The sequence below is a fragment of the Piscinibacter defluvii genome (assembly GCF_004011805.1).
In the GTDB taxonomy this organism is placed as follows: domain Bacteria; phylum Pseudomonadota; class Gammaproteobacteria; order Burkholderiales; family Burkholderiaceae_C; genus Piscinibacter; species Piscinibacter defluvii.
Window position 1 is genome coordinate 1 of sequence record NZ_RCHJ01000026.1, and the last position, 56,748, is coordinate 56,748.

The following is a 56,748-nucleotide window of genomic DNA, read 5'->3' on the forward strand; positions in this document are numbered from 1 at the left end:
TGCGCCGCGGCCTGATCAAACGTGCGCTTGGGCCGCGCACCGTGAAGCGTCACGGTGCGAAGCTCTTCGAGCTGCTTGATCAGCCAGGCCTGCGCTTCGCCAGCACTTGTGAAACCGCGCTGGCGAAATCGAGTGCCGCGCCAGATCTTGTCGACCTGCCAGGTACCGCCTTCGTCGGGGTGGATCCCCCGTGTTGATCGGCCCATGGTTCAACTCCTTTCTGTGGAATGGGCCGTCCGTTCCTGCGCGCATTCTGCGCCGGCTCGGAGGCGCTGGCAGAGGTGTCCGGCGCCTGCGAGGCCGCCTTCAACTCGTCGAAGGCGCGATCGAGGTCGTACACGTCGAAGATCAGGCTGGTGCCCACGCGGATCGGCGTGACACGCGGGCGGATCAGGCTGTCGAAGGTCCGGCGTTTCAGACCGACATGCGCCATGGCTTCGGAAAGGGGCAGGCCGCGGCTCATGACGACTGCTCCACAGGGGCGCCCTCGGGCGCGCACGCGGGCGCATCGGCCTGGCCCGCCTTGCCCATCGTGCCTACATAGAACGTGCTGGATCGCAGACGCGAGTGACCCAGGCGAATGGCCGTCCGGTAGCGCGCATCGGCATCGTTCTCCGGGCGCTCATGCTGGCCGCGCACCGGGGAGGGTGCACCGGTGTCAGCCTCGTAGCCATCGTTCGCCGACTGGTGCCGCAGACCGTGTGCCGTAACGCCCAGCGCGTTGCGAGTGATGCCGAACCGCCGAAGCACGTTATAGAAGCGGTCCTGGTTCTGTGCTGCCGTGCGACCCGGCTCACCCACGTACCAGCCCTTGGCGACGACGGACTGCAGCCGCGTGAGCAACTCGCGCTGCTCTTCGGTTTGCAGCGGCTCGTCGCGCGGGCGCCCACCCTTCGTGCCTTGTGCGAAGCGCACGAACTCCTCGCACTCCGGGTAGGCCGCGGCGTCGCGCTCGAAGGCCAGCTCCCGAGGGATCAGCGCGCCGTGTGGCCGGAAGTGCCGTGCCTCCTTGGGCCGGGCACCGAACCGGTAGCAGATCTCCAACTGCAGGCCGACCCACGGGTCGAAGGCGGCCACCTCGGCGATCTTGGCTTCGATGTCGACACCATGGGCCGTCCAGCTGCGGTCTTCCACCGCCACCTGTTTGCGGTGCACGTGCGGCGAATCGGCGCCGACGTAGAAGGCCACCTCGCGCACCAGGCCGGGCCGCCCGATCCAGCCCGCGAAGGTGCGCAGGAAGGACAGGTAGTTGTGGATGCTGGCGGTGGCCATGTCGCGCTGCAGCCAGCGCGCTACCACCGCCTGCACATGGCGCTGCTTGAGGACGCGCGGGTCGGCCTCCCGGAACGTCGTGTGAGTGCGCAGTTCGTTGAAGAAGCTGAAGTAGAAGTACTCGCGGTCCCTCATGGTCTTGAAGGACACCACCTTGTACAGCTTGGCGTGCTGGCTGTTGTGCTGCTTGACGATGGCGTCCAGCACACGCTTCCAGTCGCTCGTGCCGATCGGCAGCGACGCCAGCACCGCAGCGGGGTCGCGTCCTTCACCTGCTTGCTTGCGGAGTTCGTGCCTGCCGCGTTGTCTTGTCTTCGAACCCATATCGATCTCCAAGTGGTTGACCCAGGGAGCCAGCCGGGGTCGATGGCCTACCTGGAACACGGCGTTGGGGCGCGCCACGTCAAGGTGTTCCGTCTCGAAGCGGCGCGGAGGCGAAGAGCGGTGTCCACATCCAGCGGGCCTCGATGCTGGAAGGGTTCGTCCAAAAGTGCGGCCGAGCCGGCCGCTGGAGGTCTTAAAAAATCGGAAGCTGCCCGGACGACACGCGCGCGTTTCCGCACGAGGTCATCGATGCGCTCATGGCGCAGACCGCGCAGCCGCCTGACTTCGAAGTCGGGGCTGCGGTGGCGACCAGGTTCAACTGGTCATGCAGTGGGCAAGCAGAGTTGATCCCTCGGCTCCTGCTGGACGCGCCCCCTTCCACCGAGGGCGTGCAGGGTCATGGTGGTCTTCGGCCGGCATGCTGCGCAATTGCAGCGCGTGCCGGCCGAACGCCCGCAAGGGCAGTGGCCGTGACGAGGGAATTCAGGGATCGCAACGCGAACGCATTGCGGGGTGTGGCTGCAGGTGCTCGCGGGCGAGCCTGGCAGCGCATCGCATCTCGGGGATGCGGATCAATCAGAGGGATGGGGGCCGCGTCTTGCACGGCCGCGTAACTCGTCTAAGCAGGCTACGCGATGGAAGTGCGGGTCACGACCGCTAACGGCTGCTTCAGCGGCTGAGCGCTCGGTGGCAGCGTCCGGCCTGCTGTTGACTTGACGTCCTGCTGCAGGCACCGCAGGGCTGATTGAGAGTTGAACGCAAGCGGGTGTGTGATGTCAACAGCGCCGGGAACGCGGCGCATGTTCATCGGGCAGGAACCGACCACTTGATCCGGGCAGAGATGCAATTAGGTGCGACAAGACGCCGTGCAGCACTGACGATGCCGTCTTCCCCTCGGGCTTGACCTTCTTCTGCCATGCCTCTAGTTGGGCGCGGACGAGGCCGACAAATCAGGCGGACAAAGTGGTCCTACCTCGGCGGCAGCTGGGCTGGCTGAAGGGGTCCATCGACCGAGAGCCTTTGCCACATGGGTCGGACATTGGAGGCGTGCCGCCCCCTCTCGGAGGCTGCCAGAAGGCCAAATTCAGGGCTTTACCGCCAACTCATCGGCCACGGCCTGGAAGGCCTCCAGCGCCGCCTGCAGGTTCTCGACGATCTCGGCTGCGATGACATCGGGTGTCGGCAGGCTGTCCACGTCGTCGAGGCTCTCGTCCTTCAGCCAGAAGATGTCCAGGTTCAGCTTGTCGCGCTTCAGCAGTTCATCGACCTCGAACTTCTTGAAGCGCTCGGTCTCGCGCCGCTGGCCTAACTGGCCGACCTGATAGCGGGCCACAAAGTCCTGCAGGTCCTTGGTGTCCAGCGGGTTCTTCTTCAGCGTGAAGTGCAGGTTGGTGCGGAAGTCGTAGATCCACAGCGCCTTCGTGTTCGGCTTGCCGTCGGCACGCGGGGGTCGCTTGTCGAAGAACAGCACATTGGCCTTCACGCCCGGCTTGTAGAAGATGCCGGTGGGCAAGCGCAGCAGGGTGTGGAAGTCGAACTGCTCCAGCAAGCGCCGCCGGATGCCTTCGCCCGCGCTGCCAGCTTCGAACAGCACGTTGTCGGGGAGCACCACGCCGGCCCGCCCGTCGCTGCTCATCACCGTCATGATGTGCTGCATGAAGTTGAGCTGCTTGTTGCCGGTGGTGAACTTGAAGTCCTCGCGCTCGTAGTCTTCGCGCTCGGTGTCGACCTCGCCGTCTTCGCCGATCACCTTGTAACTGCTCTTCTTGCCGAAGGGCGGGTTGGTCAGGATCACGTCATAGCGCTCGCCGGGGTCGGCGGCCAGCGCGTCGGTGCTTCGGATCGGGCTTTCGCCGTTGCCGATGCCATGCAGGTAGAGGTTCATCGCGCAAAGGCGCACCACCTCGTCGACGATGTCGTTGCCGCTGAAGGTCTGCTCGCGCAGCCGCCGCTGCGCCGTGCGGTCACGCGCCTGTGCGCCGCCGTGCTCCTTCATGTACTCGTAGGCCGACAGCAGAAAGCCGCCGGTGCCGCAGGCCGGGTCGTGCACGGTTTCGCCGATGCGCGGTGCCAGCACATGCACCATGGCCTGGATCAGCGGGCGCGGCGTGAAGTACTGGCCCGCGCCGCTCTTCACTTCGGCGGCGTTGCGCTCCAGCAGGCCTTCGTAGATGGCGCCCTTCACGTCCACGCCGATGCCGATCCAGGTTTCGGCGTCGATCAGCGACACCACGCGCTTCAACTTGGCCGGGTCGGTCAGCTTGTTCTGCGCGCCGCGGAAGATCGTTCCGATCAGGCCCTTCTCGCGGGCCAGCGCTTCCAACGCATGGCGGTACTGGATCTCCAGTTCGTCGCCAGCCAGCGGCGCCAGCTTGTCCCAGCGCCACGCGGCCGGGATGGTGCTGGGCTCGCCCAGCAGTTCGGCACGCTCCTGGTCCATCTTCAGAAACAGCAAGTAGGTGATCTGTTCGACGTAGGCGCCGTAGTGGATCCCATGTCCGCGCAGGACGTGGGCGTAGTTCCAGACCTTGCCCACTAGGGCGGTGTAGTCGTTGCTCATCGAGTCGAATTGAAAGGCAGGGGGCCGCCGGGAAAAGAACCATCGGCGCAAGTCGTTGATTTACAAGCGTTTATGATCTCGCGCAGCGTTGTTTTCTTCGGCGACGGATAACAAGCCCGCGCCGGCGAGAACCGAGGCCGGATCATGGCATTCCTTCGTGGCGCCCCCAGCCGATTGGGCAGAGAATGATGGTTCCTCCTTGCTCCATGGCCACCTTCGACAAGACCGACATCCGCCACCAGGGTGCCTATACCCTGGCCGAGGCTGCACGCTATCTCAAGCTGCCGCAGGCCACGCTGCGCGCGTGGGCCGTGGGTCGCGACTACCCCGTGGCTGAAGGGCAGAACCGCTTCAAGGCGCTGATCAAGCCCGCCCGGGGCAAGCCGCCGCTGCTGTCGTTCTTCAACCTGATCGAGGCCCATGTGCTGCGCGCACTGCGCACCGAGCATGGTGTGTCGATCAAGGCGCTTCGCAACTCCATCGCCTACGCCGAGCGCACGCTGAAGATTGACCGGCTCTTGTTGCGCGAGGACCTGCGCACGCATGGTGGCAAAGTGCTGTTGGATCACTACGGCCAACTGATCGACCTCTCGGCCTCGGGCCAGATCGCCATACGCAAGGCGCTGGAGGATCATCTGGCCCGCGTCGAGTGGGACGAGTGGAAGTTCCCCGTGCGCCTGTACCCCTACCCGACTGCGACACTCGACGGGCGGCGGCCAATCGCGATCGACGCCCACATCGCCTTCGGCCGCCCGGTGCTGGTGGCGCAGGGCGTGTCCACCCACACCATCGCCGAACGGCTGGACGCCGGCGAGTCGGTCGATGACCTGGCCGCCGACTACGACGTGACGCAGGCGGACATCGAGCAAGCGGCGTTGTACGAACGCGCGGCCTGACGAGGCCGCGATTCATAGGCCTTGAGCCGCGTCTTCTTCACCGACCGCGACCTGGGCAAGCAGTTCCCGGCCCGCCTGCGTGAAGCCGGGCTCACTGTGGAACGGCACGCGGACCATTTCGCGCCCGATGCACCGGACGAGGTCTGGCTGCCCGAGGTGGGCCGCCGTGGCTGGATCGTGCTGACGCACGACGAGCGCATCCGCTACAAGCCCAACGAACTGGCCGCCGTGATGCGCCACCGCGTGCCGCTGCTGGTGGTGCAGGGCCAGGCGCCGTTCCCGCAATTGGCAGAGTGGTTCGTACAGACCCTGCCGCGCATCGCGGCGTTCTTGGACGCGCACGAGCCACCCTACATCGCCAAGGTCCAGCGGCCCACACCCAAGGAACTGGCGCTGCGGGCGGATGCTCCGGGCCGCGTGGTCTTGTGGGTGCCGGCGCGAACCTGAGCCAGCTTCAAATCGGATCTCGTGCCGGTGCCTGCGAGCCTATCCAGCCGACTCAATTCTCCGATTCGATGCGGCGCGCTCGAAGGGGCGTCCACGGCGGCGAGGTGCGGCGGAGGTGCCGCCTCGTCCAACTGCGGCAAGGCGGGCGAGCAGAGCGGACGCAGGTTCGTCCGTCGGATCTTGCGGGACGAGTTGACCGGAGAACGCAGCTTGCAACACAGATTGGCGCAATGACTTCCCACGGCCCGTCTCGACGACGAGCGAACTCGCGAGGTTGTCCAAGCGCGCAAGCTCCGTCGCAGCCAACTGGACTATCTCGTGCTGCTCTGCCGGCGGAGGTATCGGCACTGGAAGATCGCGACAGATTTCGAGCGTCAGGTTGACCTGGCCGACGGTTGCCTTCGACTTGGACGCGAGCCAGTCCTGGGCGACCCGGCTGAGCAGGTAGTACGCGAGGAAGTGCCTATCCAACCCGTCCAGCGGACGGAACACGGCGACGGCCTGATTCATGTTCCATTCCCGATGTGTGTCGGGAACGATGGAAACCTTTCCAAGCGGCGGCCCGACGATATTCATCACCACGTCGCCCGGGAGGAGTTTTGAGCGCGAGAGCGCATTTGAGTGGGTGGCTGCGTCGACAAAGGTCGGATCAATCGTGAAGTCGAGCGAACCGTCGAAGGTCAGGTTGTAGACCTTGATGAACGGGACGCCCACAGGCTCGCTGTGCATGGCGCTCGCCAGTGGCGTCGTGCCCTTGGTGATGAAGTCACAAACTGCCTCAGCACGAGCCCAGATCCATCCATCTGGAAGGATGGGGAGGCTTGTCAGGTCGTCGGGCCGAGCCTGAACGTCACCCTTCACTCGTCGATGCCTCGTTGAGCCAGACATTCGTTCGAGCAATGCCTCGCCAGGCTCATCGGAACTGGACCGCGCATGCCGCCACGCTGCGGTCAGTGCGCCCGTGATAGCGGCCTTCAGGACAGACTGCCGATAGCGCTTCAGCAATTCTTGAGTGCGCTCCAGCGCGCGCTCGCCTTCGTCGATCTCGCTGAAGAGTTCTTCGATGCGGGAGACGATGCGTTTTTGTTCCGCCAGTGGTGCAACCGGCACCGCCACCTCGCGCAGGTAGTCTGTGGGCACGCGCTGCTGACCGACGGCGCCTTGCATGTTGCGTTGAGCATCGCGGCGAAAGGACGACTGCACCAAGTAGTAGCGAAGGTACCCGGGCAACGCGGCGCCGTTCGGTCGAAGCACATGGAACTCTGTCGAACCACAACCAACGCCTTCGTGCAGGCCTCGAGCGACGGCAATCTTCCCGTTCTCCATGCAAGGCGTGATCTTGGCGAACAGCACATCACCGTTACGAAAGCGTGTGAAGCCCTTTTTCACTTCGCCAAAGGTTCGGGTGCCTGAAACATCAATGTGGCCGGTGAGTGGTTCAACAGCGGCCATCGGAACGAAAGTCACCTCTTGACTGTCGGGAACGGTGGTTGATGCACCGGGCGGGTTGATCAGTGTGATCTCGTCAAGCTTCGCCTGGGCCCAGCCCGGCGGCAATTCGGCCGTCATGCCACCAACACCTCGCTCAGCTCATCCAACATGCCGTTCAGCTCCGTTCCAAACAATCGCCGCGCCGCCACCACGCCACCCCAGTCGCTGAACGGCTGGTCGCGCATCAGGTCGGTCGGTGCAATTTCCACGTTCGCGGCCAGGTAGTCCTTGATTGCCTTCAGCCACGCCAGCTGCTCGTCGCTGAAGGCCTTGCCCGCCTTGATCTGCCGCCCGATCCACAGGTTGAAGCGCTGCTCCACGCGCGCCGCGTGCGGCTCCAGTACCTCGGACTGTCCCGTGGCGAAGCGCACCAGGCTGATCAGGTCGGTCAGCACCTTGTCGCTGGGCGCGCCGCGCACCAGCGCCGCGTTCAGCCGCTTGTAGGCCTGCCACACATCGGCCGTGGTCAGGTGGTGCGGGGGATCCGCCAGCTTGGCCGCCAGTTCGCGGATGCAGGCGTAGGTGAGGCGGCGCTTCGGGTAGGGTTGGCTGTAGAGGATCTGCAGCGCCAGCAGTTCGTTCTTGTGCGTCTCGATAAAGGTCTTGAAAGACGTGGTGCGCTTCTCGGCCTGGCCCTTGTCGTACTCGGCCGCCTGCAGCACGTCGAGTGTGCCCTCGTCGATGACGATGTCGGTCTTCTTCTTGATGGCCTTGATCAGGTTCCGCAGATCGGGGTCGTCCAGAGGCGCGCAGGCCTTGTCGCGCAGGTCGGCCTCGACGGTCTTCACCTGCGCGGCGGTGGCCGTCTCCACGCTGCCGTGACGCTGGATGACCGCCGCGTCGATGACCTCGGGTGTGATCGCGTCCAACAGGACACGGGCCAACGCCTTCAGGCTCTGGCCCTTGGCCGCCTGTTGGATGCGCTGGCGGTCTTCGGTGTCGATCTGCCGGTCCAGCGCCGCAAGGCGCGCGGCCAATGACGACAGCGCGTTCTCGTCACGCCGGCCCTGCGCGATCTGGTCGATCAGCTTGTCGAAGGGCACGGTGCGCTTGCGCTCCATGGGCTGCGACAAGGTCTTCTTGCCCTCCGTGACGCCCACGGCGTCGATCAGCACGAAGCGGGTTTTGGTCTGCGCGTCCGGCGTCACCTGCTGCAGGCTGGCATCGTGGATGGTGCGCACGCCGCGGCCCTTCATCTGCTCGAAGTAGCTTTCGCTCTTCACGTCGCGCATGAAGATCAGGCACTCCACGGGCTTGATGTCGGTGCCGGTGGCGATCATGTCCACCGTGACGGCGATGCGCGGGAACGGGTCGACGCGAAAGGCCTTGATCAGTTCCTTGGGCTTCTCGCTGGTCTGGTAGGTGATCTTCTTGGCGAAGTCGTTGCCCTGGCCGAAGACTTCCCAGCAGGCTTTGACAATCTCTTCGGCGTGGTTGTCGTCCTTCGCGAAGATCAGCGTCTTGGGCACCCACTGGCCGCTGCGGCCGGGGAACAGTTCCGTGAAGAGCTTCTCGCGGTACGTCTGCAGCACCAGGCGGATCTGGTCCGGCACGGTCACCGAGGCATCGAGGTCCTGCCGCACGTAGGGCAAGTCGGCATCGAGCTGCTTGTAGCGCAGCGCCCGCGTGCGGCGGTCGCGCACTGGCACGTGATAGCTGGCATCCACCGTGCCGCCTTGTTCCGTCACCTGCGTGCGGATGCGGTAGACCTCGAAGCCGACGTTCACGCCATCGACCACCGATTGCTCGTACGGATACTCGGCCACCAAGTTGCGCTTAAAGAAGCCCAACGTATGCGCAGACGGCGTGGCGGTCAGACCGATGAGGTGGGCGTCGAAGTACTCCAGCACCTGACGCCACAGGCCGTAGATGGAGCGGTGGCATTCGTCGGTGACGATGACATCGAAGTGCTCGATCGGGATGGCCGGGTTGTAGACCACGGGGCGCAAGTCGCCCTCATCGTCCGAGGCGGCATCGCTCCAGGTCTCGAACGCCGAACCTTCCTCGTCGGCCTCGTCCAGTTCCTCGCCGCGCAGCATGGCGTACAGCCGCTGGATGGTGGTGATCACCACCTTGGCGTCCGGATCGATGCGATTGCCGTGCAAGTGCTGGACGATGTAAGTCTTGTCGAACTTGTGCGCGGCGCCGGGCGGGTCGAAGTTCTGGTACTCCCTCAACGTCTGGTCGCCCAGGTTGTTGCGGTCCACCAGGAACAGGATGCGCTTCGCCTTGGCATGCTTGAGCAGGCGCCAGCTGAAGTTGCAGGCGGTGAAGGTCTTGCCGGCTCCCGTGGCCATCTGGATCAGCGAGCGCGGGCGGTCGTCGGCCAGAGAGGTTTCCAGGCCGGTGATGGCATCGATCTGGCAGTCACGCAGGCTGGCCGTCTCCAGCGGCGGCATCTGGCGCAGGCGAGCGCGCAGCGTGTCGGCCTCCTTCAGCCAGGCATGCAGCGTGGACGGCTGATGGAAGGCGAAGACGCGCCGCGAGCGAGGCTTGGGATCGCGGGTGTCGCGGAAGTAGGTTTCGTCGCCGGTGGATTCGTAGTCGAACACCAGGCGATCGGCCCATCGAGCCAGGTGATCCGGCAGATCCTGCATGTAGCGCGCGGCCTGCTCGGCCACGCCGCTGAGCGTGACGCCTGCTTTCTTCGCTTCGATCACGCCGCAGGCCTTGCCGCCGACGAACAACAGGTAGTCGCACGGGCCGCTCGGCAGGGGGAACTCGCGCACTGCGACGCCTTCGGAGGCATGGCGGTTGAAGCCCGCCATGTCCTGGACGGCCCACCCCGCGGCCACCAACAGCGAATCGATCGCGGCTCGAGCTTGGGCTTCGGGTGTGACTGCCATGGCGAGCGAACTCAGCGTGCCTTGCGCTTGGTAGGTCCGGTCGTCGATCGGCGGTCGACTTCGGTGTCATCGAGCGACATGCCGAGGTACGCCGCCAAGGCAAGTCGAAGCACCTCGGAACGCGAAGGGATCGACCCCAGCGACGCGCGAAGCTCGATGCGCTTCTCGTCGATGGCGCGTTCGAGTTGCTCGCTGACTCGGAGGTTGAGTTGGGCGCGGGTCATTGGCGGGTCGCCGGAGTGTAGCCTGCGAGAAATGCGTATTGGTAGACGCGGAGACGCTGTGTGGCAATGAACACTTCGAATCACCTGATTCGCAATTGCCACCCGAGCGGAACGGGAGACTGATTCCATCGGGCGTACTGGGCCAATACGCATCGAATGAGTCGAACTCGATCTGCCAGTTCGACGAAGAACGAACTTCGGTCCACCGAACTAGTCATCTCGCCCGTTGTCTGCTCGCCGCCAAGCTTCAAGGAACTCGGTGACCTCGGGGTAGGTGTTGCTCGCGGCGACTGCCTCGACTCGTGGGCGGAACAGATCCAAATCGATCAAGCGGCTCATGCCTTTCGTGCTGACTCTGGTGATGCGCTTCGCGACGACATCGCCCATGCCCGCGAAGCCCATCCCTTGTGTCCAGCCATAGGAAGTGAAGGCCTTAGAAAGCAGCCGGACTCCGTCATCGGTGGAGAACGCCGCCGTGGTCCACGCTCGAACCAAAGCACCTTCGTCGTTTTCCAGTTCCATCCACCAGTGCAAGAGAAATGGCAAATCGCGGTGGGCAAGCAGAGTCAGATCGCCTGCGGCTTCCTTGATTCGGGAGTGGAGCAGAGTACGCAGTTGCCCTGCGTCTTCCTCCGTGGTTAGGCAATTCTCAGGAGGCTCTCGCTCTTTGCCATCTCGTGGGTGATAGTCGTTCCAAGCTGAGCGCGTGAAGTCGGCAAGCCACCCAAGGGATGCCGTGGCGCAAGCCTCTCTGAAGATCTTCGATCGCTCATCGAGCGGCACTCGTTCCCTCGTCAGGGCACGCAGTAACCAATGAAGACGGAGTTCGTTGCTACCCATGCTGAAAGCCTTCGCGGCGTCAGCTTCAACGTTGATCTCATCTGCAATCTGGAATAGCGCCGTCAGCAACGGCTGGACCTTGCCTCGTTCCACTCGCGCCGCATGAGTAGTCAACTCGCTAAGCCACACAGCGGCCTTGGTACCACCAGATCGGCGAATCGTCGCCACGGCTTGGCGAAAGGTGTCCTTGACATACTCGATCTCGTGCGCCTGGGCCAGGAACGCATTCAATTCAGTGTTTGGAATGACCTCGTCTCCGATCGAAAATCGGAAGTAGGAGTCGAAGTGGTCAGGTGAGCAGACTCGGCGCTCCATAGCCCATTGCCGCGCAAACCCGTCGCCATAGTTCATGTTTGCCCAGGCGGACTCCAGTGCGGGGAAGAGTCGCATCAGCAGCCGTCGGATCTTCTCGTGGTCAGGTGCGGGTGTGGTGCCGAAGAAGGTCTCATTGAAGCGTTGAGCCGGTGCCGCGCGATCCCGACCTTCCCCTCGGCCTACATTGCTTAGCTGCTCCTTGTTTTGGCGGATCGCACGATAGACGGTCGGATGAAGGAGCCGAAGCATCTCGAGTGCCAGAAAATCGGCTCGGTCTACTTCGCCTGCCACGGCGGGCCAAGATACGCTCAGAGAATTCGTGAAGCGAGTGACATCGCGAGGCGTTCGCATCGCCGGCGAGATTGCCTCATAGAAGATGTTCATGAAGCGGACCATGTCTGGCTCGGCCGGAGCGCCGCAAATCGACTCAATGAGCGATAGCAGGTGCTGCTGGACGTCGAGTGCCGATGGATCCGGCAACTCAAACGAGGCCTGCACGATCTTCTCCAAGTAGTGCGGACCTTCCGACGGGTAACGCTCACTGACGATCCTCTCTGCCAGGAGGCGGTCATAGACGAGCAAGTACATGACGTTCGGCAGACGACCCACAGATTTGACCAGCCGGAAGATCAGCAGGGCCTCGTCCGGAGAAAGGCGATCGATGTCGTCGATGACGATGAGGAAGCGCTTTTTCTGTTCGGCCAGGGCCTTTGACAGCTCCGCGTGAAGCGTCTCGACGCTTTCATCCTGTTCTATAAGGCCTGCCAGCCACTCCATGCCCTTCTCGGCGATACTTCCGGCAATGACCGCTCCTGCGGCCTCTGCGACTTTGCCGACGAGCGCGCCGGCACGAAGCAGGCGAGCGCCAAGTTTTGGCAGCTTCTTCTTAACCTTCTCACCGAGACTCGGGCCAAGGCCTGCATACAACTCTCGGAAGAACGCGAGTGCCAATGCGTCCTCGCCTCTGAACCACCAGCAAGCAAAGTCGATGACGACAAGCTCGTTCGTCTTGACCGCTTCGCGCAGATGATGCTTGCACAGATTGACTGCACTGCTCTTTCCCGACCCCCAAGGGCCATTTAGTCCGATCACAGCGCCCTGCGGTGACTTCATCTTTAGAACGCTGGCGGCGAGAGCGCGAGCGAACGGATCAACCCCGAAGCGGTCTTCGTCTGGAGCTTCGATTGGCTGATCGTTGTAGGGTAGGTGCTCGGTCATGGCTTCGTGCAACACGGAGGACGAGTGACTATGCCACCGGCAGGCTCCAGCCCTTGCCCGGCATCGGGAGGCTTGACCTGGAAAACGGTTCGGCCCTGAGATTGCAGCCTTGAGACCGCATAGCTATGACTGATAAAGGACGTTATCAATCACAGCCCTTTCGACTGCCATGTTCGCCCCGTCCCAGCTCGAACTCCTGCCCGCCGCGCCCGTGCCGGCGCTCCTCGCGCCTGACGCCCGCGCCAAGGCCCGCACGCTGGAGTTCTTCACCGCGCACATCCGCAACCCGAACACGCGCAAAGCCTACGCGCGGGCCGGGCAGCACTTCGCCGACTGGTGCGCGCGTTTCGGCATCGACGACATCCGCCAGGTGCAGCCGGTTCACGTCGCGCTGTACGTCGAGCAGCTCGACCTGGCCGCGCCGTCGGTGAAGCAGCGCCTGGCGGCGCTGCGCTCGCTGTTCGACTGGCTGGTGGTGGGGCAGGTGATGCCGATCAATCCGGCGGCGGCGGTCCGCGGGCCGCGCTACTCGGTGAAGACCGGCAAGACGCCTGTGCTGTCGGCGAGCGAGGTGCGCGACCTAGTCGAGTCCATCGACGCCGACTCCCTGGTGGGCATGCGCGATCGGGCCTTGATCGGAACCATGGTCTACACCTTCGCGCGCGTCGGCGCGGTCACGCGGCTGCGCGTCGAGGATGTCTACACCCAGCGGCGGCGCCTGTGGGTGCGGCTGGATGAGAAGGGCGGCAAGCGCCACGAGATGCCGTGCCACCACCGGCTGGAGGAGTGGCTGTTCGACTACCTGGAGGCCGCCGGCATCGCCGACGATCCACGCGGTCCGCTCTTCAGGTCGGCACGGGCCGCCACCGACACGCTGACCTCGCGGCCGATGTCCCAGGCCGACGTGTACCGGATGATCCGGCGGCGCACTGAGGCTGCTGGCATCGCCACGGCCATCGGGTGTCACTCGTTTCGCGCGACCGGCATCACTGAGTACCTCTTGAACGGCGGCAAGCTGGAGATCGCGCAGCAGATGGCCAACCACGAGTCATCGCGCACGACGGGCCTGTACGACCGGCGCGGCGACCAGATCAAGCTCGACGAGGTGGAGCGGATCGGCATCTGAGGTGCGGCGGAGGCGGTCCCCGCCCGCGCACCGCCCCTTGAAGCCTTGAGATCCAGGGCAAGCATCCCGGCAGGTTCACTTGCTGGAGCGACGCCCTTGACTGACTTTCCATCTGACGACGACAGGTTCGAGGACTTTCGGCTGCCTGGCGTGCCCGAGCTGCGGCCCGCCGATCCCAGTTGGGAGCGTCGCCTGGAAGACTGGCACGAGATGATGCGTGTTCGCATTCACGCCGAGTTGCCGGAGGTCCTGGCCGGCGCGCGGGGCGAGTTGTCGCTGCGGCGTGTCATGGGGCGACACCAGTCGTCGCGCTTCGGGCACATCTTCGGTGGCAAGCGCGTGCCGCGAGATCCCGCCAACCCAGCGGCAGGGCGCTACGAGATCGACCTGATCGTGGTGACGCCGAGGCGCATCGCGATTGTCGAGGTCAAGCACTGGAGCGGCACCCTGCGACTGGACGGAGACCAGTGGGTCTACCAGCGGCGCTCGGGCGAATTGCAGGTGTTCGACAGTCTGGTCGCGCACAACGACAGCAAGGCGCGGGCGCTGCGCCAGCATCTGCAGGCCGCCGGTCTGGATGTGCCGCGCGAGCGGTTCAGCCAGTTCGTTGTCTTCACCCACCCGAGGCTCGACCTCGACGAGCGTTTGGCGGCGCATCCGAATGTGGTGACGCTCTACGATTTGCAAGTTGCGGGTTCGCGGTTCGGCCGCGGCGTGTCCGGATCGGAGCTGTTGCTGGCCAAGTTGATCGAGCGATGCGCCAAGCCTGCCACCGCCTCCAAGCTGACCGAGGGTCTCCTGGAGATGATGACGCCTGCCACGACGACCAGGATCGCGGAGGTCGTCGGCCAGCTCCGCACGTGGGATGTCGTCCGGCTGCACGGCGGGCGCGAACTCATCGGGGACCTGATTTGGGTTCGGGTCGACGGGCGGCGCATCGGCGCGCTCCCGGCCTGCCGCAAGGCCTCGCTGCACTGGTGGCGTGGCAAGCTGTGGGGCCTGGTGCCACTCGTGGGTCTGGCACCGTTCGGACGTATGCGAGGCGATCTCTTGCCCACCACGTCGGTCGGCATGGACGATTGCGTGTACTTTCACGAGGCGGGGCAGATCCGACCGTCGGTCATCGCGCTGCCGCATGTGGATGAACTGCGAACCGGGTAATGAGGGTCTGGCCATGATTCGATACGGCAACCGGCTGACGCTCAGCGAAGTCGACATCCGGCGGTGGACCCGGATCACGGGCTTCGAGCCGACGGCCATCGCAACCGTGGCCGATCTGGAGGACTACGTGCGAGAGTGCAAGCGCTACTACGCCGAGCCCTCGGACGACTCTGCGTTCCTCAACTGGCTGATGGACGTGGAACTGGAGCGGTACGGCGGCCGACCAGCAGGGAACCGGCCAGTGCAGTTGGCAGCTGTGAGCCCGGACCACGCTCGGACTGACACTGAGCGAGAACTGCTGTGGAACATCGCGCTCGATGGCGACCCGGTGAGAAGGGTCGAGTTGGCTCGCCAGTTGGAAGATCGCAAGGGATCGGATGCGTAGCGCGCACGGGCTGACTGCCCGACGCTCAGTCCAATGAAACGGCCGCGGCAATCAACACAAACTGCTCGTGCATGTCGGGGTGTTTGGCCTTGAGGAACTTCGCGACCAGCGCGTTCTCCATCAGCTTGATCAGGTATCCCTTGGCGAGCACCAAGTTGAGCACGTCTTGCCCATAGGACTGCTCGACCAACCGGTACTGCCCCTGAAGGTTCGCCATCTCGCGCTCCATCCGCGCCATCTGGTCCGGCGTCACGCCAGTAATCTTTCGGGCACGCTTGTCGGACACCAGTGCGTGTGCCGGCGTCGCGACCAGAAGTGCCTCGGCGTAGGCGACAGTCAAATTGTTTGCCGACAGCATCAGCTCGGCGCACTCGACCTGTCGGGTCGGCTTCATCTTGCGCAGCACTCGCCCCAGCTCCACGGAAAACTGACGGTCCTTGAAGAGTTCGACCGCCTCGGGGCAGATGCCTTCCAGCAGATTGACCTTCTTCGCGATTTGGGACACGTCCACGCCGAGCGCCTTGGCTAACCGCTCCTGCGAGACGCCGCGCTCGATCGCGCGCCGGATCATGAAGTGCTCCTGCACCGTCGAGAGCCGATTGATCCGGTTGTTGTAGGTGTAGGCCTCATCGTCCTTCGCCACGAGGCAGGACGCACTCGCGTGGCCGAGAGCCTGCAATGCGACCAGCCGCACGTGGCCGTCCAGTAGCAGGTGATGGCCGCTAGCGGCGTCCAGCGCGGCCACCGACAACGGCTCAATCAGCCCGACTTCCTCGATGGACGACTTGACCTGCCGGAACTTCCTCGACGTTGCGAGGCCTGCAGGCACCTTCCTCGACGGCAGTATCCGGTCGAGGCTCACCGTGATCGGCTCCGGCACGAAGCCGAGGGCAATGGCGGTCATGTTCGCCGACCGTCCGTCCAGACCCGCTCGGCGAGGTACCTGGGCAGTGTGTCCAGCCCCTCGGCGCGGAGTAAGTTGACGAAGTTGTCGTCCTTGAACAACTCCTGCAGGGCACTGACGGTGAACAGTAGTCGCTGCTGCGCGATGGTGGCCTTCCGAACCATCGCCTTCTGCCGCTCCACCTCCTTCTGGTAGGTGCGTACCAGGCTCGACGTCGTCACGTCGCTCGTCCCTCGGGGCATTCGTCGAGCGATGGATCGGCCCAGCTTGGATCGCCGCTCAAGCACGCGCCGTGTATCGATCAGCTTCCGTCCGCGGAGCGTGCCCGCCTCGTAGGCTTCCTGCAGCGCAGCCTGAACAGCCTTGTCGTCATCACCGGCGCCGACGATCGCCAGGGCCGCGTTGAGCGGCACGTCGCCCTTCTCGACTGCGACGAGCAGGCGTTGTTCACCACCCTTGATCAGACTGACGATTCCCTGCACATAGCTGAAGGTCAGGCCCGTCTTGACGCTGATCTGTCGGGGGTTGTAGCCGCGCGCCAGCAACTGCTCGATACCTGCAAGGAGTTCCAACGGCCTCCATTGCCGCCGAGCAACGTTCTCGGTCAGACTCATGATGAAGGCATCCTCATCATCAACCTCGACCACAAGGGCGGGAATCGTGGCCTGGCCGAGCGCCTTGAACGCCTTCATGCGGCCTTCGCCGCAGACCAGAAGATACCGATCGGAACCATCGTCAGACGGTCGCGGTGTCACCACGATCGGCTTCTTCAAGCCGATCGCCTTGATGTTGGCGACGATGTCGGAAAACGCCTTTGCGTTGCGCTCGCGGGGGTTCAAGACGTCGATGCGCTCCAGCGGAATCTGGCGAATCTCTCGTGGCAGCGAATCTCTCACGCTGCCAACCTCACGCGGGACCGGGCCGCCATGCCGTACAGGTAGTCCAGCGTCTCGAAGCGGTAGCTCTCGAACTCGGCCGCATTCCTCTCGGCCAGACTGATGTTCGAGCTGCCGATGTCCACCTTCGGCAAGAGGTAGTAGTCGCGCACCGCCTGGTTGCCGCTCTCCAGCCGGGCCGCGACTGAGATGTCTGGCGCCAGGCTGGAGTCGAGTCGGATCTTCCAGCGGTTTGGCATTCCGGCGGCCTCATGGCAACGCGCCAGCACGATCGAGACCGTGAACTCGCCGTTGACGATGAGAACGTCCGTGGCGGCATCGCGCTGAACGATGCCGCCAAGGCCTGCGATCTGCACCTCGATCTGCCGCAACACGTCGGGGTGCATGCGGCGCAGGGCGCGATTGATCTCGACGTAGCGGTAGTCCCGGTCCGGCGTAAACCCGACGAGCTGATACGCCCGCACCAGGCTTCCGAACCGGTGGGCATAGACGGCAGCGCACGGCATGTCCTCCGTCTCGTTGATCACGACACCGGAGAGGAAGCCGCGGTTGCGATACAGCCCACGGAGTCGTTCGATGAGTTCCTCGTTGGTGTAGCGGTGCGCTCGCGCTCGGATGATCCCTTGGGCGGTATAGAACACGTCCGGCGGAACCACCCCCGGGAAGGCGGCATCCCTTCGAATCCACATCTCCGGCGGGTTCGCCACTCTCAGCTTCTTCAGCTTGAAGGAGACCCGGTTGTAGACGTTGTGCCCAACGTACTTCTCATTGGTGAGCACTTCGCGAACGGTTGCGCGCGTCCACTCGCGGTCCAGGTCGGTGCGGACGCGCATGCCGTTCAGGCGCCCGGCAATCTCCGATTCGTACAGGCCATCGTCGATGAACCACCGATAGATCTGGTTGACGATGGTGACCTCGTCGTCGGGACCGGGTCGCAGGATGACTCGGTCGGTCTGCAGACTCTTGTGCTCGCCGCGCGAAAGCTCCGCCTTGACTTCGCCTTTGACGTCGACGAGCGTTCGACGCAGACCGTACCCTGCTGGACCTCCCTGCCGATAGCCCAGCTCGATCAGCCGACACTGGCCGGCGAAGACCTTTGCCGAAAGCTCCCGGCTGTACTCGCCGGCCATTGCGCGCTTGACGCCCTTGACGATGGTCGAGACGGGCGAGCCGTCGTTCTCGAACTGCTCTGCGCAATAGGCCACCTGAATGCCCGCCCGGCGGCAGATGTATTCGTAGTAAGCGCTCTCGTCGGCATCCTGGAAGCGACCCCAGCGGCTCACGTCGTACACCAAGATGATGTCGAAGTCGGCGGTGCCAGCCTCGACGTCTCGGATCAAGCGTTGCAGTGCCTGGCGACCATCGATACGCAGCCCGCTCTTTCCTTCGTCGGCGTAGGTCTTGATGATGTCGATGCCGCGGCGAACAGCGTACTCGCGGATCTTGTCCGCCTGGTTCTCGGTCGAGTACTGCTGATGCTCGGTCGACATGCGGACGTACTCTGCCGCTCGCATGCGCGGAGCCTCCTGTGCCTGACCCTCATTGATCGCATCCGACGGCATGCCGAACCTCCGGGAAACCAGCATCCGGCTCGGGCGCCGCATGGTCGCGGGACGAGCCGGGGGACAAGCCCTTTCACGCAGGCAATCTGGTGTGCACGGTGGTGGGGCGAAGCGGCAACTTATCAGGCTTGTCCGTCGGAGTCGATCGAGTAGGCTGTTTGCAATGTCGCGTTCACAAGCTAAGCCCTTGTCAGCACGACGATCTGCACGATCCACTCGTCCATCTTTGCAGCGCCGTTGGGGCCACATGCCCGCAGGCGGTACCTGCCCGAGCGCAGTGAACCGACAGGTGCAATCGCGTCCATCTTTGCAACCGGAGCAGCCTTGATTGCCTCATTGCGCTCGCGTTGCTGTTCACGGTTTCGCTGCTCGTAGTCGGGGTGTTGTTCCCGGTACCGTTTCCAGTAGTCCCCATGTGCCTCCCGCCATCGGCGCTGGCACGCGAGCTGGTTCGCTCGATAGTCGGGATCGTTCGCCCGCTTGTCCGTCTGCCAGAGGCGACGGCGTTCACGCTGGCATTCGGATCGGCTGCAGTAGTTCTGTGCAGCGACGCGAGGGCAGGGTTCGAAGTCATCGGCGCAGGCCAGGCATCGTTTGAAGCCCATGGGAGCCTCCGTTGGTCACGGTTGCCTCCCTGGAGAAACCCAGTCGTGACTCGCGGCGGATAAGCTCGCGCTATGGATGCCACCCGCCAGCCATCAATGCGAAAGGCCGCGCTAGATCACATACGCCGGCTCCAGTCAGTCCACGACCAGCTCACCGCGGCCGATCTGGCCAAGGGCTTCGTTTTCGATGATCAACGCTTCCCCCTGGTGAACCCGCAACGGGGGATCTTCAAGCCCAAGGAGATGGAGCACCTGCTCTCAATCCGAACTGTCTTTCCGAAGCCCGGTGCGCGTGTTTGGTACGACGACCAGCGTGAGGTCCACGGCCAAATCTATTCGGGTCAAGAGACCATCGACTACGCGTTCATGGGCACGAACGCCGATGTGGCCGAGAACCGATGGCTTCGCGAGGCCATGGAACAGAAGACGCCGATCATCTACTTCCTCGGAGTCTCCCCCGGACGCTATGAAGCTGTCATGCCGGCCTTCATCGTTCAATGGGACGCAGTCGCGTGCAGGGCGGGAGTCGCGTTTGCTGCAGATGTCGCTGCGCTGGACGCCGCGCCGCCCGTTGATTCAGTTGAGCGACGGTACGCTCTTCGCATGGTGCAGCAGCGTCTGCATCAAGCGACGTTCCGTGACGCCGTGATCACCGCGTACCGCGGCCGCTGTGCGCTATCCGGGCTCCCCGAGCCTCTGCTGCTCGACGCCGCTCACATCGTGGCGGACAGGAACGAACGGCTAGGGCAACCAGTGGTTCAGAACGGCATTCCGCTGTCGAAGATTCACCATGCGGCGTTCGACGCCCACCTGATCGGCATCGATCCGGACTACCGAGTCCACGTGGCCGAACGCCTGCTATCCCAGAACGACGGACCAATGCTCGAAGCGCTCAAGCGCCTACATGGCGGTCAGTTGCACCTTCCACACCGGCCCACAGATAGCCCAGATCGTGATCGGCTGGCCGAGCGCTTCGATCTCTTCAAGGCGGCTGCGTAAGCGAGGTCTTTTCGCTTGGCTGGCGCTGTGGTCCAGCCTCGAAATGTCGCTCTCATTGCGTGAATGCACGCGGGAGAGGCCAAAGAACGGCCGCGAAGCGCTTCCAGGCCGTGTCTGCTGCTTGCCCCTCTAACTTCTCAATCTGGCGCTACCTGTCGCTCGCGATCGGCCACTGCAGTGAAGCTGTCTAGCTCTTCATCGCCTAGATGTTGACGATCGAGCGAAATTGCTCCTTAGCAATTCGAGCCTCTGGGCAAAGGCCGCTTGCACGGCGAGGTCAGAATCGATCAACTTCGGGCCTTGAGTTCGTAGAGCCGCTCAAGCCGCTCGACCTGCCCAAAATCGAGCGGCGGTCGCAATCTCAGCGGCCGCTTGCTCGAGGGCGTGGTCTTCATTGACGATCTTGACCACCGCTCGGTTCTCCTGACACCAAGCCTCAAGTTCGGCTTGACTCTCCAGCGCCCCTTGTAGCCGATCCATACGGCCGCTGCGGGCCAGCCGCGCGGTCAAGGTAGCATCGCTTCCGGCGGCAACGTAGACTGCTAGGCATTTCTCGTTGGCGAAGTACTTGCGCCAGGATGTTAGGCCGTAGTCTAGGACGTAGAACCGTCGCGGATCGTCGATTGCCGCACGCACCTCGGATGTGAGCAAGCCGTAGCGATGGCCGTTCTGTTCAACGTCACTCCAGAGCTTGCCGCACCTTGCAAGCTCTTCGTACGACCTATCGGAAATGTTGACCTTGAACCGTTCGTCTGGACGCTCGGGCCGAGTGATCCAAGATATCACCGGAACCCACGAATCCTGTTCTACCAGCAAGGTAGCAACGCTGCTCTTGCCAACGCCCGAAGCTCCGAACAACAGGACTAACATGCGCTCTGGGAAAGTACGTCAGTGGTGAAGAAGGCGGTTCCTATGCTACGCGAGTCTGAGCAGCAGGAACTCGACTTGGCTGGTGCTGCATCGAATCGCGTGATCATCCCCTCGCCAAAGAGAGATGCCCGGCGGACTCGAGAAAGACGGCACCTGCCCTGGGAGACCAACTACGCCGCGTTCTCGCCGAACTTCGCGGAGGCTGCCGTTAGGCAACTTTGCCTGCCGGGTCGCGTGAAGGTATTTGATCCGTTCGTCGGCGCCGGCACAACGCTCGAGGCCGCGGCCTCGGTGGGAGTCGAGGCATACGGCATCGAGCTGAATCCATACAGCGCGCTCTTGGCTCGCTGTAGAGTTTCGACGAACGCCCAGATGAAGGTCGTCACGGACATCTTTCGGTCTGCAACAGCCCCCCTCAAGCGAACTCGCGCATCGAAGTCGACGACGTCTTTGCGCACGCCTTCAAACGTCGTCGAGTCGCTTGTCGGAGCGGTGGCTGCGCGCGCGAATTGCCAGGCTAGCGATCTGCTGGGGCACCTATGCTTGCGCCCAGATGGTGATCTTGATTCTGAAATCGTCGCCTTGGTGGCAGCGCTTCACGTGCTAAAGAAGCAAGCTGCCGTCCACTATCGCTCGAACCCCGCCTGGCTGATTCAAGGTCCCAGCCCGGACCGTATCGAGGACGACGAAAGTCCGGCTGAGAACCTCGAGACTGCGTTCCGGACGCAAGTCCAACTCATGATAGAAGACCTGCACCTTCGCGCGAAGGGGTCAGCGGCGCGTCCCATAGCTGTCTATCCGGGGCCATTTCAAACGGCACCAGTGCAGTCGCGACAGATCAGCCGCTTTCTAACCTCGCCGCCCTATCTAAACCGGCTCGACTACGTCAATCCGACGCTTCCAGAACTCCACGCTTTAGGCTGGCAACAGGGTGCCCGGCTTGATGACCTACGGGCCCGAATGATGGGTACTACTAAGATGCGTCGGAAGCTTGGTGCGGGCCGACTGTCGAGTACGACTGCGACAAAGCTATTGGAAGCAATCTCCGAGCATCCGACGAAGGCGAGCGGTACCTATTACCTCAAGTTCTTCCGTCAGTACTTCGAGGATATGGCTGATTTCCTTGGGTGGATGAGAAGCCGTAGTACGCCGACTTGTCGAGGAATTGTCGTGCTCCAAGATTCCTTCTATAAAGAAATCAAAGTCCCGATCGCACAAATCATTTCAGAATTCGCCGAAGCTGTCGACTTTACAGTCGAAGTATTGCACGAGGAGAAGCGGACGCGCCATATGGGAACACTAAGCCCGCATCAGCGTGCTCACGCGCCGGAAAAGGCTCTTACCGAATTCACCTTCCTGCTATCACGGACGCGCTAGTAAAACGCCTTCTTAATTGCCGGCTCCAACATCCTTTTCCACTCAGGCGTGTGGTAGGCAGTGCAAGAGTCCCTCATTGGGCAATGGGCGCTAACTGCGATGACGGAACCATCGAACAATTCTGCCGGCCAAGGGCCATCGCAGTTCATGAACTCCCGTTCACAGCGGTTGCGCCCGATCTGCCATTCCAAGTAGTTCAAAACGTGCGCTGGTACTCGAGCGTAGGTTGCGGTTTGAGACAGTGCCTCAGAGACAGTCTGACGAAGCAAATTCACTAGCCTCATGCGATGTGTCGATCCTGTGCTGAGCACTCGAAAGATTGACTTGTCATTTGCGAACACTCTTCCAGTACGCAAGTACAAGCGTATGAGATGGTAGTCAATTGCCGGAGGGATTTGGTCCCCGTCGGAAAACGCGACGATGCCTTCCCGTGCCAACTCTTGCGCGAACGCGTTCGCCTTCTTTCCCAGCGGATCTTCGCCGTATGCTGGAATGTTCCGAATCAGTTCGAGAAGGCCGTGCTTGCCAAAGACCAAATTTGACGCTACTAGCGCTGCAGGATCATTGGAAAAACGAGTCGAAATGGCTTCGGCCGTGGTTCTCAAATACTTTGCGCGCTCGCTAGCCCTGATCCGTTCCGGGCGGTGATAGCCCTCTAACATCTCCTCAACCGATTTCGCTGACACAGTAAGAGCGCGCTCGAGCATCTCACCAGAATCAGCAGAGAAGAAGTGCTCGTACATTCTTCGCTGCAGGAAATCCCAGTTAATCTGATGGCAGATGGCGACGAAGAAGAGCTTAAAAACCAGTTGAGCCTCTTGAGACGCTGACGACCAAGGGTTGTCAGCGTCGCTTGGTGTAAAACTCTCAAGAGCCTGAGCGGCAAGCAGGCACTGTGTCGGATCAATGGCAAAAGGGTTGCCGGCGAGTGCCTTTTCAATCCCGCTCATAGTGCCCTAGCCCGCGGACCTTCGACTGCAGATAGTCCGAAACGTGTTCAGATACATCAATCTGCATTTGAGCGCGCTCAGCGACTCGGTAACCCACAGCTTCTAACGCAGCAACTTTTCGCGGATTATTTGTAGCAAGACGAACGCATTTTGGGAATTCGATGCTTTCGAGCGCTTCTGCAACTACAGAATATTGCCGTGGATCAAGCTCGTATCCGAGTTGCCTATAGGCTTCAGCGGTTTCGACTCCGAGCTCTTGCTGCTTAGAGATCGCTACCACCTTTTGAAACAGGCCCAAGCCTCGCCCCTCTTGATACAGGTATACGACGGCTCCCCCGACCTTGGAAATCGTTTCGAGCGACTTCGCCAGTTGTAGAGCACAATCACAGTCGATGCTGTGCAAGCTTTCAGAAAATAGACAAGACGAATGAATGCGAAGGAAAGGCACGGCCTCCCATGGCTTCCTATAAATTAATACCCATGGAGGGACGTCAGTCGACGCATCACCAACTTCGACTGAAAAATCGCCAAATTGGGTGGGTAGTGTGATGATAGGCGAAGGCACTATTGAATAAAACTTTCGCGCCGTCAATTCGGCGTCACCTATTCTTAAATCCGTGGGTCACAAAACAATGTTGGCGCCGCGTATCGTCTGAGGGTTGCCTTCCTGAGACGCCAACAGCCGTAGCAGTTGAGTTGTCCAAGGCCTCCCGCTCAAACTCGAAGCTGGATCAATGAATGGCACTTGCTCGCCTCTAAGGCGCCTGCCCGCCAAGAAAAACAGATCCATAATTCTAAATTCAGGGGACTCCGAATCAATGCAGACTTCTTTGAGTTCTTGAAGTCGAACATCCAACCTCTGCAAATCTCCACTGCTAATGGCACAAGCGGTCAATGCCAGAAGACAATAGAGCTTCAAATCAAAGTTTCCGGTTCGCTCTGCGATCCTCATTGCAGCTTCGAGCTCGACTTTCGCCTCATCAAAACGTCCCGAATGACGAAGGACGTCTCCCAGTGCATATCGAGCATTACCTTCGTCGCGAGCCGACTTTGTGCGATTCAACGAAATATCGAGTGCAATTCGTGCGTATCTTTCAGCTTCTTTGGGTTGAGAGCGAATCAACGCTAACGTCCGCGCCACCGTACGGTAGACAAGGCATTGATCGCGATCCGGAATCGCAGCCTGCTGGGTATCACAATACTGCGCGAGCTTTGAGGCCAACCGTGTAGATGGCGCGCCTTCGCGCATTTCATTCTTCACCGCGACGGTGCGGGTAGCCGCCTTCAACCAGACATCCTGACGACCCGCCGCCTTAGCTTTGTGGCGCGCCTCGGCGTACCTTCGCAACGCGCCATATTGTTCCCCAACGCGCCAGTACTTCTCGCCAATCGAGACGGCTACGTCCATGTCTCGCGTAGACCCTGCAGGAACGCTGTTCAGCACCTTGATCGCTTCCCGGTAGGCGCCGGTTTGGCCTAAGGCGTCTGCCTCAAGCAGCTTTAGCTCGACATCTTCATCAGGCGTGGCCGCCTGCTGCTTCCATCCGCGCCACGCCCGCAGGCGGCTCAACGCGCTCTCATGAGCCCCGCGCAACAAGTCATCGCGCACCTCGTGGACGAGCGTCTCAGCATTCATTGCCTGTACCGATAGCGGAATGGGTGACATGTTTGCCTGCGGAACAACTCCGGCTGCGGCAGGCAACAAGGTCCTCGCGGAAACGTCAGTGTATGCCGCCTGAACGAGCAGCGGGCCGACGTCCGTCGCCAAGAAGTGCTGCACGTGCGCATTGGCAAGAACGAGGTCGCGATCCGAGAGTGCCGCGAAGGAGCCAAGGACGCCCTGCACCTTGCCCTCGACCTCGGCGGTCGTGCAGGAGAGGCACGTTGTTGCAACCGAGATATCCACTCCTCGAGGATAGACAGCGCCCAAGCACTTAACTAAGACTCTTTCCGGCTCGCTTAGACGCCCATACTGAATGGCGTAGTGCGCTACCAGTTGATTCGCCGCGGGCTTCAGAATATCATTATTCTCATCCGGGGACTTGAGCCAATCCTTGATAAGTCCGATACGACCATCCAAACTGTATTCAAATGCCTTCTCGGCGGCTTCGGCGCTGGTAGGGAAGCCGATTAAATTCCGCATTGAGCGGAGTTCATCGGCAGAATATCCCGAAAGCGGATACTCACATCCGCCAAGTTTTCTGAAGGAATTAATCAGTTCGCGAATATCAGGTCGTGCCAGAAAGGCGCTCGACTCTGAGCTGATGGATAGAACAATCAGCAAGTCAGATGGCTTGGTGTCTACTAGCATCTGCAGAATCTTAATCCCTGGCGTCGGCAGCTCTTCGAGCCTATCGATCAACATTACCAGCGGCCTGCCGGACTTTCGTATGACTTCGTCTAGGAATCGGCCGATCTTGCTAGATTCCGAGCGAGGGAAATCATAGGTCGCCGTCCTATCTAATTGGTGTTTGGCGAATTCGTCTAGGCTCTTCTTTAGTTCATCGAGCGCATCCTTTGGTATCGCGTCGGGAAACAGTCTACGGGCGACTCCGCCAAAGACCCCGGCGATCTTTCCGCTATATTTGATTCCAAAGAACACTGCCTGCTTCTTGGTAGACCAATGCTTTCTCTCCGCTAGAAAGTCAATTGCGTCAAGTACAGGTTCATATCCCGTGTGACCGGACGAGCAGGAGAAGTGATGCACGTGCATTCCTCGCTTGTCGTACTTGGCGAGGTAGTCGAACAACTCCTTGATGAGCCAGCTCTTCCCTATCAGGGTTGGGCCGCTGATCAGGAATGCCCCCTTCGACGCGGTAGTCAGCGCGTTGGCCAGGTCGCTTCGGGCTCGATATGGTGTCATCGCTTCATCTGGTCAATCACGCCACGCGGAGCCTGCCATTGCCAACTGGCGGCTCCGGGCACATGGCAGCCATGCTGGAACCAGCGCCGCAGGGGCAAGCGACGCGGTTCTCGAGGGCGGGGTAAGGGCGCTAGGCATGCGGAGTTTCAGCCATCCATTTCTGGCGAACAACGTCTAGTCCGATAACTGCCCATTCCGAATAGCCCAGCGTGGTCGGCAAGTTTTCAGTAGGTCTGCGAGATGGGTCAAAACAGATTGGCTCACGCAAAATCCTTTGGTAACCGGGACTAGCAGCGTTTCAATTGTTGTGCCAACTGACTCGTAGCCATCGTGGGCGAGGAGCCTAGAACTGAGAGGGAGTCGATTGAAAATCAAACGAGCTACTGTATCGCAGGTACTTCTTAGTTCGCGGCTGATGCAGCGTACGCAAGCCATGCCGAATAGGAGTCAAGAGGGGTGGGCGTGCCGACTGCCTTTTGGCAAGGAGTTCGGCGCTGAAGACATCGCGCCCGCTGCCAGGGCTCTCAAGCGAGCGCTTGGTCTAGCGCCCATGGCAGATTCGCGCGACGCCGGCAGGCACGCGCTTGACCCGCACTAAGGCTTTGATCGACTCGAGCGCGTTCGCCTGAGAAGCTCGTGAGTTCCGGGGCGCACTGTAGCTCCGTCGACTTCGGTCCAAGGTGGCGCCGCCGGCTCCAAACTTGGCACGTTTAGTTCGTGTTGCCGGCAAGGCGCAAGCGGATCGCTCGCGCGCCGTGGAGGCTTCGGTCTCATGGGCGCGCACACCGGCTGAGGGGTGAAGCTTGGCGATCAGTGCCCTGCTGGCCAAATGGGGAGGCTCGGCATGCGCGTCGTGGCTGCGCTCTGCGGATCTGCGTTTACCCTACTGACAGTCGCCGTCGGCGGCGATTCGAGATGGGTGACTTTCGGGTGACTTTGCTGCTCAGGACAGTCCAAAACAGCGCAAAATGGGTGGGAACAGACGGCTTCAACCCCTGATAAATCAACAACTTAGCGGCGTGGCCGAAACTACGAACCAAGGGGTCGTGGGTTCGAATCCTGCCAGCCGCGCCAATCAAATCAACGGGTTAGCTCTCACAAGGAGCTAGCCCGTTTCTCATTTCTGGGCTCGGGGGTCCACCCAGGGGTCCACCGGTGGTGGGGTCGCTGAGGACGCGGCCGACAGGGTGGCGCGCACCACCCGGTCACTTTGCTGCTCAAGAGCAGCTGAAACTCGCGGCGACTGCGGGATCGCCGGTCACATAGGTGATCTTCTTCGGATAGACGCACATCGGCATCGAACGGGTTGCGCTGCCGCTGGTGGTCTGCAGCGTCACCTGGTCCGGCGCCGTCCCGTTCTCCACCCAATCGGTCAACAAGGCGTACATCTGGCCCGGCGCGACGGCTGGAATCACGGCCGCAGGGTTGGACGTGCCGTTCGGCGTACCGTGCCCTTGTCCCGGAACCATGTAGAGCCTGAAGAAGGATTGCACACCCGGCATCCCTCCCATCTGCGCCGCGACTCGGTTGTAGTAGTTGATCGTGCCTTGTGGAACGATCAGCTCGTCGGCCAGTCCGTGCCAGGTGAGGATCTTGCCGCCGCGGTTCTTATACGCCGAAAGATCGGGATTGTTCGTGTCGATGCCGCCGAACTGAGTCTGCAGCGCGACGCCCCGGTCGTAGGCGTTGGACAACTGCCCGTAGCTCATCTGCTTCCAGAGCGACTGGCCGTTGCCCGTGGCGTTCTGGAACCCGGCTCCGGCGATCGTCGGATTCTGCAGCTCGAGCGCCACCATGTCCGACGCGATCGGGAACTCCAGATCCGGGCTGGCCAGCCCGACAAAGATCGGCGAGTAGAACGTGGTCCCGCGCGTCAGTCCGAACCAGCGTTGATTGCCGCTGCCCATGAGCGTGCTCGACGCGGCCTGCGACCAGCCATTGTCCGCCGCGGGATCGGGCGCGGTGCCGTCGGTTGTCATGCCGTACCAGATCTTGTTCATCGCCTGTGCCTGCGCGGTGCTCACGCAGGACGAGGTGGTATTGGTGCCGCCACTGGCGACGCACAGGACATTGGCGTCCTTGGTGGGATCGTAGGTGCAGGCCGACGGATCGAGGATGTAGCCCAGGTGCTGTCCGCCGACGACGTCGCATGCAGCAATGGCAGCATTGGAAACCAGGTCCGATTGCGCCTTCGACAGCGGCGTGCCCGCAAGGTCGCGCTGGTAAACGATCTGCGGGTACAGCTCGCTGGTGATGAACCGTGTCCAGTTGATGGCCGGATAGAGCGCCACCATGCCGTCGTAGTCTTCCGGATGGTTCTGCGCCAGGCTCAGGCCTTGGCGGCCGCCAGTCGAGCCGCCTTCCCAGTAAGCAAACTTGGGTGCGCTGCCGTAGTACGCCGTTGCCAGAGCCTTGGTCTTGACCGCCTGCTCGTGAATGCCGCGCGACGCGAAATCGGTCCAGAGGGTCTGGTTGATGGTGCCATCCGGATTCATCGCGAATGCGCCCGTACCCGGAGTCGAGTGTCCGGTGTCGGTGGTCGACGACACGGCGCCTTCGTTGGCGGCGACGTCGGCAGCGGCCGTGCTGGCGATCGCAGTCGCGGAACCCGCGGTGCCGCCCTGCCACCCGCCGCCGCCGAGAGCATGAACGCGGCCGTTCCAGGCTGCCTTTGCGGGGAGCCAGATTTCGATGCCGATGCCCACGGAGGTTGATGGTGCACCCGCGGGACCCGCGTTCCCCGGTCCGACGGTCAGCTTCACCATGCAGATGTCGCTCGCCGCGGCAGGTGTGCTGCCGCCGGCCGTGCCGCTCAGAAGCAGGGCATCGCCCTTCTTGAAAGCCTTGACCGCGACCACGGACGTCTGCGCGTCCGGCTTGAAGGCCGTCTTGAGCGTGTCATCACAGGTCAACGCCACCGGCGGCGGCGGCGTGTTGCCGCCACCGCCGCAGGCGCTCAAGGTTGCCGCCACCACAAGGGCGGCGATGCCCACGACCCGTGACCGGTCGAGGCTCCTGTCGAAAGAAATCATGTCTGTCGTCTCCTGTCGTCATCCGCCTCTCTGGCGCCACAGCACCAGAACTAAAGTGCACAGCCATTGGCCGAATCACTTTCAAGCGGACGATAGGAGCTAAGCGCACGTCGGTATATCGAATTCACACCCCTGCTTCTCGAGATCGCGCGACTTCGATCTCAGGGTTTGCTCTTGCTGGTCGTGAGTCGATTGGCGCACTAAAGTGCATGTTCTATGGGAGCAGAGGCCTCTCGTGCCATTTGCGCTGGCACGGATCTTCGTGACGTCGATTGGGGGAAATGCAGCGGCGTGTCTGGCGTCGATGGAGACCGCCTTCTTCAACCGGTGGAATCCCCCCATGCTTCCTGGTCGGGCCTGCCCATCGTTGTCCAAGTCTTGCCGGGCAATGCGGTGGCCACGGACTTCCAGATCCAGCATGCGTCGTTGGCCGTTGCACGGACGGGGCGTGGCAAGCGTCGCTACTCCAGCGGGCGCCGCTCACGCGATCTCTACTCTTCGCCCTCCATGTTCGAGTTGTATGCAGGAGGCTATTGCATCGACCACGCCAGTTGGGACGGAGTCGCCGGCGAGGTGATCTCCGTCCAGTTCCCGGCTCTTCAAGTCAATCGGCTGCTGCATGCGCAGGGACGGGGCTTTGAGCTTCCCATCAAACATGAGCTCTTCGATTCACGCATCGCCGATTTGACCCTGTTGTTGTGGGACGAAGCCCGACAAGGTGGGCCCCGCGGCAGGTTGTACGGCGATGGAATATCGCTCGCGCTGCTGGGTTTGCTTATCGAAGAACACGGCGCATGTACGCGCCCGGAAGTCCGGTCGCGAGCGCGCCTGGCCACGGCGCAGATGGCTCTCATCCGTGACTACATCGACGAGCACCTTTGCGCCGACCTTTCCGTCGAGCATCTCGCTGCGCTTGTGGGCATCAGTGCTGCGCACTTCTCGCGTTCCTTCAAGGCCAGCTTCGGTGTGTCACCTCATGCATACGTGACCGAGCGGCGCCTCTGCATCGCGAGCCGTCTGCTGCAGCAGGACAAGTTCATGTCGCTCGCCGAGGTCGCCACCGGCGTGGGCTTCTCGAGCCAATCGCACTTCACGGAGTCCTTCCGGCGGAAGATGGGCGTAACGCCCGGGCGATGGCGGCTCGGGTGACAGGCTGATGATGGCCCGCCTGCCCTGATGTGCAGGCTGAGCGCCGTTACGGTGCCTCGTCGCCGCGCCGCACGAAGTGCAGCGCGACGATTGCCGCCAGCAGCACCGAGCCGGCCGCGGCGCCGAACACCGTGGCCAGCCCGGCGCGGTCGGCCAGCAGGCCGAGCGCCGGGCCGCCGAGGCCGAGCGCGAGATCGAGGCAGGCGGTGAAACCGCCCATTGCGAGGGCGCGGTATTCGGCCGGCGTGCGCCGCACGACCTGCAGGCCGAAGCCTGGATAGACCAGCGAATAGCCGGCACCCACCAGCGTGGCGCCCGCCACGGCGAGCGGCGCGTCGCCGGCCAGGCCGATCAGCGCGAGCCCGGCTGCTTCGAGGAGCAGGCTGCCCAGCGCGACGCGGACCGCGCCGAGACGATCGGGCAGCCGCCCGCCAAGGACACGCACCGCGGCGAAGGCGGCGGCGAAGGCGCTGAAGCCGAGCCAGCCGGGCGTCCACGCGCGTTCGGCGAACAGCAGCGCGATGAAGGTCGTCGTCGCGGCGAAGCCCAGGCTGCTGAGGGCCAGGCCGAATCCGGGCAGCCACACGTTGCGCAGGCCGACGCGCCAGTCGGCATCGGCGCGGCGCGGTGTCGGTGGCAGGCGCGGCATCACCCGCAGCAGCCCGAGTGCGAGCAGCGGCAGCAGCAGACCCGCGAGGCCGATGGCGCCGAAGCCCTGCCACGCATGCAGGCCCGCGCCTAGGGGCGCGGCGAGCGCGAACGAGGCATACATCGCGATGCCGATCCAGGCCATCACCCGGCCCGCCTCGCCGGGCACCGCGCGCGCCAGACCCCAGGCCAGCGCCGAGGTGACGACGAAACTCTCCGAGCCGCCGAGCAGCGCCCGCCCCGCGAACAGCAGCGCGAGCGCCACCTCCGGTGACGATGGCCACGCGAGCGAGAGCAGGTACAGCACCCCGGAGGCCGCAGCGCCCCACAGACCGATGCGCATCACCGCATGCGTGCCGCGTGTGTCGCTGAGGTTCCCGGCCCACAGGCGTGTCGCGAGCGCGGCGGCGAACTGGCTGCCGGCGATCCAACCCACGACGAAGGTGCTGAAGCCCAGCGTCCGGTGCACGTGCAGCGGCAGGACCGGCATCGCCAGGCCGGTGAGGCTGAAGACGACGAACACCAGCGCCATCGGTGCCGCGAGCGCGCGGCTCAGCGCTGCGCCTTCAAGCTGCATCAGGGCTGGATCAGCACCTTGAGCGCCTCGCGGCTGTCCATCGCGCGGTAGCCCTCGGGCGTGTCGCGCAGCGGCAGGATGCGGTCGAACACGCGGCCGGGCAGGATGCGGCCTTCCAGCACGTCGGGCAGCAGTTCCTCGATGTAGGCGCGCACCGGCGCCGGCCCGCCACCGACGAAGGCGTTCTTGAAGAAGGTTGGCCCGGCCGGGATGCCCTCGTAGTGCGGCACGCCGACCCGGCCGATCGCGCCGCCCGGCCGCACGATGGCCACCGCGCTGACCGTCGCGTCGCCGCTGCCCACGCATTCGAGCACCGAGTGCGCGCCCTGGCCGTCGGTGAGCACCATCACGCGTTCGACGGCTTCGTCGCCACGCTCGGGCACGATGTCAGTGGCGCCGAACTCGCGCCCGAGCGTGGTGCGGTCCGGGTGGCGGCCGAGCAGCAGGATGCGCTCGGCCCCGAGCCGCCTGGCTGCGATCACCCCGCACAGGCCGACCGCGCCGTCGCCGATCACCGCCACCGTGCGCCCCGGGCCCACGCGGGCTGCACGCGCCGCGTGGTGCCCGGTGCCCATCACGTCGGAGAGGCTCAGCAGCGCGGGCCACAGCGCCTTGTCGATCGTCTGCCGCAGCGGATAGAGCGTGCCGTCGGCCAGCGGGATGCGCAGCGCCTCGGCCTGCGCGCCGTTGAGCCCGCCGTAGCCGAAGAAGCTGCCGTGCCGGCAGGCGGTGTGCAGGCCCTCGCGGCAGAAGTCGCAGCTGCCGTCGGAATAGGCGAACGGCATGATCACCGTGTCGCCGACGCGGATGCGGCTCACCGACCGGCCCACCGCCTCGACCACGCCGATCGCCTCGTGGCCCATGCTCTGGCCCTGCTCGGTGCGCTCCATGTCTCGGTAGGGCCAGAGGTCGCTGCCGCAGATGCAGGCCTGCGTCACGCGAACGATGGCGTCGGTGGGCTCGACGAGCGTCGGGTCGGGCACCTGGACGACGCGCACGTCGCCCGCGGCATACATGATGGTGGCGAGCATGGTTCCGGTTCTCCTGAGAGCCGCCGCCGCAGCGAGCGCGGCAGCAGGGGATGGGCCACGGCAGGCGTCGGGCCGGGCGCATCTTCACGAAGCGCCCGCGATGCGTCGAGTCGCCATTTCTGTTGCGCCGGTAAGCGAGGCTGACCCTGCCGCGGCGCGCCGCGGGGCGTTAGTCGCGCTTACCGCAGCAACGGAACATCCGACTGGACGCACCCGTCCCCGCGCCCACAGACTCGCCGCGCCATGTCCCACTCCGTCGATCTGTGCGAGCTCTTCGCCGAGCATGTCGCCGGCAGCCGCTTCGAGCAGTTGCCGGGCGCCGCCGTGGAAGGCGCGAAGAAGACCCTGCTCGACACACTCGGCGTGATGCTCGCCGGCGGCGGCATGGAACCCTCGGTGCGCCGCGTCGTCGAGCACGTGAAAGCGGGCGGCGGTGCGCCGGAGTGTTCGGTGCTCGGCTTCGGCCTGCGCGTGCCGGCCGAAGCCGCGGCCTTCGCCAACGGCGCGATGGCCCATGCGCTCGACTACGACGACCAGACGCCCTGGGGCCAGCATGCCGCGAGCTCGCTGGTGCCCGCGGCGCTGGCGGCGGCCCAGCGCCGTCGCGGCGTGCCGGGGCGCGAGCTGATCACCGCCGTGGCCGTCGGGCAGGACCTGTTCAACCGCCTGCGCCGCCATGTCGAGTGGCAAAAGGACTGGAACTTCTCCACCGTGATCGGCGTGTTCAGCGCCACCGCCGCGGCCGGCCGCGCACTCGGCCTGAGCGCAGACGCGGTCGCGCGTGCCTTCGGCATCGCGAGCCTGCAGTCCGGCGGCTCGACGGCCGTGATCAACTCGACCGGCAGCGACCTGCGCGGCCTCTATGCCGCGTTCTCCGCGCGCGGCGCCGTCACGGCCGCGCTGCTCGCCAGACAGGGCATCGGCGGCGTCACCGGCCTGTTCGAAGGGCCGTACGGCGTGTTCGACCTGTTCTTCGGCGGCCGCTACGACCGCGCCGCCCTGCTCGACGGCCTCGGCCAGGACTTCACCGGCGGCCTGACGCTCTACAAGCGCTGGCCGGCGGTCGGCACCGCCCACGGCCACCTGCACGCGACCATCGGCCTCGTCGAAGCGCACGCCATCGATCCGGCACAGATCGAGCAGATCCGCCTCTTCGTCGGCGACTACCACCGCCTGATGTGCGAGCCGCTCGAACAGCGGCGCGCGCCGGGCGCGCTGGTCGAGGCGAAGTTCAGCCTGCCCTGGCTGGTGGCGGCGGTGGCGATCCAGCGCGACCTGCGTCTCGCGGACTTCCGCGCGGAGGCACTGCGCGACCCGCAGGTGCTCGCGCTGGCGCAGCGGGTCGTGCCTGTCGCCGATGCCACGCTCGACTGGAAGGAGGACCTGCCCAGCGGCCGCGTCGAGATCGTGCTGCACGACGGCCGGCGCTTCGAGCGCCTGGCGCACGACATCCCCGGCAGCGTCGACGCGCCGCTGGACTGGGCCGCGCTGGAACGCAAGTTCCTCGACTGCGCCGCGATGGCCGCGCGGCCGCTGCCGCCCGACCGCCTGGCCGCGGCCGTGCACACGCTGCGCCACCTCGAGTCCGTCGACGACGCCGGCGCCGCGCTGCGCGCGCTGGGCTGAGAGGCTGAGCGGCCGCACCAACCCGAAACCCCTGAAAGTCTCTCGAAGATGCTGCACGACCACAGCCTCGACCGCCTGTTCCGCCCCGCGAGCGTCGCGGTCATCGGCGCCTCGCCGAAGCCGGGCAACCCGCGCAACTCGCTGATGCGGGTGCTGATCAAGCACGGCTTCGAAGGCCGCATCTACCCGGTGACGCCGACGCACGGCGAAGTCGAGGGCCTGACCGCCTACCGCAGCCTCGCCGAGGTGCCCGAAGTGCCGGACGTGGCGCTGATCATCACGCCGGCGGCCACCGTGCCAGCGTTGATCGACGAATGCGGCGCGAAGGGCACGCGCAACGCCATCGTGTTCAGCGCCGGCTTCGAGGAGTCCAGCGAAGGCCAGGCACTGGCGGTGCAGCTGGCCGAGGCGGCACGGCGCCACGGCGTCACTGTGATCGGGCCGAACTGCCAGGGCCTGTGGTCGGTGCGCCAGCGCGCGATGCTGACCTACAGCCCCGCGGCGCTGAACCTCGACCATGCGCGGCATGCGCCGATCGCGATCGTCAGCCAGAGCGGGGCGCTGGCCGGCGCGCTGTGCGGCTCGCTGCACCGCAGCGGGCTGGGCTGCTCGTACATGGTCAGCGTCGGCAACGAGAGCGTGTTCGACGCGCTCGATGCGCTCGAGTGGCTGGTCGAGCAGGACGACGTGCGTGTCGTCGCGCTCTACCTCGAGGGGCTTCAGGGCGGGGCGCGCATCCTGCGCATCGCCGAGCGGGCGCGACAGCAAGGCGTGCGCATCGTGGTGCTGAAGGCGGGGCGCTCCGAACTCGGGCAGCAGACCACCGCCTCGCACACCGGCAAGATCGCCTCGGCGCATGCGGTGTATGCCGACGTGCTGGCCCAGGCCGGCGTGGTCTTTCTGAACAACCTCGCCGAACTGCTCTGGGCCGTGGAGGTGCTGGCCTTCATGCCGCTGCCGCGCACGAGCGGCGACGCGCAGGGCGGCGTCTCGATGCTGAGCTCCTCCGGCGGTGCCGCCGCCCTGCTGGCCGACCACAGCAGCGAACAAGGCGTGCCGATGGCGCACTTCAGCCCGGCCACGGCCGAGCGCCTGCAGGCGCTGCTGCCGCAGTTCGCGCGCAAGGAGAACCCGATCGACCTGACCGGGCAGATCAACAGCGTGAAGAACCTGTTCCGCGACACCGCCACGGCGGTGGCGGGCGACCCGCGCACCGAGGCGCTGGTGGTGCAGCACGCCAACAGCGGCCGCAAGTACCTGCAGGAGGACGGCGAGGTCTACAAGCAGCTGGCGGCCGAGCTGCCGGTGATCGTCAGCTTCGTCGGTGACACCCTGCCCGGCGCGACGCGCGAGTCGTTCCGTGCCGCGGGCGTGCTGCTCTCGCCCGAGCCCGCGGCAACGATGAGCGCGCTCTCGATGCTGTACCGGCTGCGCGCCGGGCAGGCGCTCGCGCCCCCCGCCGCGCACGAGCTGCCGGCGCGCCGCGCGGCGCCTCGAGACTGGCCGTCGATGATGGCCTTCTGCGAGGACGCGGGCGCGACGCCCGCGCCCTGGCGCATCCTCGCGCCGGGCGAGCGCGCCGCGCAGGCCTGCGCGGACCTGCGCTGCCCGCTCGTCGTCAAGGTGCTGCCCGACGATGCCGAGCACAAGAGCGAGCTCGGGCTCGTGAAGCTGCGGGTCGGCTCGCCGCAGGAGGTGGACACGATCGCCGCCGACTTCCGCGCCCGCATGGGCAAGCCCGGCGCCGGCATCCTGGTGCAGGAGATGGCCGGTGAGGGTGTCGAGGTGGTGGTCTCGTTCCTGCGCCAGACGGACTTCGGGCCGATCATGTCGATCGGCAGCGGCGGGGTCGCGATCGAGCTGTACCGCGACATCGCGCACCTCGCGCTGCCGGCCTCGCCGCAGCAGGTGCATTCGGCGATTGCGCGGCTCAAGCTGGCGACCCTGCTGAAGGGCTTCCGCGGCAGGCCGGCCGCGGACGTCGAGGCGCTGGTGCGGGCGGCGGTGCGGCTGGGCGATCTGTTCCTCGCCTGCCCGGACCTCAACGAGCTCGAGCTGAACCCGGTCATCGTGCATGCGCAGGGCGGCGGCCTGCACGTCGTCGACGCGCTGGCCGTGGCCGCGGCCTGATCAGAATTCGAAGCAGGCCTTGCCCGAGGTCTGCGTGTCGAAGCGGCGGTAGGCGAGTTCGGCGTCGGCGAGCGTCCAGCGGTCGGTGAACTGCCGCTCGAGGTCCACGCCGTGTTCGGCGACGAAGCGCACGCAGCGCGCCAGGCCGGTGTCGGAGAAGGTCCAGTGGCCGATCACGGTGCGCTGGCGCAGCATCAGGTCGGGCCAGGCATCGAGACTGACCCCGCCGCCCACGCCGACGAAGGCGACGCGGCCCCAGTTCGAGGTGCTTCGCACGGCGGCCTCGCGCGCGGCGGCCACGCCGGAACAGTCGAGCGCCACCGTCGCGCCGCGGCCTTGCGTCCACTGGTGGATGGCTTCCACCGCATCGGCCTGGCTCGAGTTGATGGCCTGCGCGGCCCCGAAGCGCAGCGCGGTGGCGACACGCTCGTCCGACACGTCGACGGCAAAGGCGCGTACGCCCATCGCGGCGGCGAGCTGGATGGCGGACTGCCCCACCGGGCCCATGCCGAACACGGCCAGGGTGTCGCGCGCGCTGAGCTCGAGGCGCTCGAGCGCTGCATAGGCGGTGCCGGTGCCGCAGGCGATGGCCGCGCCGGCCGCGAAGCCGATCTCCGGCGGCAAGTGGATCAGCGCGCGCGCCGGCACGCGCATGTAGGGTGCGTGCGCGCCATGCGCGGTGTGGCCGAACACGGTCGAGCCGCGGTCGCACATCTGCACCCAGCCGCTGCGGCAGGGTTCGCAGTGGCAGCAGCCGGCGTAGTGGTAGACGGCGACGCGGTCGCCGCGGCGGAAGCTGCGCGCATCGACGTTCCTGCCGAGTTCCGCGATCACGCCGCAGGGCTCGTGCCCGGCGATGATCGGATCGTCCAGGCTCAGCCCGTGCTCGGCCAGGAAGGCCGGGCTCTTGCCCATCAGCGAGGCGCCGCGCGGGCCGCGGTAGTGGTGCAGGTCGCTGCCGCAGAAGCCCGAGGCCTTGATCTCGAGCACCACCTCGTCGTCGCCCGGCACCGGGTCGTCGAAGGAGAGCAGCTCCAGCTGCCGCTCGCCGCGGAACACGACACCGCGCATGTCAATCGAGAGAGATGTTCAAGTCCTTCACGACGTCCTTGAACATCGCCGAGTCCTTGCGTGCCATCTCCTGCACCTCGGCGGGGGTCTGCACCAGCGCGTCGAAGCCGACCTTGCCGAAGTAGCTGCGCACCTCGGGGTCCTGCAGTACGCGGTTCACGTCGGCATTGATCTTGGTGGTGATGGCCTTGGGCACGCCGGCCGGCGCATACAGCGCCACCCAGGTCTGAAGCTCGTAGTTCGCCGGCCCCTGCGATTCGGCGACCGTCGGCACCTCGGGGAACAGCGGGCTGCGCCTGGGCGCCGTGATCGCGAGGTACTTGACCTTGTTCGCCTTGAGCATCGGCTGCGTGGTCGAGGCGGTGCCCACCGCCCAGCTGATGTCGCCGGTATTGACGGCGATGTAGATCTGCGTCGTCTCCTTGAACGGCACGTGCAGCATCTTCGTGCCGGTGGCGCGCTCCATCATCGCGCCGCCGAGGTGCAGGTTGCCGCCGTTGCCCGAGGAGCCGTAGCTGAGCCCGCCGGGGTTGGCCTTGGCGGCGGCGACCAGCTCGCCGACGGTGTTCCATTTCGAGTCGGCCGCCACCGTCACGAAGTAGTAGGTGCGATAGAGGCCCGCCACCGGCTCGAAGTCCTTCACCGGGTCGTAGGGCAGCTTCTTCCACAAGTGGGGCGCCACGGTGATCGGCGGCGCGTCGGCCTGCAGCAGCGTATAGCCGTCGGGGGCGGCACGCTTGGCCGCTTCCATCGCGATCCAGCCGTTGGCGCCGGCGCGGTTCTCGATGATGACCTGCTGGCCCCAGATCCGCGCGAGGCGCTCGGCCACCAGCCGCATCACGGTGTTCGGCCCGGTGCCGGTGGGAAAGGGCAGGATCACCTTGACGGGCTTGTCGGGCCAGGTCTGGGACCGGGCGGCCGGCACCAGGGCCAGCGACAGTGCGAGGGCAAGAAACGCGCGCTTGAACATCTTCGTCTCCGGGGAGCCCCGTTGCATCGGGGTCGGGTCGCCTCGATGGGCGGGACGCCAGTCTGCGGTCGCGTCCGGGTTCAGGCCAGTCGCATTTTCTTCGGGCAAGGGTAAGGAGCGCTTTCCAGCGCCGCCGATCAGGACGGGCTCAGCCGCGCGCCGACCCAGGCGCCGCTCTTGACCAGCTCGCGCGCGCAGGCGGCGAGCACCACACGCACCGCCAGCGCCGCGGGCGAGAGCTCGTCGTTGGAGAGGCTGCACAGGTAGCTGCGCCGGATCGCCTCGCCCTCGACGATCTCGGTGAGGCGAAAGCGCGTGTCCGCGTCGGCGTAGCGGCGTGTCGCGGCCCAGGGCTGGATGGTCGCGCCCAGGCCCGCATCGACCGCGTCCATCAGCGTGGCCAGCGAATCGATCTCCGCCGCCAGCACGGGCCGCAGGCCGTGGCGCGTGAACGCCGCGTCGAGCGCATTGCGCAGGCCGTGGCCGGCGCTCGGCAGGATCAGCGGCACACCGTCAAGGTCGGTCAGCGCGATGCCGCGCTCGCCGGTCGGCCGCAGCGGCCGCCGGGCGGACTGGATCAGGTAGAGCCGCTCGTCCAGCAGCGGCGTCGTGCTCCAGCGCCGGGCCGGGTGGGTGCCGTACAGCACCGCCAGGTCGAGCTGGCGCGCATTGAGCATCCCGGCGAGGTGGCCGGACAGGCTCTCGACGAGCTGCAGCCGCACGTCCGGGTACTTCTCGCGCAGTGTCAGGATCAGCGGCAGCCCGAGCACCGAGCAGGCCGTCGGCGCCAGCCCGACGCTGACCGAGCCCATCAGCCGCGCCTGCTGCGCGGCCCGCGCCGCCTCGTCGGCATGCCGCAGGGTCAGCTGCGCCTCGCGGAAGAACGCGAGGCCGGCCTCGGTGGGCAGCGTGCCCTGGCTGGTACGGCGCAGCAGCCGCGTCGACAGTTCGGATTCCAGCCGCGAGATCTGCAGGCTGAGCGCCGACTGCGCCACCTCGAGCTCCGCCGCCGCGCGCGTGAGGCTGCCGCACTCGACGATGCGCACGAAGTAGCGCAGCTGGCGCAGTTCCATGCGTTGGAGTGTCTCAGGCCTCGCCGCAGGCGTGTCGCGCGGCCAGGTAGCCGAACACCAGCGCCGGCCCGAGCGTGATGCCGGGGCCGGGGTAGGCGCCGTTCATCACCGAGTGCATGTCGTTGCCACAGGCGTACAGGCCGTCGATCGCCGTGCCATCGGCGCGCAATGCCCGCGCGTGTTCATCGGTCATCACGCCCGCGGCCATGCCGAGGTCGGCGGGTTGCACCGCCACCGCGTGGAATGGCGGGCGCAGGATCGGCGCGACGCATGGGTTGGGCAGCTGCTCGGCGTCGCCGAGGTGGCGCTGGTAGATGTCGGCGCCGCGGCCGAATTCGGGGTCGTGACCCTGGGCGGCATCGCGGTTGAATCGCTCGACCGTGGAAGCAAACGCACCGGCCGGCACGCCGATGCGCCCGGCCAGTGCTTCGAGGGTCGCGGCGCTGTGCAGATAGCCGCTTTCCTGCAAGGTGCGCAGCGACAGCGCGAACGGCCGCACCCGGCCGAGGCCGTACTTCCACAGGAAGCGGCTGTCGCACACCAGCCAGGCGGGCACGTTGCGCTGCGCATCGCGCAGCTGGGCGCGCACGAACTCGTGGTAAGACACCGCCTCGTTGACGAAGCGCCGGCCGTCGCGGTTCACCGCGATCAGGCCGGGCTTGGCCCGGTCGGTCACGGTGTGCGGGAAGATGGCCGTCGAGCCGTCCGCGCGTGGGCCTACCGAGGCCGGCACCCAGAACGCGAGGGGCCGGCCGGTCGGACTGAGATGGGCGCCGGCATCGAGCGCCAGCCGTGCGCCGCCGAGCGAGGCGCCCGTGGCCGCGGTGGCCGACAGGTCGCCAGCGCCGTCCGGCACATAGGGCCGGCGCAGGCTCTTGTGCTGCGACAGCCCGCCGGTGGCGAGGACCACGCCCAGCGGGGCCTTCAATTCTCGCGGCTGGCCACTCTGCAGGAGGACGACACCGACGACCCGGTCGTTCTGCGTCAGCAGCCGCTCCACGCGTGCGCCCAGCCGCAGGTCGACCTTCAGCTGCCGCAGCGAGGCAAACTGCCTTGCGGCCAGCGCATTGCCGAGGTAGAGCGCGGTGCCACGGTGCGCCTGCAGGCGCTGGCGGGCATAACGCGCGGCGAGCCGGGCCGCATGCCACAGCGCCGCCGGCGAGCGGGTCACGCGGCGCAGCACCGGCAGGTCTTCGCGGCTGATCATCATGCCGCCGAAGAGCATGAACTCGGGCAGCGGGTCGCGCAAGCGGGCGAAGTCCGGGCCCAGTTCCCGGCCGTCGAAAGGCACCGGTTCGAGCACCCGGCCACCGGCGCTGGCACCGGGTTGCTCGGGGTAGTAGTCGGGGTAGCGGCGCACCGGCTGGAACTTCAGCGCGGTGTGCGCCTCGAGGAAGCGGATCGCCTCGTCGCCGCGCGCGAGGAAGGTCGCGAGCCGCCGATCGTCGTCCGCGCCGGGCACCGTCGCCGCGAGGTAGGTGCGCGCCTGCGCCGGGCTGTCGGGCAGGCCGGCCTCGGCCATCTTGTGGTTCGCCGGGATCCACACCATGCCGCCGGAGATCGCCGTGGTGCCGCCGACGCGATCGCCGTGTTCGAGCAGCAGCACGCGCCGGCCGAGCGCTGCGGCGGTGCAGGCGGCCGCCATGCCGGCCGCGCCGGCGCCGAGCACGATGAGGTCGGGCGTGTCGGCCTCAGTCATCGCCCAGCTTCAGCGCGCTCGGCTGGCGCCGCTCGATGGACCACTTCAACAGCGCCGCGCCGCGGTAGACCGCGTGCGCGAACTTGCCGTACGGCAGGGTGAGGAAGAGCGCCATCACCGCGCCAAGGTGCAGGCACAGCAGCGGCGTCAGCGCGGCGCTGGCGTGCGAGAACGCGAGCCCGAGGCCGCTGACGGCGGTGAGCAGCAGCAGGCCGATGAAGCCGAGGTCCATCGGCCGCTGCTCGGGTGCCCGCTGCAGTGCGTGGCGGTGCCATTGCAGCCACAGCAGGCCCGCGGTGCCCGCCGTCAGCGCCACGCCGCCGGGCACGCCCAGCAGCTTGGGCAGGCTGGTGAAGCCGTAGGGTGCCGGCTGGCCGAGCGCGTAGTGGTAGAGGGTGGCCACGCCGGTGGAGGCGAAGCAGAGCATGAAGCCGTAGAAGGTCAGGTGGTGGAAGCGCCGCCGCTGCAAGGTGAAGCGGTCGCTCTCCTCGTTGCAGCCCTCGCCGTGGCCGCCATCGAGGTACTTCAGCGTCAGCGCATGCCGTGTCGCCTCGGCGCTGGCCGGCCAGCTCGACGGCCCGGCGCCTACCGCGCGCCAGAAACGCCGCGCACCCAGGCCGAGCGCGAGCGCCGCGAAGGCGAACACCGGCAGGAACAGCGCCACCAGCAGGCCGTGCGGAAACACGGCGTAGAACGCCGACGCGTCGGCCTGCACGGCGAGCAGGTTGCCGGTGGAGGCTGCGCCGAGCAGGAGGAACAGCGTGAGCGCGAGCGCCAGCGCGACGGCCAGGACCAGAGCGTTGCGCTTGTACGCAGCGCCGAAGGCCGGTGGCCAGGCGTACTCGGCATAGGTCTCGGGCCGCACGCGTGCCATCGCGCGCGGCACGTTGAGCGCGAAGTCGTGCGGCGGCGCGTACTGGCAGGCGTGCAGGCAGGCGCCGCAGTTGTGGCAGAGGTTGGCGAGGTAGTGCACATCGGCGACGGGGAACTCGAGCCGTCGGGTCATGGCCGGGAACACCGCGCAGAAGCCCTCGCAGTAGCGGCAGGCATTGCAGATCTGCAGCACGCGCGCCACCTCCTGCACCGCCGCGCTGTCCGCGGCGCGGCGCGCGGCCGGCTCGTTGGCCGCGAGCGCGGCGGCCTCGCGGGTCAGGTCCTCAAGCGACTGCATGCTCGGCCTCCCGCTGCGCGAATCCCGTGGCGCCCGCGGCCGCCGCGGCCTGCTCCCCGGCGATGCGACCGAACGCGGTGCCGATCGACATGCCGACCCCGGCGGTGTAGCCCTGGCCGAGCACGTTGCCGGCCATCATCTCGCCGGCCACGAACAGGTTGCGGCTCGCTCGGCCGCCGAACTGCACGCGGGCCTGGCGATCGGTCTTCAGCCCGAGGTAGGTGAAGGTCACGCCGGGCCGCACCGCGTAGCCGAAGAAGGGCGGGGTGTCGAGCGGCCGGGCCCAGTGGGTCTTGGGCGGGTCCAACCCCTCGGTGCGGCAGTCGTCCAGCCGCGTGTGGTCGAAGCTGCCGGGGCGGCAGGCCGTGTTGTAGGCCGAGACCGTCTGCATGAAGGTGGCTTCGTCGAGCTGCAGGGCGTGCGCCAGCGCCGGCAGCGATTCGGCGCGCACGCCGGGGAACACCGGCGGCATGAAACGCCCCACGGCCTTGGCATCGATGATCGAGTAGGCGATCTGCCCGGGCTGGCGCGCCACCAGCCGGCCCCAGATCGCGTAGCGCTTGGGCCAGAAGTCCTCGCCTTCGTCGTAGAAGCGGCGGGCCTCGCGGTTGACCACCACGCCGAGCGAGACGCAGTCGATGCGGGTGCAGATGCCGCCGTCGTAGAGCGGCGCCCGGGCGTCGATCGCGACCATGTGCGCCTGCGTCGCATCGCCGATCGGCTCCGCGCCGGCGTCGAGCATGAAACGCAGCAATTCGCCGGTGTTGTAGCGCGTGCCGCGGATCAGGAAGTTGTCGGCCGGGCTCACGCCGTGTTCGTCCACGCCCCAGGCCTCGCGCAGCCACTCGCGGTTGGATTCGAAGCCTCCGGCGGCGAGCACGCAGGTCTTCGCCTCGATGCGGGTACCGCCCGACCAGGCGGCGACGAAGGCTCCGTCGCGCAGCTCGAGGCGCTGCACCGGGCTGTCGTAGCGCACCTGCACGCCGAGCGCCTCGGCGCTGCGGTAATAGGCGTTGACCAGGGCCTTGCCGCCGCCCATGAAGAAGGCGTTGGTGCGCGCGGTGTGCAGCGCGCCCGAGAGCGAGGGCTGGAAGCGCACCCCGTGCCTGACCATCCACGGCCGGCAGGTCGACGAGGCGCGGATCACGAGCCGCGCGAGTTCCTCGTTCGTGCGCCCGCCGGTGACCTTCAGCAGGTCCTGCCAGAACTCTTCCTCGGGGTAGGCCTCGACCAGCACGTCCTGCGGCGCATCGTGCATGCAGCGCAGGTTGCGGGTGTGCTGCGAGTTGCCGCCGCGCCATTCGCGCGGCGAGCCTTCGAGCAGCAGCACCGAGGCGCCGGCCTCGCGGGCCATCAGCGCGGCGCACAAGGCGGCGTTGCCGCCGCCGATCACGAGCACGTCCGTCAATCCATCCTCCACGGCCCGAGCAACGGGCGCGGCGCCGACTCTAGGAGCCGGCGGGGAGCGGTGCCAGACCGCTGCGCACATGCCGCCATCTCGATCCGAGATGGCCCCAGCGCGCGTGGCGGGCTGTTGCGCCGCGACGTGCGTGCGTAGCATGGTGGCCAGCGCAACGGCCCACCTTCCGCTCGGGCCAGGGCAGGCACGCGGTGGATCTCGGCATCAAGGGCAAGGTGGCGCTCGTCACGGCCTCCAGCAGCGGCATGGGCCGCAACATCGCCCTCGCCCTTGCGGCGGAAGGCGCGCACGTGGTGCTGTTCGCGCGCTCGGCCGACAAGCTGCAGGCCGTCTGCCGCGAGATCGAGGAGCGCCACGGCGTGCCGGCCACCGCGGTGGCCGGCAGCCTGACGGAGGCGGCCGACATCACGCGCCTGGCCAGCGTGCTGGCGGGCCTGTCGGGGCCGGACATCGCGGTGGTCGTCACCGGCCGGCCGCCCAACCCCCTGCGCGACGCGCTGGAAGAAAACGAACTGCCGCGCTGGGACGAGGCCTACCAGGTGCAGCTGCGCAGCGTGGTGCAGCTCGTCAACGGCGTGGTGCCGGCGATGGTGGCCAAGGGCTGGGGGCGCATCGTCGCGGTGACCTCGGCCTCGGCCAAGCAGCCGATGGCCAAGCATGCGCTGTCCACCGTGTTCCGCGCCGGCGTGACGGCCTACATGAAGACGCTGGCCAACGAGCTCGGCGCGCATGGCGTGACCGTCAACTGCGTGGCGCCGGCGTTGATCGACACCTCGCACCGCACCGGCGCGGCGGCCTACACGCCCGAGCAGACCGCGCGCCGGCAGGCGATGACGCCGCTGGGCCGGATGGGCACGCAGGACGAGCTGTGCGGCGTGGTGGCCTTCCTCACGTCGATGCAGGCCGGCTTCGTGACGGGCAGCACCATCGCCGTCGAAGGCGGGATGGTCGGGGCCTTGTTCTAGGCCGAAGGGGGCCGATGGTGTTCGGGCCATAACATCCTGATCACCGAGCGTTCGCGGCCGTACGCGTAGCAGCTGTCGAGCTTGGCTTCGGGCGAGGGGCGGCGGCTCGGGTCGGAGCCGCGGATGCCCTGCAGCGCCGTGGTGCCCATGGTCACCAGCATCTCCATCAGGTGCGTGCAGCCGGCCGCGCCGCGCAGGCGCTCCTTCACCTTCGCCGACCAGCCGCGCGCCAGCCGCTCCCCCACCAGCACCTGCAGGGTTCCCTCCGCCTCGCGGCACAGCGCCCAGGGCGTCACGTCGGAGGCGGCGGCGATGGCGCGCACGGTGAGCTCGCCGTCGACCGTGAGCCGCACCCAGAGATCGTGCAGCGGTACGCCGGCGGGCACCGGCTGCGGCGAACTCGGCCGCACGAAATCGAACGGCTTGCGGTCGATCAGGCGCGCCTCGACGTCGAACAGCCCGTCCGCGCGCGCGAAGGCCTGCATCTCGATCGTGCGCTGGTGCACCTCGCGGCGCGCGGCAGGCGGCGGCAGCGGCATGCGCAAGCCTCAGGTGCGGTTGAGGATGCGGCCCCCGTCGACCAGGATGCACTCGCCCGTGATGAAGCTGGACTCCTCCGACGCGAGGAACAGCGCGAGGTTGGCCACGTCCCAGCCGGTGCCCTGGCGGCCGAGCGGCACCTTGGCATTGCGCTCGGCGTTCACGTCGTCGCGGCTGCGGTTCCACTTGCTCGCGCGCGTGGCCACCGCCATCGGCGTGTCGATCAGGCCGGGCAGGATGGCGTTGACGCGGATGTTGAACTTCGCGTTCTGTAGCGCGAGCTGCTCGGTCAGCGCGTTGACGCCGGCCTTGGTGGCCTTGTAGGCCGCGTACGGATAGAGCCCGACCGCTGCGGCGGACGACACGTTGACGATCGAACCCGAGCGCTGCTCGCGCATGATCTTCAGCGCGTGCTTGCAGGCGAACGCCGTGCCGCGCAGGTTGGTGCGGTAGATGTGGTCGAAGCGCTCTTCGGTGATTTCCATCAGGTCGGCGTCGCCGCCGCCCAGGCTCACGCCGACGTTGTTGTGCAGCACGTCGAGCGACCCCCAGCGCCGGTGCGCTTCCTGGATGGCCGCGATGATGTCGGCCTCCTGCGTGACGTCGGCCTTCACGGCGACCGCCTCGCCGCCGTCGGCGCGGATCAGCGCCGCGGTCTCCTCGGCCGACTCGAGGCCGCGATTGGCCGCCACCACGCGCGCGCCCTCGCGCGCGAAGCGCATCGCCGCGGCGCGGCCGTTGCCCAGCCCTTCGCCGGGGCTCTGGCCGGCGCCGAAGACGACGGCCACCTTGCCCTCGAGGCGGAGCCTGGGCGTCCAGCCGGTCCCACGGTCCTTGGTTGAATCCAATGTCATCTCCTGTGTGTCGTCATGCGGTGAAGCGGATCCCGGAGCCCTGTTCCACCAGGGCCCGGAGGTCGTCGAGCGTCGCCTCGGCGCCGAGCGTGCGGCTGGCCGCGAGCACCTGCGCCGCGGCCTGGTGGGCGAGCAGTGCCGGCGCGCCGGCGCGGCGCGCGAGCTGCGTGCACAGCGCCAACTCGCCCGCGACGGTGGCCAGCGGCGCATCCGACGTGCGGCTGCCCGCGACGAGCACGGGCAGCACCCGCGCGGTGGCGCTGTTGGCGCCCGAGCAGCGGTTCAGCACGGTGGCCATGTCGGCGACGGTGAGGCCGTTCTGCACGCCCATCGCCGCACACTCGTAGCTGATGAGCCGGTTGCAGGCGGCGATGCCCGCGACGATCGCATACATCACCTGCCCGGACCCGAGCTCGCCGCAGGCCAGCACCTGGGCACCGAGCCGTTGGAGCAGCGGCTGCACGTCGGCCACGGCCGCGGCGGCGCCGCCGCAGAAGATCGCGGCCTCGGCCGGAAAGACCGCGAGCTGCTCGCAGTGCAGCGGCGCGTCGACGAAGGCGATGCCCCGCTGCGCGAACTCGGCCGCGAGCCGGCGGGCATGCGCCGGGTCGCCGGGCATCAGGTCGACCACGGTGGCGCCCGGGGACAGCGCCGCGGCGAGGCCGGCGGGCAGGCCGTCACCGGCCAGCAGCACGAGGTTCGTGCGCGCGCCCAGCGCCGCGAGGCTGTCGACCGGCTCGGCGCCCTCGAGCGCATCGAGCGCGACCACGCGGCAGCTGTCGGAGAGGCGGCGCGCCACCAGGGCGGCCACGGGCGTGCGGCCGACGAGGCCGACGGTCTGCAAGGGTGTGTTCGACATGCTGGTTCTCAGGCCTGCGGCGCGGCGAAGCGGGTGGCGGCCATGCCCTCGACCACGCCGATCATCTGCTCGAGCTGCGAGCCCGGGCCCAGCGTGTTCAGACCGATCTGCAGCATGCCCGCGGCCAGGCTGCACAAGGGCATCGTGACGCCGCGCTCGCCCCCCATCGCGACGGCCTGGTTGACGTCCTTGACCTGCAGTGCGAGGCCGAACTTCGTCGACTGCCGGCCCTGCGCGATCGCCGGCAGCATGCCCTGCGTCGTGAAGTTGCGTGCGGTGGTCGCGTTCAGGGCCTCGATCATGGTCTCGAGCGACAGGCCGGACTTGCGGCCCAGCGCCACCAGCTCGAGCGTGGCGAGGCGGCAGCTCGCGTTCATCATGTTGTTGACGGCCTTCATGGTCTGGCCGTTGCCGACCGTCTCGCCGACGTAGAACAGGTTCGGGCTCATGTCCGTCAGCAGCGGACGCACCCGCTCGAAGGCGGCGCGCTCGCCCGACGCGATGATCGACACCGTGCCGGCAACCGCGGTGGCCATCGCGCCGGACACGGGGGCATCGAGCAAGGTCACGCCACGGGCCTGCAGCAGGCGCGCGAACTCGCGTGTCTCGCTCGGCAGGCCGCTGGTCTGGTCGATCACCACGCTGCCGGGCAGCAGGCCTTCGGCCAGGCCGTTCGGGCCGAACAGCGCGTTGCGCACATCGGCGCTGCGCGGCAGGCACAGCAGCACCACCTCGCTGCGGCGTGCCAGGTCGGCGCCGTTCTCGGCCGCGCGCGCACCGCGCTCGACGAAGCTCGCCACCACCGCGGGATTCAGGTCGAGCACCCCGAGCGCGTGCTTGCGCACCAGGTGCGACGCGAGTGCGCCGCCCATCGCGCCCAGACCGACGTATCCGACTCTCATGTGTGCCTTCGGTGCTATCAGGAAAGGAGTTGCCGGCAGAGGTGCGCAGCATTCACCTCGGGGCATTGTTCTGCGCCGGTCGCCGTCGCGTCGAGTCGACTTTTTTGTCCGGACGGTAAGCCGATCTGACTCAACTTAGGGTGGTTAGCGCCGCTGACCGTAAGCGCCAGAAGAAGTGTCTGGACGCTGACCGGGCGGGCCGGCACAGTGGGTGACCGTCGGCGCTGGGCGCGCGGATGCATTCCAACGAAAGGCGAGACATGAAGGGCAGCGAGATCATCGCGCAGTATCTGGTGCAGCAGAACGTGCCCTACGTGTTCGGCATCTGCGGCCACGGCAACGTGGGCATGCTCGATGCGCTGCACGGCGTGCGCGACAAGGTGAAGCTCGTCTCGCCGCGCCACGAGCAGTGCGCCGGCCACATGGCCGATGCCTACTTCCGCGTGCGGCACGCGCCGGTGGCCACGCTCACCTCCACCGGGCCCGGCTCGGCGAACATGGTGATGTCGCTCGCGACGGCGCTGTCCGATTCCTCGGCCTTCCTCGCGATCACCTCGAACGTGCCCACCTCGCAGATGAACCGGGCGCCGTTCCAGGAGCTGTACAAGCACAACCAGGCCGACTTCCCGTCGGTGCTTCGGCCGGTGGTCAAGCGCAGCTTCCAGCCCTCGCGGGTGGACATGCTGCCGCTCGCGCTGCGCCAGGCCTTCGACACCATGGTCACCGGCCGCCCCGGGCCGGTGAACCTCGACGTGCCCTACAACGTCTATCAGGAAGAGGACGCCGCGGCCACCGTGCCGCCGCCCTCGCACGTGCTGGGCGTGCACCGGCCGGCCGCCTCGGCGGCCGACCTCGCGACGATCACCGCGCTGCTGAAGGAGGCGCGCCGGCCCGTGTTCTTCATCGGTCACGGCGTCGCGCTGGCCGAGGCCGGCCCGGCGCTCACGGCGCTGTCGCAGCGCCTGGGCGTGCCGGTGATCACCTCGCCCAACGGCATGGGCTGCGTGCCGGCCGACGACGTGCAGACCCTCGGCTTCATCGGCCGCAACGGCGCCTACCCGGCCAACCAGGCGGGCCGGCATGCCGACCTCGTGCTGACGGTCGGCACCCGCTTCGACGACCGCTCCTCCTCCAGCTGGCATCCAGGCTATTCGTGGAACTTCCCGAAGACCAAGCTGGTGCACGTGGACATCGATCCGCAGGAGCTCGGCCGCAACTACCCGCCCACCGTCGGCGTGGTGGCCGACTGCAAGGTGTTCTGCGAGCAACTGCTCGCCGCAGTCAACGCGGCCGGTGGCTTCGACGGCGCCACCTACGCCGGCTGGCGCGAGCAGGTGGCGCACTGGCAGCAGGAGTGGGAGGCCTTCGTGCGGCCGGCGTTCTCGCAGATCACCACGCCGATCCGGCCCGAGTACGTGGTCGGCACCCTGCAGAACGTGCTGCCGGACGACGTGATCCTCTCGCTCGATTCCGGCGTGCACCACAACTGGTTCATGCAGTTCTGGAAGCCGCGCCGCCCGCAGAGCATGCTCAACAGCTGGGGCTATTCGTCGATGGGCTTCGGTGTCTGCGGCGTGCTCGGCGCGCAGCTCGCCGCGCCGGACCGGCCCTGCGTTGCCGTGGTCGGCGACGGCGGCTTCACGATGACGCCGTACGTGCTGTGCACGGCGGTGGAGTACGGCCTGCCCTGCGTGTGGATCGTCTGGAACAACTTCGCCTGGGGTGCGATACGCGACATCCAGCACGGCATGTTCGGCGGCCGCGAGATCGGCACCGCGTTCTACAAGAGCGCCCAGGGCCCCGGCGGCGAACGCTACAACCCGGACTTCGCCGCCTGGGCGCGCGCCTGTGGCGCCGACGGCGTGACCGTGACGCGCAGCCAGGATCTCGGCGACGCGGTGGCCCAGGCGGTGCGCAACCGCCGCCCCTGCGTGATCGACGTGCACGTCGATGCCGACGTGCGGCCGCCGTCCACCGGCACCTGGCAGTTGCCGCCCACGCCGTTCAAGGAACCGGCGTTCGGCAAGCCGTGGGTCGCATGAGCGTCCAGATACTCCCGCTGCCGGTTCCCGAGCCGAACGCGGACTCGCGCGCCTACTGGGCGGCCGCGGCCGAGCGGCGTCTCGTCGTGCGCCAGTGCCGGGCCTGCGGCCAGCGCCACTTCATGCCGCGCGGGCAGTGCCCGGCCTGCTGGTCCGACGAGCTCGAGTGGATCGAGTGCAGCGGCGCCGGCACCGTCTACAGCCTGAGCGTGGTGCACCGTGCGCCGACGCCGGATTTCGCCGGCATCGCGCCCTACGTGATCGCGCTGGTCGACCTTGCCGAGGGGCCGCGCATGTTCGCCAACCTCGTCGGCCCCGGTGCGCTCGAGGCCGCGATCGGCGACCGGGTGCAGCTGAGCTTCGAGCGCCGCGGCGAGTCGGCGGTGGTTCCGCAGTTCATGCGCGTGCAGCCGTGACACTGAAGAACCAGGTCGCCATCGTCGGCGTCGGCGAGTCGGACATCGGCAAGGTGCCGAACCTCTCCGGCCTTGGCCTGAACGCCCAGGCCTGCCGTCGCGCGCTGGACGACGCCGGCCTGAAGCCGACTGACATCGACGGCCTGCTGACCGCCTACTCCTTCACCGAGCCGTACACCATGCTCGGCGCCTCGCTGTGCGAGTACATGGGCCTGAAGCCGCGGATGTGCGCCTCGATGGTGGCCGGCGGCGCGAGCCCCGGCATCATGCTGCGGCACGCGGCGCAGGCGATTGCCTCGGGCACGGCCGAGACCGTGCTCGTATGCGCCGGCGAGAACCGCGCCACCGGCCTGGGCCGCGAGGCGGCCATCGCGGTGCTGACCAATGTCGGCCACCCGCAGTTCGAGAAGCCCTATGGCGCCTCGATCCCCGGTTTCTACGCGATGGTGGCGCAGCGCCACATGCACGAGCACGGCACCAAGCGCGAGCAGCTCGCGAGCGTCGCGGTCAACACCCGCGCCCACGCGCTGCTGCATCCGCAGGCGCAGATGAAGACGCCGCTGACGATCGAGCAGGTGCTCTCGTCCAAGCGCATCGCCGAGCCGCTGGGCATGCTCGACTGCTGCATCATCTCCGACGCCGCCGGCGCCTTCGTCGTCACGTCGGCGTCGCGGGCGCGTGACCTGAAGCAGCGGCCGGCCTACCTGCTGGGCATCGGCGAGATGCACACGCACGAACACCTGCTGTGCGCGCCGGACCTGACGCACTTCGGCGCCGCCGAATCGGGCCGCGCGGCCTACGCGATGGCCGGGCTCTGCCCGGCCGACGTCGACCTCGCCCAGCTCTACGACTGCTTCACGATCGTGCCGATCCTCGAGCTCGAGGAACTCGGCTTCGTCGCACCCGGAGAAGGCGGCGCGTTCTTCGCCGACGGCCATGCGCACCTCGGCGGCCGGCTGCCGGTCAACACCAACGGCGGGATGCTCTCGCACGCCCACGCCGGCGCGGCCGGCGCGATCCTCGGCATCGTCGAGGTGGTGCGGCAGTTGCGCGGCGGGCTCGGCGCGCGCCAGGTGCAAGGCGCCGAGGTGGGCCTGGTGCACAACGAGGGCGGCATCCTGTCCTCGCACTGCACGCTGCTGCTCGGCAACGCTCCGGGTTGAGGAACACCATGCACACGACCCACGCCCCGCGCGGCCGCTACTTCGAGGACTTCACCGTCGGCGAGGAGCTGCACACCCCGGCGCGCACGGTGACCAGCACCGACATCGTCAACTTCGCCTGCATCTCGGGCGATTTCAACGAGATCCACACCAACTTCGAGTACTGCCGCGGCACGCCGTTCGGCGAGCCGATCGCGCACGGGCCGCTGATCTACGCCATCGCCGGCGGCCTGTGGCACGCCTCGGGGGTCAACGAAGGAACCATCCTCGCGATGCTCGGCGTCGACGAATGGCGGCTCGTCGGGCCGGTCAAGCACGGCGACACGATCCACCTCGTCGCCCGCGTCGCGAGCAAGAAGGAAACCAGCAAGCCGGACCGCGGCGTCGTCGTGTTCGACCGCCGCATCGTCAAGCAGGACGGCAGCGCCGTGCAGACGATGAGGACGACCCTGATGTACCGGCGCCGCCCCGCACCCTGATTCGCAAGAGGACAAGCCCATGGATTTCAGCATCTCCCCCGACATCGAAGCGGTGCGCGACATGGTGTCGCGCTTCATGGCCAACGAGGTCGTCCCCGTGATGGAGGGCTTCGAGAAACGCGGCGAGTTTCCGCGTGAGCTGGTGCGCAAGGCCGGCGAGGCCGGCCTGTACGGCGCGGTGTTCCCGGAGTCCGTCGGCGGCAGCAACATGGGCTACATGGCCGCGGTGGTGATCATCGAGGAGATGTCGCGCCAGGAGGTGCGCTTCACCTCGTGCAACAACCAGCAGGGCGGCACCTGCCCGTCGGCGATCTACCTCGCGGGCACGCCGCAGCAGGTGGACAAGTACGTGCCCAACCTGCTGGCCGGCAAGACCATCGGCATGATGTCGCTCTCCGAGACCGACAGCGGCTCCGACGCGCTGATCGCGATGAAGACCTTCGCGAAGCGCGATGGCGACGTCTACCGCATCAGCGGGCAGAAGATGTGGGCCTCGATCGCCAACGAGACCGACGTCGGCATCCTGATGGCCAAGACCGACCGCGATGCCGGCGCCAAGGGGGTGACGGCCTTCATCGTCGAGCCGAAGAAGTACCCCGGCTTCAAGGCGCAGCCGATCGACATGCTCGGCATGTCGAAGGCCTTCCGCACCAACATCGTCTTTCTGGACGACTTCGTCGTGCCGGTCGAGAATCGACTCGGCGAGGAGGGCGAAGGCGCCAAGATCATCATGCGCGCCCTGCAGCCCGGGCGGCTGAACGTGGCGGCCAAGTGCCTGGGCCTGGCGCAGGCCTGCTTCGAGGAGGCGACGCGCTACGCCAACGAGCGCACGGTGCGCCAGCAGCCGCTGGGCCGCTACCAGATGATCCAGGATTCGATCGCCGAGATGGCCACCGCCATCGAGGCCAGCCGTGGCCTGGTCTACCGCGCCGCCTGGGCGATGGACAACGGCCAGCCGTCCAACCGCATCGCCTCGATCGCCAAGTACCACGCCTCGCAGACCTGCAAGATGTGCGCGGACAAGGCGCAGCAGATCTTCGGCGGCTACGGGCTGGCGCGCGAGTACCGCGTGTCCTGGTACCGCGTCTACGCCGACATGCTCTACAACGGCGAAGGCTCGGCCAACGTGCAGAAGATCATCATTGCCGAGGATGCGCTGGGCTACAAGGCCGCCGACCGTCATCACGGCAGGACCGGCCTGCGCGACATGCGGCAGGCCGACGTGGCCGCGGCGGAGCGCTGAAGCATCATGGCCTTCGAAGACATCGGGGTCGACCTGGACGGGCACGTCGCGATCGTCGAGATGCGGCGCCCGCCGAACAACTTTCTCGACGTGGAACTGCTCGGCAACCTGGCCACGACGCTGGAGGAACTGGACCGCGACCCGCAGTGCCGCGCGGTGGTGCTGGCAGCGCAAGGCAAGCACTTCTGCGCCGGTGGCAACCTGAAGCAGCGGCTCGAGACCGAGGCGCGTGGCGAGAAGTTCGTGCCGGCCAAGCGCCATCCCTACAAGGAAGCGCGCCGGCTCATCGCCACGCGCAAGCCCATCGTCGCCGCGGTGCAGGGCGCGGCGATCGGCGCGGGGCTCGGCCTCGCGGTGTTCCCGGACTTCCGCGTCACCTGCGCGGAGGCGCGCTTCGCGGCCAACTTCACCGCCATCGGCTTCCACCCGGGTTTCGGCCTGACGGTGACCCTGCCGCGCCTGGTCGGCCACCAGAAGGCGCGCTGGCTGATGCTGACCGGCCAGCGCATCGGCGGCGAGGAGGCGTTTGCGATCGGCCTGGCGGACCGGCTGGTCGAGCAAAGCCAGGTGCGCGCGGTGGCCATCGAGATGGCGCGCGAGATCGCCAAGGCGGCGCCGCTGTCGGTGCAGGCCACGCGCGAGACCTTGAACGCCGGGCTGATCGCGGAGTTCCGCGTCGCCACCGAACGCGAGGCCTTCGAGCAGAACTGGCTGCGCGAGACCAACGACTACAAGGAAGGCGTGGAGGCTTCGTCCGCCCGCCGCGACCCGGACTTCACCGGGACCTGAGAAAGCCGAGGACATGAAGCCATCCGAACGAGAACTCACCGAGGTGCGCCTGCTGATCGGCGGGCAATGGCACGACGGCGTCGAGCAGGCCGAGGTGCTGGACAAGTACCGGCTCGTGCCCTGCGCCCGGCTGCACCTCGCCTCGCGCGAGCAGGTGCACGAGGCGGTGGCCGCCGCCCAGGCGGCCTACGAGCAATCCGGCCTGACGCCCTACGAGCGCGGTGCGATCCTGGACCGGGCCGCGGGACTGATCGAGGGCCGCAGCGAGATGCTGGTCGAGGTGATGCGCAGCGAGGCGGGCTTCACGCTCACCGATGCGCAGGGCGAACTCAAGCGCTGCGTGCAGACCTTCCGCCTGTCTGCCGAAGAAGCGCGGCGGCTGACCGGCGAGATGATCCCGCTCGAAGGCGCGCCGCAGCAGGGCGGCCGGCTCGGCTTCACGATCCCCGTGCCGCTGGGCGTGGTGTGCGCGATCACGCCGTTCAATGCGCCGGTCAACACCGTGGCGCACAAGATCGCACCGGCGCTGGCCGCCGGCAACGCGGTGGTGGTCAAGCCCTCGAGCAGCACGCCGTACACCGCCAACCTGCTGGCCCAGGCGCTGCTCGATGCCGGCCTGCCGCCCGGGCTGATCGCCGTGCTGCACGGCGGCGCGGCGGTGGCGCAGGCGCTGATCGACGAGCCGGCGATCCGCTTCTTCGCCTTCACCGGCAGCACCGAGGTGGGCCGCGACATCCAGCGCCGTGCCGGCCTGCGCCGCACGCAGATGGAACTCGGCTCCATCGCCTTCACGGTGCTGTGCGCCGATGCGAACCTCGATGCGGCGATCCCGAAAATCGTCGGCGCCGGCTACCGCAAGGCCGGGCAGGTCTGCACCTCGATCCAGAACCTGCTGGTCGAGCGCAGCCGGCTCGAGGAGGTGCAGGCGCGGCTGGCGGCGGCCGTCCGCGCGCTGCCGTATGGTGACCCGCACGATGCGAAGACCCAGGTCGGCCCGGTGATCAGCGAGGCAGCCGCCCAACGCATCGACGGCTGGATCCAACGTGCCGCCAGCCGCGGCGCGCGCGTGCTGGCCGGTGGCCCGCGCCAGGGGGCGATGATCCCGCCCACCCTGCTCGCGGACGTGCCGCGTGATTGCGACGTAAGCTGCCAGGAGGTGTTCGGTCCGGTGATGTCGATCGAGCCCTTCGACAGCATCGACGAGGCGATCGCACGCGTGAACTCGACGCCGTATGGCCTGGCCACCGGCTTCTTCACCAACCGGCTGGATTTCGCGATGAAGGCCGTGCGCCGCCTGCATGTGGGCGGCGTGCACATCAACGAGACCTCCAGCTCGCGGGTCGACCTGATGCCCTATGGCGGCACCAAGGACTCGGGCTTCGGCCGTGAAGGCCCGCGCTACGCGGTGCACGAGATGAGCGAGATGCGGATGGTGAGTCTGACGGCCTGACACGATGAAGATCCTCGTCCCAGTGAAGCGCGTCGTCGACTACAACGTGAAGGTTCGCGTGAAGTCCGACGGCACCGGCGTGGACATCGCCAACGTGAAGATGTCGATGAACCCCTTCGACGAGATCGCCGTCGAGGAGGCGGTGCGGCTGAAGGAGAAGGGTGCAGCCACCGAGATCATCGCGGTCTCCTGCGGCGTTACCCCCTGCCAGGAGACGCTGCGCACCGCGATGGCGATCGGCGCCGACCGCGCCATCCTGGTCGAGACCACGGAAGAACTGCAGCCCCTGGCCGTGGCCAAGCTGCTCAAGGCCCTGGTCGACAAGGAACAACCCGGCCTCGTCATCCTCGGCAAGCAGGCCATCGACGACGACTGCAACCAGACCGGCCAGATGCTCGCCGCGCTGGCCGACCTGCCGCAGGCCACCTTTGCGTCGAAGGTGGAAGTCGCCGACGGCTGCGCCAAGGTGACGCGCGAAGTCGACGGCGGCCTCGAGACCATCTCCATCAGCCTGCCGGCCATCGTCACCACCGACCTGCGCCTGAACGAACCGCGCTACGTCACCCTGCCCAACATCATGAAGGCCAAGAAGAAGCCGCTCGAGCTGCTCAAGCCGGTCGACTTGGGTGTGGACGTCACGCCGCGCCTGAAGACCCTGAAGGTCAGCGAGCCGCCCAAGCGCGGTGCCGGCGTCAAGGTGCCCGACGCGGCCACGCTGGTCGCGAAGCTCAAGAACGAAGCGAAGGTGATCTGAGATGGCTTCTCTCGTCATTGCCGAACACGACCACGGCACCCTCAAGGGCGCCACCCTGAACACCGTCACCGCCGCAGTGCAACTCGGCGGCGAGGTCCACGTGCTGATCGCCGGCGAGAACGCCGCCGGCGCCGCCCAGGCCGCCAGCCGGATCGCCGGCGTCGCCAAGGTGCTGCATGCCGACGGCGCCAGCCTCGGGGAGCAGCTCGCCGAGAACGTCGCCGCGCAGGTGCTGGCGCTCTTGGGTGATGCGGCCGGGAACTACAGCCACGTCCTCTTCCCGGCCACCGCGCACGGCAAGAACGTCGCCCCGCGCGTGGCCGCGAAGCTGGATGTCGCGCAGATCAGCGAGATCTCCAAGGTCGTGAGCCCCGACACCTTCGAGCGCCCGATCTACGCCGGCAACGCCATCGCCACCGTGCAGAGCCAGGCCGCCGGCGAGGTGATCACCGTGCGGGCCACCGGCTTCGACCCTGCGGCCCCGGGCGGCAGCGCCGCCATCGAGACGATCCCCGCGGTGACCGACAGCGGCAAGAGCAAGTACCTCGGCAGCGAGATCGCCAA

At 66.5% G+C, this 56,748-nt stretch carries 48 protein-coding genes (1 of these 48 only partly in view); 20 read left to right on the top strand and 28 right to left on the bottom strand.

All coding sequences use genetic code 11. From position 1 onward, the window contains the following. Nucleotides 1-79: 79 nt before the first annotated feature. The 3 genes from D9C15_RS28570 to D9C15_RS28580 form a co-directional block, all read right to left on the bottom strand. Complete coding sequence (locus D9C15_RS28570) at nt 80-463, bottom strand: hypothetical protein (protein WP_128002590.1); 384 nt, start codon at nt 461-463, stop codon at nt 80-82. Next, the gene (locus D9C15_RS28575; RefSeq protein ID WP_128002592.1) at nt 460-1,596 is read right to left on the bottom strand and encodes a phage integrase N-terminal domain-containing protein; all 1,137 of its coding nucleotides are present in this window, start codon (nt 1,594-1,596) and stop codon (nt 460-462) included. The genes D9C15_RS28570 and D9C15_RS28575 overlap by 4 nt, the downstream gene beginning before the upstream one ends. A 1,084-nt stretch (nt 1,597-2,680) precedes the next feature. Next, on the bottom strand, nt 2,681-4,156 hold the full coding sequence (locus D9C15_RS28580) for a class I SAM-dependent DNA methyltransferase (protein WP_128002594.1): 1,476 nt from the start codon (nt 4,154-4,156) through the stop codon (nt 2,681-2,683). A 206-nt stretch (nt 4,157-4,362) separates the two neighbouring features. On the opposite strand from D9C15_RS28580, the gene D9C15_RS28585 reads away from it, so the two are divergent. Next, complete coding sequence (locus tag D9C15_RS28585; RefSeq protein ID WP_164886897.1) at nt 4,363-5,052, top strand: DUF433 domain-containing protein; 690 nt, start codon at nt 4,363-4,365, stop codon at nt 5,050-5,052. A 21-nt stretch (nt 5,053-5,073) separates the two neighbouring features. Further along, entirely contained in the window at nt 5,074-5,499 is a 426-nt protein-coding gene (locus D9C15_RS28590; protein ID WP_128002598.1) for a PIN-like domain-containing protein, read from the top strand. Between the two features lie 39 nt (nt 5,500-5,538). On the opposite strand, the gene D9C15_RS28595 is transcribed toward D9C15_RS28590, so the two are convergent. From D9C15_RS28595 to D9C15_RS28610, 4 genes are all read right to left on the bottom strand, one after another. After that, nucleotides 5,539-7,068 (bottom strand): restriction endonuclease subunit S, encoded by a 1,530-nt coding sequence (locus D9C15_RS28595; RefSeq protein ID WP_128002599.1) that lies wholly within the window; start codon nt 7,066-7,068, stop codon nt 5,539-5,541. After that, nucleotides 7,065-9,836, bottom strand: a complete 2,772-nt coding sequence (locus D9C15_RS28600; RefSeq protein WP_128002601.1) for a type I restriction endonuclease subunit R — start codon at nt 9,834-9,836, stop codon at nt 7,065-7,067. Before D9C15_RS28600 ends, D9C15_RS28595 begins: the two co-directional genes overlap by 4 nt. Before the next feature lie 11 nt (nt 9,837-9,847). Further along, nucleotides 9,848-10,060, bottom strand: a complete 213-nt coding sequence (locus D9C15_RS28605) for a hypothetical protein (RefSeq protein WP_128002603.1) — start codon at nt 10,058-10,060, stop codon at nt 9,848-9,850. A 210-nt stretch (nt 10,061-10,270) separates the two neighbouring features. Next, on the bottom strand, nt 10,271-12,433 hold the full coding sequence (locus tag D9C15_RS28610; RefSeq protein ID WP_128002605.1) for a KAP family P-loop NTPase fold protein: 2,163 nt from the start codon (nt 12,431-12,433) through the stop codon (nt 10,271-10,273). A gap of 211 nt (nt 12,434-12,644) precedes the next feature. On the opposite strand from D9C15_RS28610, the gene D9C15_RS28615 reads away from it, so the two are divergent. The 3 genes from D9C15_RS28615 (at nt 12,645) to D9C15_RS28625 (ending at nt 15,105) form a co-directional block, all read left to right on the top strand. Continuing rightward, on the top strand, nt 12,645-13,559 hold the full coding sequence (locus D9C15_RS28615) for a tyrosine-type recombinase/integrase (RefSeq protein ID WP_310734517.1): 915 nt from the start codon (nt 12,645-12,647) through the stop codon (nt 13,557-13,559). Between the two features lie 96 nt (nt 13,560-13,655). After that, nucleotides 13,656-14,720 carry a nuclease-related domain-containing protein gene (locus D9C15_RS28620; protein ID WP_128002609.1) on the top strand — a complete coding sequence of 355 codons (1,065 nt, stop codon included), beginning with the start codon at nt 13,656-13,658 and terminating at the stop codon, nt 14,718-14,720. A 13-nt stretch (nt 14,721-14,733) separates the two neighbouring features. Then, the gene (locus tag D9C15_RS28625) at nt 14,734-15,105 is read left to right on the top strand and encodes a hypothetical protein (protein ID WP_128002611.1); all 372 of its coding nucleotides are present in this window, start codon (nt 14,734-14,736) and stop codon (nt 15,103-15,105) included. Nucleotides 15,106-15,130: 25 nt separating this feature from the next. Here the strand turns inward: D9C15_RS28625 and D9C15_RS28630 are convergent, their stop codons facing one another. The 4 genes from D9C15_RS28630 to D9C15_RS28645 form a co-directional block, all read right to left on the bottom strand. Continuing rightward, on the bottom strand, nt 15,131-16,009 hold the full coding sequence (locus tag D9C15_RS28630; protein WP_128002613.1) for a plasmid partitioning protein RepB C-terminal domain-containing protein: 879 nt from the start codon (nt 16,007-16,009) through the stop codon (nt 15,131-15,133). Next, complete coding sequence (locus tag D9C15_RS28635; protein WP_128002615.1) at nt 16,006-16,905, bottom strand: ParB/RepB/Spo0J family partition protein; 900 nt, start codon at nt 16,903-16,905, stop codon at nt 16,006-16,008. The genes D9C15_RS28630 and D9C15_RS28635 overlap by 4 nt, the downstream gene beginning before the upstream one ends. After that, nucleotides 16,902-18,467, bottom strand: a complete 1,566-nt coding sequence (locus tag D9C15_RS28640; RefSeq protein WP_128002617.1) for a recombinase family protein — start codon at nt 18,465-18,467, stop codon at nt 16,902-16,904. Before D9C15_RS28640 ends, D9C15_RS28635 begins: the two co-directional genes overlap by 4 nt. A gap of 179 nt (nt 18,468-18,646) precedes the next feature. Beyond that, nucleotides 18,647-19,072: a hypothetical protein gene (locus D9C15_RS28645; RefSeq protein WP_128002619.1), complete on the bottom strand. Its 426-nt coding sequence runs from the start codon at nt 19,070-19,072 to the stop codon at nt 18,647-18,649. Nucleotides 19,073-19,144: 72 nt separating this feature from the next. On the opposite strand from D9C15_RS28645, the gene D9C15_RS28650 reads away from it, so the two are divergent. Beyond that, nucleotides 19,145-20,071 (top strand): HNH endonuclease, encoded by a 927-nt coding sequence (locus tag D9C15_RS28650; RefSeq protein ID WP_128002621.1) that lies wholly within the window; start codon nt 19,145-19,147, stop codon nt 20,069-20,071. Nucleotides 20,072-20,389: 318 nt separating this feature from the next. On the opposite strand, the gene D9C15_RS28655 is transcribed toward D9C15_RS28650, so the two are convergent. Further along, on the bottom strand, nt 20,390-20,941 hold the full coding sequence (locus tag D9C15_RS28655) for a nucleoside/nucleotide kinase family protein (protein ID WP_128002623.1): 552 nt from the start codon (nt 20,939-20,941) through the stop codon (nt 20,390-20,392). Between the two features lie 24 nt (nt 20,942-20,965). On the opposite strand from D9C15_RS28655, the gene D9C15_RS28660 reads away from it, so the two are divergent. Beyond that, a complete protein-coding gene (locus tag D9C15_RS28660) occupies nt 20,966-22,318 on the top strand; it encodes a class I SAM-dependent methyltransferase (RefSeq protein WP_128002625.1) in 1,353 nt (450 codons plus the stop codon). Here D9C15_RS28660 and D9C15_RS28665 read toward each other — a convergent pair. The 4 genes from D9C15_RS28665 to D9C15_RS28685 form a co-directional block, all read right to left on the bottom strand. Next, nucleotides 22,315-23,268 carry a hypothetical protein gene (locus D9C15_RS28665; protein WP_128002627.1) on the bottom strand — a complete coding sequence of 318 codons (954 nt, stop codon included), beginning with the start codon at nt 23,266-23,268 and terminating at the stop codon, nt 22,315-22,317. The two genes, D9C15_RS28660 and D9C15_RS28665, sit on opposite strands and share 4 nt — an antisense overlap. Beyond that, a complete protein-coding gene (gene ribA / locus D9C15_RS28670) occupies nt 23,255-23,833 on the bottom strand; it encodes a GTP cyclohydrolase II RibA (RefSeq protein WP_240668639.1) in 579 nt (192 codons plus the stop codon). Before ribA ends, D9C15_RS28665 begins: the two co-directional genes overlap by 14 nt. Nucleotides 23,834-23,890: 57 nt before the next feature. After that, a complete protein-coding gene (locus D9C15_RS33565; protein ID WP_164886899.1) occupies nt 23,891-26,131 on the bottom strand; it encodes an ATP-binding protein in 2,241 nt (746 codons plus the stop codon). Nucleotides 26,132-27,348: 1,217 nt separating this feature from the next. Further along, complete coding sequence (locus tag D9C15_RS28685) at nt 27,349-29,163, bottom strand: tannase/feruloyl esterase family alpha/beta hydrolase (RefSeq protein WP_128002635.1); 1,815 nt, start codon at nt 29,161-29,163, stop codon at nt 27,349-27,351. A 291-nt stretch (nt 29,164-29,454) separates the two neighbouring features. Between D9C15_RS28685 and D9C15_RS28690 the strand changes: the two genes are divergently transcribed. Next, nucleotides 29,455-30,312, top strand: coding sequence for a helix-turn-helix domain-containing protein (locus tag D9C15_RS28690; RefSeq protein ID WP_205854935.1), 858 nt, complete (start codon nt 29,455-29,457; stop codon nt 30,310-30,312). Nucleotides 30,313-30,358: 46 nt separating this feature from the next. On the opposite strand, the gene D9C15_RS28695 is transcribed toward D9C15_RS28690, so the two are convergent. Together D9C15_RS28695 and D9C15_RS28700 are read right to left on the bottom strand one after the other, a co-directional pair. After that, nucleotides 30,359-31,537, bottom strand: coding sequence for an arabinose transporter (locus D9C15_RS28695; protein WP_128002639.1), 1,179 nt, complete (start codon nt 31,535-31,537; stop codon nt 30,359-30,361). Next, nucleotides 31,537-32,568, bottom strand: coding sequence for a zinc-dependent alcohol dehydrogenase family protein (locus D9C15_RS28700; protein ID WP_205854936.1), 1,032 nt, complete (start codon nt 32,566-32,568; stop codon nt 31,537-31,539). Before D9C15_RS28700 ends, D9C15_RS28695 begins: the two co-directional genes overlap by 1 nt. A 243-nt stretch (nt 32,569-32,811) precedes the next feature. Here D9C15_RS28700 and D9C15_RS28705 point away from each other — a divergent pair, with 243 nt between their 5' ends. Further along, nucleotides 32,812-34,194: an MmgE/PrpD family protein gene (locus D9C15_RS28705; RefSeq protein ID WP_128002641.1), complete on the top strand. Its 1,383-nt coding sequence runs from the start codon at nt 32,812-32,814 to the stop codon at nt 34,192-34,194. A gap of 48 nt (nt 34,195-34,242) precedes the next feature. Beyond that, nucleotides 34,243-36,324 (top strand): acetate--CoA ligase family protein, encoded by a 2,082-nt coding sequence (locus D9C15_RS28710; RefSeq protein WP_128002643.1) that lies wholly within the window; start codon nt 34,243-34,245, stop codon nt 36,322-36,324. Here D9C15_RS28710 and D9C15_RS28715 read toward each other — a convergent pair whose 3' ends face one another. From D9C15_RS28715 to tcuA, 6 genes are all read right to left on the bottom strand, one after another. Further along, complete coding sequence (locus D9C15_RS28715) at nt 36,325-37,395, bottom strand: zinc-binding dehydrogenase (protein ID WP_128002645.1); 1,071 nt, start codon at nt 37,393-37,395, stop codon at nt 36,325-36,327. It lies immediately after the preceding gene. 1 nt (nt 37,396) lies between these two features. Continuing rightward, complete coding sequence (locus tag D9C15_RS28720) at nt 37,397-38,365, bottom strand: Bug family tripartite tricarboxylate transporter substrate binding protein (protein WP_164886901.1); 969 nt, start codon at nt 38,363-38,365, stop codon at nt 37,397-37,399. Between the two features lie 137 nt (nt 38,366-38,502). Next, the gene (locus D9C15_RS28725) at nt 38,503-39,438 is read right to left on the bottom strand and encodes a LysR family transcriptional regulator (protein WP_128002649.1); all 936 of its coding nucleotides are present in this window, start codon (nt 39,436-39,438) and stop codon (nt 38,503-38,505) included. A gap of 13 nt (nt 39,439-39,451) precedes the next feature. Continuing rightward, nucleotides 39,452-41,137 carry an FAD-dependent oxidoreductase gene (locus D9C15_RS28730; protein ID WP_128002651.1) on the bottom strand — a complete coding sequence of 562 codons (1,686 nt, stop codon included), beginning with the start codon at nt 41,135-41,137 and terminating at the stop codon, nt 39,452-39,454. Next, complete coding sequence (gene tcuB / locus D9C15_RS28735; RefSeq protein WP_128002653.1) at nt 41,130-42,308, bottom strand: tricarballylate utilization 4Fe-4S protein TcuB; 1,179 nt, start codon at nt 42,306-42,308, stop codon at nt 41,130-41,132. The genes D9C15_RS28730 and tcuB overlap by 8 nt, the downstream gene beginning before the upstream one ends. Further along, a complete protein-coding gene (gene tcuA / locus D9C15_RS28740; RefSeq protein ID WP_128002655.1) occupies nt 42,295-43,716 on the bottom strand; it encodes an FAD-dependent tricarballylate dehydrogenase TcuA in 1,422 nt (473 codons plus the stop codon). The genes tcuB and tcuA overlap by 14 nt, the downstream gene beginning before the upstream one ends. Nucleotides 43,717-43,919: 203 nt before the next feature. Here tcuA and D9C15_RS28745 point away from each other — a divergent pair, with 203 nt between their 5' ends. Continuing rightward, nucleotides 43,920-44,693 carry an SDR family oxidoreductase gene (locus D9C15_RS28745; RefSeq protein ID WP_128002657.1) on the top strand — a complete coding sequence of 258 codons (774 nt, stop codon included), beginning with the start codon at nt 43,920-43,922 and terminating at the stop codon, nt 44,691-44,693. Here the strand turns inward: D9C15_RS28745 and D9C15_RS28750 are convergent. The 4 genes from D9C15_RS28750 to D9C15_RS28765 all read right to left on the bottom strand — a co-directional run bounded on the left by D9C15_RS28750 (nt 44,690) and on the right by D9C15_RS28765 (nt 47,848). Further along, nucleotides 44,690-45,232, bottom strand: coding sequence for a DUF2889 domain-containing protein (locus tag D9C15_RS28750; protein WP_128002659.1), 543 nt, complete (start codon nt 45,230-45,232; stop codon nt 44,690-44,692). The two genes, D9C15_RS28745 and D9C15_RS28750, sit on opposite strands and share 4 nt — an antisense overlap. 9 nt (nt 45,233-45,241) lie before the next feature. Next, entirely contained in the window at nt 45,242-46,021 is a 780-nt protein-coding gene (locus D9C15_RS28755; protein WP_240668635.1) for an SDR family NAD(P)-dependent oxidoreductase, read from the bottom strand. Between the two features lie 79 nt (nt 46,022-46,100). After that, entirely contained in the window at nt 46,101-46,946 is an 846-nt protein-coding gene (locus tag D9C15_RS28760; RefSeq protein WP_128002663.1) for an NAD(P)-binding domain-containing protein, read from the bottom strand. Nucleotides 46,947-46,954: 8 nt separating this feature from the next. Continuing rightward, nucleotides 46,955-47,848, bottom strand: coding sequence for an NAD(P)-dependent oxidoreductase (locus D9C15_RS28765; RefSeq protein ID WP_128002665.1), 894 nt, complete (start codon nt 47,846-47,848; stop codon nt 46,955-46,957). 260 nt (nt 47,849-48,108) lie between these two features. Here D9C15_RS28765 and D9C15_RS28770 point away from each other — a divergent pair, with 260 nt between their 5' ends. The 9 genes in view from D9C15_RS28770 to D9C15_RS28810 are tightly spaced (at most 19 nt apart) and all read left to right on the top strand, a layout consistent with a single transcriptional unit that may run on beyond the window. Beyond that, nucleotides 48,109-49,890: a thiamine pyrophosphate-binding protein gene (locus D9C15_RS28770; RefSeq protein WP_128002667.1), complete on the top strand. Its 1,782-nt coding sequence runs from the start codon at nt 48,109-48,111 to the stop codon at nt 49,888-49,890. Then, the gene (locus D9C15_RS28775; protein WP_128002669.1) at nt 49,887-50,306 is read left to right on the top strand and encodes a Zn-ribbon domain-containing OB-fold protein; all 420 of its coding nucleotides are present in this window, start codon (nt 49,887-49,889) and stop codon (nt 50,304-50,306) included. The genes D9C15_RS28770 and D9C15_RS28775 overlap by 4 nt, the downstream gene beginning before the upstream one ends. A 2-nt stretch (nt 50,307-50,308) precedes the next feature. Next, complete coding sequence (locus D9C15_RS28780; RefSeq protein WP_375138828.1) at nt 50,309-51,469, top strand: thiolase C-terminal domain-containing protein; 1,161 nt, start codon at nt 50,309-50,311, stop codon at nt 51,467-51,469. Nucleotides 51,470-51,477: 8 nt separating this feature from the next. Continuing rightward, entirely contained in the window at nt 51,478-51,948 is a 471-nt protein-coding gene (locus D9C15_RS28785) for a MaoC/PaaZ C-terminal domain-containing protein (RefSeq protein WP_128002673.1), read from the top strand. 19 nt (nt 51,949-51,967) lie between these two features. Further along, nucleotides 51,968-53,191 carry an acyl-CoA dehydrogenase family protein gene (locus tag D9C15_RS28790; RefSeq protein ID WP_128002675.1) on the top strand — a complete coding sequence of 408 codons (1,224 nt, stop codon included), beginning with the start codon at nt 51,968-51,970 and terminating at the stop codon, nt 53,189-53,191. 6 nt (nt 53,192-53,197) lie between these two features. Beyond that, nucleotides 53,198-53,980 carry an enoyl-CoA hydratase/isomerase family protein gene (locus tag D9C15_RS28795; protein ID WP_205854937.1) on the top strand — a complete coding sequence of 261 codons (783 nt, stop codon included), beginning with the start codon at nt 53,198-53,200 and terminating at the stop codon, nt 53,978-53,980. 13 nt (nt 53,981-53,993) lie between these two features. Continuing rightward, nucleotides 53,994-55,430: an aldehyde dehydrogenase family protein gene (locus D9C15_RS28800; protein WP_128002679.1), complete on the top strand. Its 1,437-nt coding sequence runs from the start codon at nt 53,994-53,996 to the stop codon at nt 55,428-55,430. A gap of 4 nt (nt 55,431-55,434) precedes the next feature. Next, nucleotides 55,435-56,184 carry an electron transfer flavoprotein subunit beta/FixA family protein gene (locus tag D9C15_RS28805; RefSeq protein ID WP_128002681.1) on the top strand — a complete coding sequence of 250 codons (750 nt, stop codon included), beginning with the start codon at nt 55,435-55,437 and terminating at the stop codon, nt 56,182-56,184. Nucleotide 56,185: 1 nt separating this feature from the next. Continuing rightward, nucleotides 56,186-56,748 carry the 5' portion of an electron transfer flavoprotein subunit alpha/FixB family protein gene (locus tag D9C15_RS28810; protein WP_128002684.1) on the top strand. Its footprint extends 379 nt past the window's final position, so only the first 563 of its 942 coding nucleotides appear in the window; it begins with the start codon at nt 56,186-56,188; its stop codon lies off the right edge, out of view.

Excerpts from the sequence above, each read along its gene's own strand:
- D9C15_RS28570 (WP_128002590.1), bottom strand. The coding sequence starts at position 463 with ATGAGCCGCGGCCTGCCCCTTTCCGAAGCCATGGCGCATGTCGGTCTG.
- D9C15_RS28575 (WP_128002592.1), bottom strand. The coding sequence starts at position 1,596 with ATGGGTTCGAAGACAAGACAACGCGGCAGGCACGAACTCCGCAAGCAA.
- D9C15_RS28580 (WP_128002594.1), bottom strand. The coding sequence starts at position 4,156 with ATGAGCAACGACTACACCGCCCTAGTGGGCAAGGTCTGGAACTACGCC.
- D9C15_RS28585 (WP_164886897.1), top strand. The coding sequence starts at position 4,363 with ATGGCCACCTTCGACAAGACCGACATCCGCCACCAGGGTGCCTATACC.
- D9C15_RS28595 (WP_128002599.1), bottom strand. The coding sequence starts at position 7,068 with ATGACGGCCGAATTGCCGCCGGGCTGGGCCCAGGCGAAGCTTGACGAG.
- D9C15_RS28600 (WP_128002601.1), bottom strand. The coding sequence starts at position 9,836 with ATGGCAGTCACACCCGAAGCCCAAGCTCGAGCCGCGATCGATTCGCTG.
- D9C15_RS28605 (WP_128002603.1), bottom strand. The coding sequence starts at position 10,060 with ATGACCCGCGCCCAACTCAACCTCCGAGTCAGCGAGCAACTCGAACGC.
- D9C15_RS28610 (WP_128002605.1), bottom strand. The coding sequence starts at position 12,433 with ATGACCGAGCACCTACCCTACAACGATCAGCCAATCGAAGCTCCAGAC.
- D9C15_RS28625 (WP_128002611.1), top strand. The coding sequence starts at position 14,734 with ATGATTCGATACGGCAACCGGCTGACGCTCAGCGAAGTCGACATCCGG.
- D9C15_RS28630 (WP_128002613.1), bottom strand. The coding sequence starts at position 16,009 with ATGACCGCCATTGCCCTCGGCTTCGTGCCGGAGCCGATCACGGTGAGC.
- D9C15_RS28640 (WP_128002617.1), bottom strand. The coding sequence starts at position 18,467 with ATGCCGTCGGATGCGATCAATGAGGGTCAGGCACAGGAGGCTCCGCGC.
- D9C15_RS28645 (WP_128002619.1), bottom strand. The coding sequence starts at position 19,072 with ATGGGCTTCAAACGATGCCTGGCCTGCGCCGATGACTTCGAACCCTGC.
- D9C15_RS28650 (WP_128002621.1), top strand. The coding sequence starts at position 19,145 with ATGGATGCCACCCGCCAGCCATCAATGCGAAAGGCCGCGCTAGATCAC.
- D9C15_RS28655 (WP_128002623.1), bottom strand. The coding sequence starts at position 20,941 with ATGTTAGTCCTGTTGTTCGGAGCTTCGGGCGTTGGCAAGAGCAGCGTT.
- D9C15_RS28665 (WP_128002627.1), bottom strand. The coding sequence starts at position 23,268 with ATGAGCGGGATTGAAAAGGCACTCGCCGGCAACCCTTTTGCCATTGAT.
- D9C15_RS33565 (WP_164886899.1), bottom strand. The coding sequence starts at position 26,131 with ATGACACCATATCGAGCCCGAAGCGACCTGGCCAACGCGCTGACTACC.
- D9C15_RS28685 (WP_128002635.1), bottom strand. The coding sequence starts at position 29,163 with ATGATTTCTTTCGACAGGAGCCTCGACCGGTCACGGGTCGTGGGCATC.
- D9C15_RS28695 (WP_128002639.1), bottom strand. The coding sequence starts at position 31,537 with ATGCAGCTTGAAGGCGCAGCGCTGAGCCGCGCGCTCGCGGCACCGATG.
- D9C15_RS28700 (WP_205854936.1), bottom strand. The coding sequence starts at position 32,568 with ATGCTCGCCACCATCATGTATGCCGCGGGCGACGTGCGCGTCGTCCAG.
- D9C15_RS28705 (WP_128002641.1), top strand. The coding sequence starts at position 32,812 with ATGTCCCACTCCGTCGATCTGTGCGAGCTCTTCGCCGAGCATGTCGCC.
- D9C15_RS28710 (WP_128002643.1), top strand. The coding sequence starts at position 34,243 with ATGCTGCACGACCACAGCCTCGACCGCCTGTTCCGCCCCGCGAGCGTC.
- D9C15_RS28715 (WP_128002645.1), bottom strand. The coding sequence starts at position 37,395 with ATGCGCGGTGTCGTGTTCCGCGGCGAGCGGCAGCTGGAGCTGCTCTCC.
- D9C15_RS28720 (WP_164886901.1), bottom strand. The coding sequence starts at position 38,365 with ATGTTCAAGCGCGCGTTTCTTGCCCTCGCACTGTCGCTGGCCCTGGTG.
- D9C15_RS28725 (WP_128002649.1), bottom strand. The coding sequence starts at position 39,438 with ATGGAACTGCGCCAGCTGCGCTACTTCGTGCGCATCGTCGAGTGCGGC.
- D9C15_RS28730 (WP_128002651.1), bottom strand. The coding sequence starts at position 41,137 with ATGACTGAGGCCGACACGCCCGACCTCATCGTGCTCGGCGCCGGCGCG.
- tcuB (WP_128002653.1), bottom strand. The coding sequence starts at position 42,308 with ATGCAGTCGCTTGAGGACCTGACCCGCGAGGCCGCCGCGCTCGCGGCC.
- D9C15_RS28750 (WP_128002659.1), bottom strand. The coding sequence starts at position 45,232 with ATGCCGCTGCCGCCGCCTGCCGCGCGCCGCGAGGTGCACCAGCGCACG.
- D9C15_RS28760 (WP_128002663.1), bottom strand. The coding sequence starts at position 46,946 with ATGTCGAACACACCCTTGCAGACCGTCGGCCTCGTCGGCCGCACGCCC.
- D9C15_RS28765 (WP_128002665.1), bottom strand. The coding sequence starts at position 47,848 with ATGAGAGTCGGATACGTCGGTCTGGGCGCGATGGGCGGCGCACTCGCG.
- D9C15_RS28770 (WP_128002667.1), top strand. The coding sequence starts at position 48,109 with ATGAAGGGCAGCGAGATCATCGCGCAGTATCTGGTGCAGCAGAACGTG.
- D9C15_RS28775 (WP_128002669.1), top strand. The coding sequence starts at position 49,887 with ATGAGCGTCCAGATACTCCCGCTGCCGGTTCCCGAGCCGAACGCGGAC.
- D9C15_RS28785 (WP_128002673.1), top strand. The coding sequence starts at position 51,478 with ATGCACACGACCCACGCCCCGCGCGGCCGCTACTTCGAGGACTTCACC.
- D9C15_RS28790 (WP_128002675.1), top strand. The coding sequence starts at position 51,968 with ATGGATTTCAGCATCTCCCCCGACATCGAAGCGGTGCGCGACATGGTG.
- D9C15_RS28795 (WP_205854937.1), top strand. The coding sequence starts at position 53,198 with ATGGCCTTCGAAGACATCGGGGTCGACCTGGACGGGCACGTCGCGATC.
- D9C15_RS28800 (WP_128002679.1), top strand. The coding sequence starts at position 53,994 with ATGAAGCCATCCGAACGAGAACTCACCGAGGTGCGCCTGCTGATCGGC.
- D9C15_RS28805 (WP_128002681.1), top strand. The coding sequence starts at position 55,435 with ATGAAGATCCTCGTCCCAGTGAAGCGCGTCGTCGACTACAACGTGAAG.